The 56,665-nt window shown below is 69.0% G+C and carries 55 protein-coding genes and 1 pseudogene (2 of these 56 cut by a window edge); 24 read left to right on the forward strand and 32 right to left on the reverse strand.

All coding sequences use genetic code 11. The features are described 5' to 3' along the window. Both ACWDV4_RS01815 and ACWDV4_RS01820 read right to left on the reverse strand, forming a co-directional pair. On the reverse strand, positions 1–737 hold the 5' portion of the coding sequence (locus ACWDV4_RS01815) for a 1-acyl-sn-glycerol-3-phosphate acyltransferase (protein WP_449974041.1). Its footprint begins 286 nt before the window's first position; 737 of the gene's 1,023 nt are visible here — the first part of the coding sequence; it begins with the start codon at positions 735–737; its stop codon lies off the left edge, out of view. After that, a complete protein-coding gene (locus ACWDV4_RS01820; RefSeq protein WP_449974042.1) occupies positions 737–1,573 on the reverse strand; it encodes a patatin-like phospholipase family protein in 837 nt (278 codons plus the stop codon). Before ACWDV4_RS01820 ends, ACWDV4_RS01815 begins: the two co-directional genes overlap by 1 nt. 168 nt (positions 1,574–1,741) lie before the next feature. On the opposite strand from ACWDV4_RS01820, the gene ACWDV4_RS01825 reads away from it, so the two are divergent. Continuing rightward, a complete protein-coding gene (locus ACWDV4_RS01825; RefSeq protein ID WP_449974044.1) occupies positions 1,742–3,283 on the forward strand; it encodes a protein kinase domain-containing protein in 1,542 nt (513 codons plus the stop codon). Between the two features lie 53 nt (positions 3,284–3,336). Here ACWDV4_RS01825 and ACWDV4_RS01830 read toward each other — a convergent pair whose 3' ends face one another. From ACWDV4_RS01830 to ACWDV4_RS01860, 7 genes are all read right to left on the reverse strand, one after another. Then, complete coding sequence (locus ACWDV4_RS01830) at positions 3,337–4,848, reverse strand: chitinase (RefSeq protein ID WP_449974046.1); 1,512 nt, start codon at positions 4,846–4,848, stop codon at positions 3,337–3,339. Positions 4,849–5,071: 223 nt separating this feature from the next. Continuing rightward, the gene (locus ACWDV4_RS01835) at positions 5,072–6,370 is read right to left on the reverse strand and encodes an ABC transporter ATP-binding protein (protein WP_449974048.1); all 1,299 of its coding nucleotides are present in this window, start codon (positions 6,368–6,370) and stop codon (positions 5,072–5,074) included. Positions 6,371–6,482: 112 nt separating this feature from the next. Next, positions 6,483–7,544, reverse strand: coding sequence for a glycosyltransferase family 4 protein (locus tag ACWDV4_RS01840; protein WP_449974140.1), 1,062 nt, complete (start codon positions 7,542–7,544; stop codon positions 6,483–6,485). A gap of 188 nt (positions 7,545–7,732) precedes the next feature. Continuing rightward, a complete protein-coding gene (locus ACWDV4_RS01845; RefSeq protein ID WP_449974049.1) occupies positions 7,733–8,440 on the reverse strand; it encodes a BON domain-containing protein in 708 nt (235 codons plus the stop codon). Positions 8,441–8,748: 308 nt separating this feature from the next. Continuing rightward, positions 8,749–10,302 carry a trypsin-like peptidase domain-containing protein gene (locus ACWDV4_RS01850; RefSeq protein WP_449974050.1) on the reverse strand — a complete coding sequence of 518 codons (1,554 nt, stop codon included), beginning with the start codon at positions 10,300–10,302 and terminating at the stop codon, positions 8,749–8,751. A gap of 52 nt (positions 10,303–10,354) precedes the next feature. Further along, entirely contained in the window at positions 10,355–11,923 is a 1,569-nt protein-coding gene (locus tag ACWDV4_RS01855) for a HAMP domain-containing sensor histidine kinase (RefSeq protein ID WP_449974051.1), read from the reverse strand. Continuing rightward, positions 11,920–12,621, reverse strand: a complete 702-nt coding sequence (locus tag ACWDV4_RS01860; protein WP_449974052.1) for a response regulator transcription factor — start codon at positions 12,619–12,621, stop codon at positions 11,920–11,922. The genes ACWDV4_RS01855 and ACWDV4_RS01860 overlap by 4 nt, the downstream gene beginning before the upstream one ends. 237 nt (positions 12,622–12,858) lie before the next feature. Here ACWDV4_RS01860 and ACWDV4_RS01865 point away from each other — a divergent pair, with 237 nt between their 5' ends. From ACWDV4_RS01865 to ACWDV4_RS01890, 6 genes are all read left to right on the forward strand, one after another. Continuing rightward, on the forward strand, positions 12,859–13,797 hold the full coding sequence (locus ACWDV4_RS01865) for an ABC transporter ATP-binding protein (RefSeq protein ID WP_449974053.1): 939 nt from the start codon (positions 12,859–12,861) through the stop codon (positions 13,795–13,797). Beyond that, complete coding sequence (locus tag ACWDV4_RS01870) at positions 13,794–14,606, forward strand: ABC transporter permease (RefSeq protein ID WP_449974054.1); 813 nt, start codon at positions 13,794–13,796, stop codon at positions 14,604–14,606. Before ACWDV4_RS01865 ends, ACWDV4_RS01870 begins: the two co-directional genes overlap by 4 nt. A 366-nt stretch (positions 14,607–14,972) precedes the next feature. Continuing rightward, positions 14,973–18,707, forward strand: a complete 3,735-nt coding sequence (locus ACWDV4_RS01875) for a multifunctional oxoglutarate decarboxylase/oxoglutarate dehydrogenase thiamine pyrophosphate-binding subunit/dihydrolipoyllysine-residue succinyltransferase subunit (protein WP_449974056.1) — start codon at positions 14,973–14,975, stop codon at positions 18,705–18,707. 84 nt (positions 18,708–18,791) lie between these two features. Then, positions 18,792–18,977, forward strand: a complete 186-nt coding sequence (locus ACWDV4_RS01880) for a DUF6104 family protein (protein WP_449974058.1) — start codon at positions 18,792–18,794, stop codon at positions 18,975–18,977. 171 nt (positions 18,978–19,148) lie between these two features. Further along, complete coding sequence (locus tag ACWDV4_RS01885) at positions 19,149–20,273, forward strand: acetate/propionate family kinase (protein WP_449974141.1); 1,125 nt, start codon at positions 19,149–19,151, stop codon at positions 20,271–20,273. Positions 20,274–20,343: 70 nt separating this feature from the next. Beyond that, positions 20,344–21,342, forward strand: a complete 999-nt coding sequence (locus tag ACWDV4_RS01890; RefSeq protein WP_449974060.1) for an alpha/beta hydrolase family protein — start codon at positions 20,344–20,346, stop codon at positions 21,340–21,342. Between the two features lie 162 nt (positions 21,343–21,504). Here ACWDV4_RS01890 and ACWDV4_RS01895 read toward each other — a convergent pair whose 3' ends face one another. From ACWDV4_RS01895 to ACWDV4_RS01910, 4 genes are all read right to left on the reverse strand, one after another. Then, positions 21,505–22,758, reverse strand: coding sequence for a hypothetical protein (locus tag ACWDV4_RS01895; protein WP_449974061.1), 1,254 nt, complete (start codon positions 22,756–22,758; stop codon positions 21,505–21,507). Between the two features lie 437 nt (positions 22,759–23,195). After that, positions 23,196–24,158, reverse strand: coding sequence for a zinc-binding dehydrogenase (locus ACWDV4_RS01900; protein ID WP_449974143.1), 963 nt, complete (start codon positions 24,156–24,158; stop codon positions 23,196–23,198). 84 nt (positions 24,159–24,242) lie between these two features. Next, positions 24,243–25,418: an NAD(P)-dependent malic enzyme gene (locus tag ACWDV4_RS01905; protein ID WP_449974062.1), complete on the reverse strand. Its 1,176-nt coding sequence runs from the start codon at positions 25,416–25,418 to the stop codon at positions 24,243–24,245. Between the two features lie 142 nt (positions 25,419–25,560). Next, positions 25,561–25,914 (reverse strand): S24/S26 family peptidase, encoded by a 354-nt coding sequence (locus ACWDV4_RS01910; protein ID WP_449974144.1) that lies wholly within the window; start codon positions 25,912–25,914, stop codon positions 25,561–25,563. 80 nt (positions 25,915–25,994) lie between these two features. Between ACWDV4_RS01910 and sodN the strand changes: the two genes are divergently transcribed. The 3 genes from sodN (at position 25,995) to ACWDV4_RS01925 (ending at position 27,347) form a co-directional block, all read left to right on the forward strand. Further along, entirely contained in the window at positions 25,995–26,399 is a 405-nt protein-coding gene (sodN, locus tag ACWDV4_RS01915; RefSeq protein WP_449974063.1) for a superoxide dismutase, Ni, read from the forward strand. A gap of 62 nt (positions 26,400–26,461) precedes the next feature. Further along, a complete protein-coding gene (locus tag ACWDV4_RS01920; protein WP_449974146.1) occupies positions 26,462–26,914 on the forward strand; it encodes an N-acetyltransferase family protein in 453 nt (150 codons plus the stop codon). A 16-nt stretch (positions 26,915–26,930) separates the two neighbouring features. Then, complete coding sequence (locus ACWDV4_RS01925; protein ID WP_449974064.1) at positions 26,931–27,347, forward strand: anti-sigma regulatory factor; 417 nt, start codon at positions 26,931–26,933, stop codon at positions 27,345–27,347. A 114-nt stretch (positions 27,348–27,461) separates the two neighbouring features. On the opposite strand, the gene ACWDV4_RS01930 is transcribed toward ACWDV4_RS01925, so the two are convergent. Further along, positions 27,462–27,851, reverse strand: coding sequence for a hypothetical protein (locus ACWDV4_RS01930; protein WP_449974065.1), 390 nt, complete (start codon positions 27,849–27,851; stop codon positions 27,462–27,464). Positions 27,852–27,894: 43 nt separating this feature from the next. Here ACWDV4_RS01930 and ACWDV4_RS01935 point away from each other — a divergent pair, with 43 nt between their 5' ends. Both ACWDV4_RS01935 and ACWDV4_RS01940 read left to right on the forward strand, forming a co-directional pair. Further along, positions 27,895–28,845 (forward strand): diacylglycerol/lipid kinase family protein, encoded by a 951-nt coding sequence (locus ACWDV4_RS01935; RefSeq protein WP_449974066.1) that lies wholly within the window; start codon positions 27,895–27,897, stop codon positions 28,843–28,845. A gap of 458 nt (positions 28,846–29,303) precedes the next feature. Continuing rightward, a complete protein-coding gene (locus ACWDV4_RS01940; RefSeq protein WP_184535946.1) occupies positions 29,304–29,561 on the forward strand; it encodes a WhiB family transcriptional regulator in 258 nt (85 codons plus the stop codon). A 156-nt stretch (positions 29,562–29,717) separates the two neighbouring features. Here the strand turns inward: ACWDV4_RS01940 and ACWDV4_RS01945 are convergent, their stop codons facing one another. The 4 genes from ACWDV4_RS01945 to ACWDV4_RS01960 are packed head-to-tail and all read right to left on the reverse strand — an operon-like array spanning position 29,718 to position 33,341. Then, positions 29,718–30,602, reverse strand: a complete 885-nt coding sequence (locus tag ACWDV4_RS01945) for a sirohydrochlorin chelatase (RefSeq protein ID WP_449974068.1) — start codon at positions 30,600–30,602, stop codon at positions 29,718–29,720. Beyond that, entirely contained in the window at positions 30,584–31,414 is an 831-nt protein-coding gene (locus ACWDV4_RS01950; RefSeq protein WP_449974069.1) for a phosphoadenylyl-sulfate reductase, read from the reverse strand. The genes ACWDV4_RS01945 and ACWDV4_RS01950 overlap by 19 nt, the downstream gene beginning before the upstream one ends. Further along, the gene (locus tag ACWDV4_RS01955) at positions 31,411–31,563 is read right to left on the reverse strand and encodes a hypothetical protein (protein ID WP_449974070.1); all 153 of its coding nucleotides are present in this window, start codon (positions 31,561–31,563) and stop codon (positions 31,411–31,413) included. Before ACWDV4_RS01955 ends, ACWDV4_RS01950 begins: the two co-directional genes overlap by 4 nt. Then, entirely contained in the window at positions 31,560–33,341 is a 1,782-nt protein-coding gene (locus tag ACWDV4_RS01960) for a nitrite/sulfite reductase (RefSeq protein WP_449974071.1), read from the reverse strand. Before ACWDV4_RS01960 ends, ACWDV4_RS01955 begins: the two co-directional genes overlap by 4 nt. Before the next feature lie 484 nt (positions 33,342–33,825). On the opposite strand from ACWDV4_RS01960, the gene ACWDV4_RS01965 reads away from it, so the two are divergent. Further along, positions 33,826–35,295: a glycosyltransferase family 39 protein gene (locus ACWDV4_RS01965; RefSeq protein WP_449974072.1), complete on the forward strand. Its 1,470-nt coding sequence runs from the start codon at positions 33,826–33,828 to the stop codon at positions 35,293–35,295. Between the two features lie 60 nt (positions 35,296–35,355). On the opposite strand, the gene ACWDV4_RS01970 is transcribed toward ACWDV4_RS01965, so the two are convergent. Together ACWDV4_RS01970 and ACWDV4_RS01975 are read right to left on the reverse strand one after the other, a co-directional pair. Further along, positions 35,356–36,894 (reverse strand): sensor histidine kinase, encoded by a 1,539-nt coding sequence (locus ACWDV4_RS01970; protein WP_449974073.1) that lies wholly within the window; start codon positions 36,892–36,894, stop codon positions 35,356–35,358. Positions 36,895–36,942: 48 nt separating this feature from the next. Further along, a complete protein-coding gene (locus ACWDV4_RS01975) occupies positions 36,943–37,977 on the reverse strand; it encodes an SIS domain-containing protein (protein WP_449974075.1) in 1,035 nt (344 codons plus the stop codon). Between the two features lie 386 nt (positions 37,978–38,363). Between ACWDV4_RS01975 and ACWDV4_RS01980 the strand changes: the two genes are divergently transcribed. Further along, the gene (locus tag ACWDV4_RS01980) at positions 38,364–38,912 is read left to right on the forward strand and encodes a TetR/AcrR family transcriptional regulator (protein ID WP_449974148.1); all 549 of its coding nucleotides are present in this window, start codon (positions 38,364–38,366) and stop codon (positions 38,910–38,912) included. A gap of 50 nt (positions 38,913–38,962) precedes the next feature. On the opposite strand, the pseudogene ACWDV4_RS01985 reads toward ACWDV4_RS01980, so the two are convergent. Together ACWDV4_RS01985 and ACWDV4_RS01990 are read right to left on the reverse strand one after the other, a co-directional pair. Then, positions 38,963–39,460, reverse strand: a pseudogene (locus ACWDV4_RS01985) (GNAT family N-acetyltransferase); the annotation flags it as partial. Continuing rightward, the gene (locus ACWDV4_RS01990; protein WP_449974150.1) at positions 39,457–39,672 is read right to left on the reverse strand and encodes a biotin/lipoyl-binding carrier protein; all 216 of its coding nucleotides are present in this window, start codon (positions 39,670–39,672) and stop codon (positions 39,457–39,459) included. The gene ACWDV4_RS01990 and the pseudogene ACWDV4_RS01985, both read right to left, overlap by 4 nt. A gap of 172 nt (positions 39,673–39,844) precedes the next feature. Here ACWDV4_RS01990 and ACWDV4_RS01995 point away from each other — a divergent pair, with 172 nt between their 5' ends. Next, complete coding sequence (locus ACWDV4_RS01995; RefSeq protein WP_369752275.1) at positions 39,845–39,919, forward strand: 50S ribosomal protein bL37; 75 nt, start codon at positions 39,845–39,847, stop codon at positions 39,917–39,919. A 97-nt stretch (positions 39,920–40,016) separates the two neighbouring features. Here ACWDV4_RS01995 and rsrA read toward each other — a convergent pair whose 3' ends face one another. The 5 genes from rsrA to ACWDV4_RS02020 all read right to left on the reverse strand — a co-directional run bounded on the left by rsrA (position 40,017) and on the right by ACWDV4_RS02020 (position 43,379). Next, positions 40,017–40,301, reverse strand: coding sequence for a mycothiol system anti-sigma-R factor (gene rsrA, locus ACWDV4_RS02000; RefSeq protein WP_449974152.1), 285 nt, complete (start codon positions 40,299–40,301; stop codon positions 40,017–40,019). A gap of 5 nt (positions 40,302–40,306) precedes the next feature. Beyond that, positions 40,307–41,131 carry a sigma-70 family RNA polymerase sigma factor gene (locus tag ACWDV4_RS02005; protein ID WP_449974077.1) on the reverse strand — a complete coding sequence of 275 codons (825 nt, stop codon included), beginning with the start codon at positions 41,129–41,131 and terminating at the stop codon, positions 40,307–40,309. Between the two features lie 237 nt (positions 41,132–41,368). Then, positions 41,369–41,995, reverse strand: a complete 627-nt coding sequence (locus ACWDV4_RS02010) for an alpha/beta hydrolase family protein (RefSeq protein WP_449974079.1) — start codon at positions 41,993–41,995, stop codon at positions 41,369–41,371. 49 nt (positions 41,996–42,044) lie between these two features. Next, positions 42,045–42,437: a WhiB family transcriptional regulator gene (locus tag ACWDV4_RS02015; protein WP_449974081.1), complete on the reverse strand. Its 393-nt coding sequence runs from the start codon at positions 42,435–42,437 to the stop codon at positions 42,045–42,047. Between the two features lie 201 nt (positions 42,438–42,638). After that, positions 42,639–43,379 (reverse strand): SOS response-associated peptidase, encoded by a 741-nt coding sequence (locus tag ACWDV4_RS02020; RefSeq protein ID WP_449974082.1) that lies wholly within the window; start codon positions 43,377–43,379, stop codon positions 42,639–42,641. Between the two features lie 123 nt (positions 43,380–43,502). Between ACWDV4_RS02020 and aroA the strand changes: the two genes are divergently transcribed. The 4 genes from aroA to ACWDV4_RS02040 all read left to right on the forward strand — a co-directional run bounded on the left by aroA (position 43,503) and on the right by ACWDV4_RS02040 (position 48,019). Next, complete coding sequence (gene aroA, locus ACWDV4_RS02025; protein WP_449974083.1) at positions 43,503–44,804, forward strand: 3-phosphoshikimate 1-carboxyvinyltransferase; 1,302 nt, start codon at positions 43,503–43,505, stop codon at positions 44,802–44,804. A gap of 138 nt (positions 44,805–44,942) precedes the next feature. Continuing rightward, entirely contained in the window at positions 44,943–45,899 is a 957-nt protein-coding gene (gene rsgA, locus ACWDV4_RS02030) for a ribosome small subunit-dependent GTPase A (protein ID WP_449974154.1), read from the forward strand. 232 nt (positions 45,900–46,131) lie between these two features. Further along, positions 46,132–46,965: a histidinol-phosphatase gene (gene hisN, locus ACWDV4_RS02035; RefSeq protein ID WP_449974085.1), complete on the forward strand. Its 834-nt coding sequence runs from the start codon at positions 46,132–46,134 to the stop codon at positions 46,963–46,965. A 124-nt stretch (positions 46,966–47,089) separates the two neighbouring features. Then, positions 47,090–48,019, forward strand: a complete 930-nt coding sequence (locus tag ACWDV4_RS02040; protein WP_449974155.1) for a hypothetical protein — start codon at positions 47,090–47,092, stop codon at positions 48,017–48,019. Here the strand turns inward: ACWDV4_RS02040 and ACWDV4_RS02045 are convergent. Continuing rightward, positions 48,003–49,205, reverse strand: a complete 1,203-nt coding sequence (locus ACWDV4_RS02045; RefSeq protein WP_449974087.1) for a glycosyltransferase — start codon at positions 49,203–49,205, stop codon at positions 48,003–48,005. The genes ACWDV4_RS02040 and ACWDV4_RS02045 overlap by 17 nt on opposite strands. Positions 49,206–49,492: 287 nt before the next feature. On the opposite strand from ACWDV4_RS02045, the gene ACWDV4_RS02050 reads away from it, so the two are divergent. Then, positions 49,493–50,299 (forward strand): ATP-binding protein, encoded by an 807-nt coding sequence (locus ACWDV4_RS02050; RefSeq protein ID WP_449974089.1) that lies wholly within the window; start codon positions 49,493–49,495, stop codon positions 50,297–50,299. Next, positions 50,278–50,841: a DUF5709 domain-containing protein gene (locus tag ACWDV4_RS02055; protein WP_449974090.1), complete on the forward strand. Its 564-nt coding sequence runs from the start codon at positions 50,278–50,280 to the stop codon at positions 50,839–50,841. The genes ACWDV4_RS02050 and ACWDV4_RS02055 overlap by 22 nt, the downstream gene beginning before the upstream one ends. 120 nt (positions 50,842–50,961) lie before the next feature. Here the strand turns inward: ACWDV4_RS02055 and ACWDV4_RS02060 are convergent, their stop codons facing one another. Beyond that, on the reverse strand, positions 50,962–51,600 hold the full coding sequence (locus ACWDV4_RS02060; protein WP_449974156.1) for a response regulator: 639 nt from the start codon (positions 51,598–51,600) through the stop codon (positions 50,962–50,964). Positions 51,601–51,733: 133 nt separating this feature from the next. Beyond that, entirely contained in the window at positions 51,734–52,957 is a 1,224-nt protein-coding gene (gene macS / locus ACWDV4_RS02065) for a MacS family sensor histidine kinase (protein WP_449974092.1), read from the reverse strand. A 60-nt stretch (positions 52,958–53,017) separates the two neighbouring features. On the opposite strand from macS, the gene ACWDV4_RS02070 reads away from it, so the two are divergent. The 3 genes from ACWDV4_RS02070 (at position 53,018) to ACWDV4_RS02080 (ending at position 54,973) form a co-directional block, all read left to right on the forward strand. Continuing rightward, positions 53,018–53,887 carry an MEDS domain-containing protein gene (locus ACWDV4_RS02070; RefSeq protein ID WP_449974094.1) on the forward strand — a complete coding sequence of 290 codons (870 nt, stop codon included), beginning with the start codon at positions 53,018–53,020 and terminating at the stop codon, positions 53,885–53,887. Continuing rightward, on the forward strand, positions 53,874–54,377 hold the full coding sequence (locus ACWDV4_RS02075) for an ATP-binding protein (protein WP_449974095.1): 504 nt from the start codon (positions 53,874–53,876) through the stop codon (positions 54,375–54,377). Before ACWDV4_RS02070 ends, ACWDV4_RS02075 begins: the two co-directional genes overlap by 14 nt. A 110-nt stretch (positions 54,378–54,487) precedes the next feature. After that, positions 54,488–54,973 (forward strand): ATP-binding protein, encoded by a 486-nt coding sequence (locus tag ACWDV4_RS02080; RefSeq protein ID WP_449974097.1) that lies wholly within the window; start codon positions 54,488–54,490, stop codon positions 54,971–54,973. A gap of 67 nt (positions 54,974–55,040) precedes the next feature. Here the strand turns inward: ACWDV4_RS02080 and ACWDV4_RS02085 are convergent, their stop codons facing one another. Both ACWDV4_RS02085 and ACWDV4_RS02090 read right to left on the reverse strand, forming a co-directional pair. Continuing rightward, positions 55,041–55,982, reverse strand: coding sequence for a ribose-phosphate diphosphokinase (locus tag ACWDV4_RS02085; RefSeq protein ID WP_449974099.1), 942 nt, complete (start codon positions 55,980–55,982; stop codon positions 55,041–55,043). A gap of 120 nt (positions 55,983–56,102) precedes the next feature. Continuing rightward, positions 56,103–56,665 carry the 3' portion of a phosphoribosylaminoimidazolesuccinocarboxamide synthase gene (locus ACWDV4_RS02090; RefSeq protein ID WP_449974100.1) on the reverse strand. It continues 268 nt past the right edge of the window, so the window shows 563 of its 831 coding nt (coding positions 269–831); its start codon lies off the right edge, out of view — the gene reads right to left on this strand; it ends in the stop codon at positions 56,103–56,105.

Consider the following 56,665-nt stretch of genomic DNA (forward strand, 5'->3'; position numbering starts at 1 on the left):
ATCGCCTCGGCGCGTACCGCCATCTGCTCCAGCCCTCGGGACCGCAACCGTTCGATGGCGCGTAACCGGCGACGCGGCGTGAAGTTCCCGCCCTCGGGGAAGATCACGAAAACGTCGTCGTCGTCCAGCGCCGTGGCCAGGTGCCGGATCTGCTCGGTCATCGTCTCCCCCCGCTCGCGGCCGGGCGCGACGAACCGGTTGGGCAGCCGGTTGAGCAGAACGTCGACGGCCGGATCCCACTGCAAGGTGTCCTTCAGGACGATGCGCGGCTCCCGGTCGAACCAGTTGACCAGGGCGTGGATCAGGATGAACGAGTCACCCGGGCCAGCGTGCCGGCAGAGCACCAACTCGGGGCGGCCGCGTAGCGCGGTGTCGGGATCGGCGCCGACAATGTCGATCCGCAACCGCAACGTCCAGCGCGCCTGCCAGAAGAGGATCCTGAGGAACCAGCCGGTCAGCACATAGTGGGCCCGCTGGAACCAGGGAGTCTGGAGCTTCCAGCCGAAGCCCGAGGCGACCCAGAGCACGAAGAGCGCCATCAGCGCGGCGGCATCCCACACCAGATAGACGCAGGCCATCCAGAGCACCCGCAGCGGGCGTAGGTAGCCAGGTACCAGTGGGGAGGCCGCTGCGGCGATGAACAGCCACACCGGCAGGGTCGTGACGAGCAGGAACGCAAGCAACACCACGCCGGGTGCGATCAGCAGTCGGCGTAACCACCTCGGCGGTAGCGGCATCAGGAATCATCCACATGAGACGCCAGGTAGCGCCGGGACGCGGTGTAGGCGCGACTGATCCGCCGCCCCACGGCCGCCATGTCCCGGTACGCCCACGGGCTGTCCTCGCGAGGACCCGGTCCGCCGGTCGGAAGTACATGCACATCCACATCATCGGGTAGCGCCGCCATCTCCCGGGCGAACCGATGCCGGCGGGCGATCTCGAACGCCACCTGGGCGATCTCCCAGGGCCGGCGGGGCGGGCTCAACGGCCGCTCGATCCGGCCCACCTGAAGTACGAAGATCTGCTTGGCACCGTGCAGCACCGCCTCCCCGATCGGGATCGAGTTGACCACTCCACCGTCGATGAAATGCTCACCATCGATCTCAGTCGGCGGCAACAGGCCCGGTACGGACGCCGAGGCGAGCACCGCGTCCACCACCGGCCCGGAGGTGAACCAGTGTTCGGCGGCCCGTTCGATGCTGGCCGCGCAGCAGTGGAACGGCACCTGAAGGTCGGCGAAGGTGGTCTCCTCGCCGAGTTCGCGTTCCAGCAACCGGCGCAGCGGACGCGGCGAGTGCAGGTGGGTACGGGCGGCGAACCGGCGCAGTTGCCGAGCGACCGAGTCGCCGTACACCTCGCTCGCCTCCGGCGACGCCCAGAGCCGGACCAGCCGATCGGTCACCCCCTCGGTCGGATCGGCGGCGACCAGCGCACCGTTCACCGCACCGATCGACGTACCAAGGACCAGATCAGGCTGGATACCGGCGCGAAACAGCGCCCGCAGCATGCCCACCTCGACCGCGCCGAGTACGCCGCCACCACCGAGCACGAACGCCACCGGGCCGTTGACCATGGCATTCATCCTGGCACGTGCCGACCGGACACCGCCCGGCGACCAGTGCTGACGGCAACCGACGGCCGGCGCGGCCGACGATCCCTGGGCGATCGTTGACACCGGGGATCCATCCACGGACCCTGATACGACCCCCGTCCCCTCCCCCATAGGCAGGTGCGACGCATCATGACAGCGCTGCGCGCGGGTGAGCTGCTGACCCGCAGATACCGCCTCATCGACCGAATTGGCGCCGGTGGCATGTCGGTGGTTTGGCGAGCCCGCGACGAGGTGCTCGACCGGCTGGTGGCGTTGAAGATCCTCACCGCCGCACTCGCCGCCGACGCCCGCTTCCGTGACCTGGTACGGGAGGAGGCCCGCGCCGCCGCACAGCTCGTACACCCGAGGGTGACCGCGGTGCACGACTACGGTGAGATGGTCGCCCCCGACGGCACGGTCACCGCCTTCGTGGTGATGGAACTACTCACCGGGGAGGAACTGGCCGCCCGGCTGGTCGGCGGGCCACTGCCCTGGCCAGAGGCGGTACGGATCAGCGCCGAGGTGGCGGACGCACTCGCCGCCGCCCACCGACTGGGCATCGTGCACCGGGACATCACCCCGGCCAACGTCATGCTGACCTCGACCGGCGCGAAGGTGCTCGACTTCGGCATCGCCACCTGGGCGGGCACCCCGGACGACGACGAGGACGGCACGACCTTCGGCACCCCGGCCTACGTCCCACCGGAACGCCTCGACGGCCTCCCCGCACAACCGGCCACCGACGTCTACGCCCTGGGGGTGCTGCTCTACGAGACGCTGACCGGGCGGGTGCCGTTCCCGGCCGCCACCTGGGACGACCTGACCGGCATACCGGCCAGCGCCACGATGCCGCCGCTGACCGGCGTACCGGAACTGCCCGACGTGCCGGAGTTGCCGGACGCAGTGGCCGACCTCTGTCGGCGCTGCCTGGCCCGGTCCCCGGCCGATCGGCCCAGCGCCCAACAGGCCCGGGACGTCCTGCGCGACCAACTCCGGGAGGACCTCCCGCACCGGCACCACCAGCCCTCCCCGCACCAGCCCGATGTACCGTGCCAGCCCGCCGTTCCGCACCAGCCCTCCCCGCACCAGCCCGATGTACCGTGCCAGCCCGCCGTTCCGCACCAGCCCTCCCCGCACCAGCCCGCCGTTCCCCGTCGTCACCCGGCACCGAACCGGGGGGTCATCGCCGTCGCCGCTGCCGTACTGGGCCTCATCGCGATAGCGGTCGGCGTGCTCGTCGCGACATCACCACCCCGGGAGCACGCCGAAGAGGCACTGCCACATGCGTCACCGACGACCGCCACGTCCGCAGTACCGGCCACTCCGCCGGTCACACCGCCAGTGGCACCCCCCTCCGACAGCAACCGGCCGACAGGATCGACCACCGGCATACCTGGTACGCCGCCGACCGGGCCGGCACTGCCCCCGGTGGCGACAGCCGAACTGGTGGCCCAGCTGCATCGGATCATCGACGACGGGGTCTCCGCCGGGGCGATCCGGGGCGACGTCGGCATCGACCTGCGCAATCACGTACGAAATCTGTTGCCGGTGTCGCACACCGAGCCAGCCGACCTGGCCCACCCGGTAGCGCAGATCCGGGAAAAAATCGCGGTACGGGTGGCCGAGGGCACGATCACGACCGCCCACGCCCAACAACTCGACGCTGCCCTCGCCCCCCTCGCCTCGATGTAAGGAAGGGCCCCTTCTTATCGTTTTCTGTATAGGAAGGGGCCCTTCCTAACACCTCAGGGCAGGGCGTTGAGGAACGGTTCGTGGTTGTCCTTGAATTCCCAGCCGTAGTACTGGTCCCAGTTGATCGACCATGTCATCAGCCCACGGAAGCCAGGGCTGGTGCCGCTACGCGGAACGTAGCTGCCGCAACTCGTACCCCGGACCAGGCAGTTGACCGCTGCCTGCACGCCGGGCGGTGCGACGTACCCGTTGCCCGCGCTGGGCGACGAGGGCGTGCCGAAGGCCACCTGGTCGGGGCGCAGCGGCGGAAACACGTTGGCGGTGTTGCCAGCCACCGGGAACCCGGCGAGCAGCATGTCGGTCATCGCGATGTGGAAGTCGGCACCGCCCATCGTGTGGTACTGGTTGTCCAGCCCCATGATCGGGCCGGAGTTGTAGTCCTGTACGTGCAGCACGGTGATGTCGTTGCGCAGCGCATGGATGACCGGCAGGTACGACCCGGCGCGCGGATCCTGTCCGCCCCACGGACCAGAGCCGTAGTACTGGTAGCCGAGCTGCACGAAGAAAGTCTCCGGCGCCATGGTCAGGACGAAGCCGTCGCCGTACCGCTGCTTGAGCGTGCGGATCGCGGAGATCAAATTGACGATCACCGGGGTGGTGGGGTTCTTGAAGTCGGTGTCGCCGGTGTTCAGCGACAACGAGTGCCCCTCGAAGTCGATATCGAGGCCGTCCAGTCCGTAGCGGTCGATGATGGCGCTGACCGACTGGACAAAGGCGTCCCGGGCGGCGGTAGTGGTCAACTGGACCTGGCCGTTCTGCCCGCCGATCGAGATGAGCACCTTCTTGCCCTGCTGCTGTTTGGCCCGGATCGCCGCGATGAATTCGGTTTCCGTCTCCACGCTCGGGCACTCGCTGACCGGACAGAGCTGGAACCGGATGTCGCCGGAGGTCACCGAGGTCGGCTCGCCAAAGGCGAGGTTGATGATGTCCCACTCGGCCGGCACGTCGACCATTCGCAGGTATCCGGAGCCGTTGGCGAAACTGGCGTGCAGGTAGCCGATCAACGCGTGCCTCGGCAGACCACCGACCGGAGGCGGGGTGGTGGGTGGTGGGGTGGTCGGGGACACCGTCGGCGTCGCTGTCGGAGATCCGGTCGGGTTCGCACCACCACCACACGGCTGCCCGTTCAACGTGCAGTTAAGTGGTGAACCAGAACCCGACGCCAAAAACCCGAACGACACCGAACCACCCGGCACGATCGACCCATTCCACGACCGGTTCGTGAACGTATACCGCTGACCCGACGACGACAACAACGCATCCCAATACGAACCCACACCCGTACCCACCGGAAGATCAAAAACCAACGACCACGAAGAGACCGTCGTACTCCCACCATTCGTGATCGTGTACCGCCCCTCCCAACCCGAACCCCAATCCGACACCCTCACAAACGACGCCGTCACACCCGCCGCGAACGCCGGCAACTGCCCCCACACCACCCCCAACGCCGCCACCAACCCCGCCACCACAGCCACCACCAACGACCTCGACCGCCGCCACATCCCAGACCCCCTCCCACCACGATCAGAAATCCACAGTCATCAACAGATCGCCCAATTATTAAGACTGTTAACTGTTTCTGTCCAGACCCTGAACTCGGGAAATCTCGCGGCACGACGGCGAGAGCCGATGACTGTGACGGCGCACGGATCCGGGCACGCCACCGGTGTTAGGAAGGGCCCCTTCTTATACAAAAAGCGATAAGAAGGGGCCCTTCCTAACACCTCAGCCCAGGCGGATGCGGTGGCCGGCCCGATCGAAGAGGAGCAGCCGGCCCGGGTCGACGGCGAGAGTCAGTGCCTCACCGACGCGGGGCAAAATCGGAGCCGGCATCCGGCATACGACGTCGCCAGCCGGTAGCGGGTCACCTGGCAGGTCTGGATCGTAGACCGGGTAGAAGCCATATTCGGTACGGGCGGTCGCCGGCAAACCGTCAGGTCGACGGGACGCGGCCGACGACGAACTGTCGGTGAGCAGGTCGGCCAGGTGTCGACCGGTGTCGGGGTGCTCCAACTGGGACTCGGCCACCGAGGTCGACACCGCACCGGTCGAGAGATGTACCACCGCTTCGTGCCCCAGGTTCTCGACCAGACGTACCCTTCCTCGCAGCACCGGCCAGTCCGGTGTCGCCGAGCCTGGGGCGACCGGGGTCAGGGCCTCGGGCCGCAGCGCGACCGTCACCCGCTCGGTGTGCCGCGCCACCAGCGGGGCGAACCGTGGATCGTCCCGGGCGAAGTCGAGCGTCTGCGTACCCAGGTCGACCAGTACCCGACCACCTTCGACCACGATCGCGGCCTGCACCAGGCTGGCCCGGGGCGTGCCGACGAAGGCGGCGACGAACAGGGTGTCCGGATCGGCGTAGATCTGCGCGGGTGAGCCGACCTGCTGGAGTACGCCTCGGCGCAGCACCGCCACCCGGTCGGCCACCGTCATCGCCTCGACCTGGTCGTGGGTGACGTACAGGGTGGTCACCGCCAACCGGCGGGCCAATGCGGCCACCTCGGTACGCAGTTCCGCCCGTACCCCTGCCTCCAGGTTGGACAGTGGCTCGTCGAGTAGGAACACGTACGGCCGGCGGATGATCGCCCGGGCGATGGCGACCCGCTGGCGCTCGCCACCGGAGAGGTGGTCGGGTCGACGATGCAGTAGGCCGGTGACACCGAGTTGCTCGGCGACTTCGGCCACCCGGGCCGGTACGTCCACTGTCGGATCTGCCTCGACGCGTAGCGGAAAGGCGATGTTCTGCTCGACCGTGAGATGCGGATACAGTCCCTGCTCCGGGAAGACCAGCGCCACCCGCCGCTCTCGGGCCACATCCTGGTCGACCGGCCGGCCGTCGATGCGTACCTGCCCATCGCTCGGCTGGTCCAGCCCGGCCACCAGGCGCAGGATGGTGGACTTCCCGCAACCGGTCGGCCCCAACAGGGCCAACACTTCGCCCGGTCGTACCTCGATGCTCACTCCGTCCACGGCGACGACATCACCGAAGGACTTCGTCAACCGATCGATGCTGATGGCGACCATGGCGATCACCTCCTGCCGCCATGGTCGCGGTGGCGACACCGGTCGCGCTACCCCTTATCGGCGGTCATCGAAACGGGGTCATCAAAACAGGGAGCTGGCCGTCGAAACGGGGTCATCGAAACAGGGAGCTGGCCGCATGCCGGGCTACGGTGACCGATCGGGGGTTCGCCAACCAGTCCCGATAAACCTGTTCGTAGCCGCGCGCCATCCGCTCGGCGGAGAAGGCGGTACGGGCGTGTGTGGCGCAGCGGGTTGGATCGAGCGCCTCGACGGCTCGTAGCGCCGCCGGCAACTCGGCCGGGTCGTCGCAGATCAGTCCGGTTTCACCGGAGCGGATCAGCTCCGGCACAGCCCCCCGGTTGAGTGCCACCACTGGCGTACCGGTGGCCATCGCCTCGACCATGACCATCCCGAACGGTTCCTCCCAGCGGATCGGCATGATCATGCAGCGGGCGGCGAGCAACAGTTCGAGACAGGTCTCCCGATCCGGGTCACGGACCAGGGTCACGTCCGGTCCGAGCATCGGCTCGATCACTTCGGTGAAGTATGCCTGCTCAGCGGCCTCGTTGCATTTGCCGGCCAGCACCAGCGGCAGCCCGGCCGCCCGGCAGGAGCGGATCGCCAGATCGGGCCCCTTGTCCGCGCTGAACCGGGCCAGCCACAACACCGGTCCGGTGCCCGGCTTCGACTTACGCGGCATGCTGTCGGCGCGCATCCCGTTGTGGACGACGCCGGCCCAGGGCAATCCCGGCACCAGTCGCCGCTGGGCGTGGGAGATGGCCACCAGTCCTACTGAGGGACGTACGCCTCGAAGGATGTCACCGAGTTCACCGGCGGGATCGTTGTGCACGGTGGCCACCGTGGGGACCGGCCGTTGCTGTGCGACGAGCGGACCGATGGTGGTGTGGTCGTGCACCACGTCGTACGAGTCGGGTGAAAGCAGTTGGTCCACTCGGGCCAGGTGTACCAACTCGGGCAGCACCTGGCCGAGCCGGTCGTGCTGCACCTCCGCGTCGGTCGCGACATAGCGACCGCTGGTGCCAGTCCAGGTGCCGGCACCGAACAACGTCACATCATGGCCCAATGCCACCAAACCATCCACCAACGCGGCGCACACCTGCTCCAGACCCCCGTAACCGGGTGGCGGCACCTCGTACCACGGGGGTACCACCATCGCGACCCGCAACGGTTTCGGGTGGGGCGAGCGGTCGAGTGCGGTCTGATTCACGGAAACGAGCCCTCCGGCTGGATCCAGCAGGCCTGCGCCACCTTCCGGGACTTTCCGGCGGCCACTCGCGAGTTCCCCGGCCCGGGCGCCTCCACTCCCCTACTCGGTCAGGAAGCTAGCCGGTCAGGAAGCTGCTATTCGGTCAGGAATCGCGCGGGCTCTCCGGGTGTGAGGATGAGCCTGTCGTCCACGGAACTCACGCCCGGTACGGACCAGGCCGCCCGTTCTGCCGCTTCCTTCTCCATCCACGACCGTACGGTGCCACCGATCACGACGACATCGTCCCGTACCTCGATGGTGATCTGGTCGATGTCCCCCTGGAGGGTACGACGCAGCGCATCACGGATGTCCCGCTTGACCGATTCTGGGGCTGGTGGGCCACCGGGCGGCCGGACGGCGACGAGGTTCGTGACCCCGCGTACGCCAGAGAGCCGTCGCACCGACCGTTCGGCGGCCCGCCGCTGGTAGCCCCATTCGACCTCGCCACGCAGCATTACCCAAGCGTTGGCGACGGTCACGTCGAGCTTCTCGAACGGTACGAAGGCATCCCACTCCAGTGCGCGGCTCGCCGCCAACGCGATGTCGGTGTCGCTGCGTTCCGCCGAACCGGGCAGTTGTACCTCGATCTCGTTGGCCACCGCACGGACCCCGCGCAACCGGTGCGCGGAGTGCTCGGCGGCCCACTTCTTGGCGTAGCTGTCCACCGAGCCGGTGAGGGTGACGATGCCGTCGGTCACGCTGACCCCGACCTCGTTGGGCTGCACCCAGGCATCCCAGCTCAGCTCTTCCAGCACGTCCCGCTGGATCTCCTCGTCGCTGCGGGTCATGGTTGCCGTGATCATGTCTGCCTCCCGCGCGTTGTGATCCGATAGCCGGCGCCGGTCAGCGCTACGCGACAGACAAGGCACCGCGCAAGGCACCCCGTCCACCGCCGAACAAGGCACCGCGTCCACCGCCGATCCTTCGGCGAGCTCGGGTGAGAAGCCGTCATCCGGGGCGGGTGAAAGGCCGCACATGGAGGCGGCGGCGGGCGACGTGACCAACCCCCTTGGTCACACCGCCCGCCGCCGCTGGGGAGGAGGCAGGTTGCTGGGGAGAACGACTCGACCGATATGACGGCTTTCCGCCCTCAGTAGGGTCGTACTCCTAGTTAGGACGTTTCAGCGAGCGTTACGGTTGCCGTCTTTTCCGCCCCGTTTCGGAGGAACTTCAACTCCACCCGGTCGCCAACCTTGCCGGCCTGGACCGCAGCCACCAGATCGCTGGAGTCGTTGATCGCCTTTCCGCCGTAGCTGACCACCACGTCACCCTGCTGCAGGCCGACCTTGGCCGCTGGGCTGTCCGGGACGACCGTGGCGACCAGAGCACCGCCCTGTTCGGCGTCACCCACGCTGACCCCGAGGGACGGGTGACTGACCTTTCTGCCGTTTTGCAGGGTCTCGGCCACCGCCTTGGCCTTGTTGCTCGGAATCGCGAAGCCGAGGCCGATGTTCCCGGTCCCCTGCCCTGAGGTGGCGATGGCGGTGTTGATGCCGATCACCTCGCCCCGGGTGTTGATCAGAGCCCCACCCGAGTTACCCGGGTTGATCGGCGCGTCGGTCTGCAACAGGCCGGAGATCGAGCTCACCCCACGCTGCTGGCCCTGTCCGTCCGACTCGTCGCCGGCCTGGATGGTCCGGTCCCGGGCACTGATGATGCCGGCGGTCACCGATCCCTGCAGACCCAGGGGGCTGCCGAGGGCGAGCACCGTGTCGCCGACCTGCATCGCGTCGCTGTCACCGAACTTGGCCGGGGAGAGGCCGGACACCCCGTCGGCCTTCACTACCGCAAGGTCCGTCTTGGGGTCGGTACCTACGATCTTGGCGGTCGCCTTCTTGCCGTCCGCGAAGATCACCTGCACCTGGTTGCCGGAGCCGCTCGCCACGACATGGTTGTTGGTCAGCACGTAGCCGTCAGCGGTCAACACCACACCGGAGCCCTCACCACTGCCCGTGCTGATCGACACGACGCTGTTCTCCACCGCGGCGGCGATCTTCGGCAGGTCGGCGCTGTTGATGATCGGCGCGGCGGTGTAGGTGCGTCCCTCCGACCCCAAGCTGCCGTCGACGGCGAGCGCGACGACACCCCCGGCGATACCGGAGCCACCCATCAGCACCAGGGCCGCCGCGCCAACCGCCACGGCCCGGCCCAGCCGGCTCGGCCTGGGGGCCGGACCGGAGACGACCGGCCCGTGCGGGCTCCACATCGGCGGCGGGCCGCCGCGCACGCCGGTCGGCCCCGGGAAGGGTACGGGGCCAGCCGCACCCGGGTAGTGCCCCTGGTAGGCGGCCGGGTTGCCGGCCCAGCCCGGCTGGTTCTGGTGGCCCACTGGCCGGTGGTGGGGCCCCTGCCAGGGGTTCGGCGGGTAGCCACCGGGCGCAGCCGGCGAGGCGCTGGCCGGGCCGGACACACCAGCCGGCGGCACGCTAGCGGTCGAGGGCTCAGCGCCGGCCGACAGCTCGGCGCCCGTTGGCGGCTCAGCGCCGACCGGTGGCGACATCGGCCCGGCCGCAGCCGAGGATGACGTCGACTCAGCCTCGGTCGGCTGTGGCATCGACCCGGAGGAGTCGGCCGACCCGCGCTCGGCGCGAGTCGACTCATCGATAGGGTTCGTCGGCTCGGCGTTGGCCGAGGGCCGTCGCGGATCGGTCTCGTACTCGTTCATGTGTTCCACCATCCCCTCCCGCTCTGCAATGCACCTGTGATCAGCCTGGAGGTTAGCTGTGAGAATCAGCCGATTCGTCACTGTCGGGCGCCAGCGGTAGCCGTACCCGGAAGGTCGCGCCTCCGCCCGGGGTCTCGACCGCCTCGACCATGCCGTTGTGCGCCGCCACCAGGGCCGCGACGATGGCCAGGCCCAAGCCGGTGCCGGTAGCGCCGCCCGCCCGGCGGGTACGCGCGGAGTCTGCCCGGTAGAACCGCTCGAAGACTCGCTCAGCTTGCTCCGAGGTGAGCCCCGGGCCGGTGTCGGCGATTTCGATGACGGCCAGATTGCCCTGCTCGGTACGCAATCGCAGGGTGACCCGGGCATCGGCCGGTGTGTGGTTGATCGCGTTGGTCATCAGGTTGCCGATGATCTGGCGCAGCCGAGCGTCGTCGCCGTACACGACCAGCGGCCCTGATCCCGGCAGCACCTCCAGCCGGATGTCCCGGTCGGGGGCGATCGCCCGGGCGGCCTGTACCGCGTCGGCGGCCAGCACCGGCAGTTCGACCGGGGCCAGGGTCAGCGGCCGCTCCCGGTCCAGTCGGGCGAGCAGCAGCAGATCCTCCACCAGCAGCCCCATCCGGGCCGCCTCGTCCTCGATCCGACGCACCAGCCGGGCGGTGTCCTCCGGCGAGCCGGCCGCCCCCTGCCGGTAGAGCTCGGCGAAGCCTCGGATGGTGGTCAACGGGGTACGCAACTCGTGCGAGGCGTCGGCCACGAACTGCCGCATCCGTTCCTCGGAGCGCCGGGACCGCGCCTCCGATGCCTGGGCGGCGACCGCCGCGTCCCGGGCCGCCGACTCGGCCGACCGGGCTGCCGTCTCCGACGCGGCGCGCGCGGTGAAGGCGGCCTCGATCTGGGTGAGCATCGCGTTCAGGGCCCGGGACAGTCGGCCCAGCTCGGTGGTGGGTTCCGGCGCGCCGGGTTCCGGGTCGGGGACACGTTTGCTGAGGTCGCCACGGGCGATCGCGGCGGCGGTCTGTTCGATCTCGAACAGGGGCTTGAGACTGGTACGGACGATCGCCGCGCCGAGCGAGGCGAGCACGATGAGCACCGAGCTGCCGACCAGCACGTCTATCCAGACCAGCCGGTGCACCGCCTTGTCGGCGTCGATGAGGTTCTGCCCGACGGCGATCATCTGCCCGCTGGGCAGTTCGGCGTAGAGCATCCGCCACCGGATCTGGCTGCCCTGGGCCCGGACCGTGAACGGTTCGCCCTTGAGCTTGGCGAAGCCCTCGACGGTGTCCGGCCACGGCGGCAGGTCCGTCGGTCGGAACCGGGCCGTGTCGTACGCGTGGTCCCGCCCCTGATCGCCGGCACCGGGTACGACCAGCACGTAGTCGGTGGCCAGGTTGACCTGGATCCGGCTCACGTCCGGGAAGGAGGTCACCGTCTCCAGGCCGTGCACATAGTCGCGCAGCTCGGAGTCGACCTGGCTGACCAGGTAGCTGCGCAGGAAGAAGGTGGTCATCACACTGATCACCACCAGGGCCGCGGCCACCAGGGCCAGGACCGCAGCGACCAGCTTGACCCGTAACGGGGTGGCGCGCAGTCTGCCCTTCAGGACCAGGGGGCCGGTCACGCCGGCGGCTTACGCAGCACGTAGCCGACCCCGCGCAGGGTGTGGATGAGCCGGGGCTGGGTGTTGTCGATCTTGCGGCGCAGGTAGGAGATGTACGACTCGACGATGTTGTCATCGCCCCGGAAGTCGTAGTTCCAGACGTGGTCCAGGATCTGCGCCTTGGACAGCACCCGGTTGGCGTTGAGCATGAGATAGCGCAGCAGCTTGAACTCGGTCGGCGACAGCTGCACCCGCTGCCCCGCCCGGGTCACCTCGTGGGTCTCCTCGTCCAACTCCAGGTCGGCGAAGGTCAACCGGGAGGGCGCGTGCTCGCCGGTGGCCGTACGACGTAGCACCGCCCGGATCCGGGCGGTCAACTCCTCCAGGCTGAACGGCTTGGTGACGTAGTCGTCCCCGCCGAGGGTCAGCCCGCGGATCTTGTCGTCGGTCGCGTCCCGGGCGGTCAGGAAGACCACCGGGGTACGGGTGCCGCTCTCCCGCATCAGCCGGATCACCTCGAAACCGTCGAGGTCCGGCAGCATGACGTCGAGTACGACCAGGTCGGGTCGGCGTTCCTTCGCGGCGCTGACGGCCGCGCTGCCGCTGGTCGCGGTGGCCACCTCGAAACCCGCAAAACGCAGGCTGGCGGAGAGCAGTTCGAGGATGTTTGGATCATCCTCGACGACGAGTAGTCGTGCCTCGGTCTGCGGTGCGGCCATGTCACTCATCTTCCGTCGCGCCGCTGCACGGCCGCTGATGATTTCCTGAGGAGAAGCTGAGAACGCCGGTAGCAGCCCTACGCTACCGTCCGTGGAGTTGTCCTGCTTGCGTAGGACCTCCTCCTGCCTGGGGAGGAGACCAGGTTCGGCACTGCTCATGATTGTTTTGGCCAGCAGATACGTCACGCTGTGCAATGCCGCACCCATTTGAGTGCGTCATCCATGGAAGGAAGTGAGATGTCCGACGGGCAGTCAAGGCCCACATCCGGAAGCGGTCAGATAGTCGTCTCCGGTCTGACCAAGCAGTACCGCAATTTACGTGCGGTCGACAATCTGTCGTTCGCCATCGAGCCCGGTCGGGTGACCGGTTTCCTGGGCCCCAACGGCGCCGGCAAGACCACCACCCTGCGGATGCTGCTCAACCTGGTCACACCGACGGCGGGCACCGCGACCTTCGGTGGCCGGCGCTATGCGGATCTGCAGGATCCGCTGCGGCACGTGGGCGCGGTGCTGGAGGCGTCCAGCGCGCACAAGGGCCGGACCGGGATCAACCATCTCCGGGTGATCTGCGCCGCAGCCGGGCTGCCCCGGCAGCGCGCCGACGAGGCTTTGGCCATGGTCGGACTCACTCCGGCGGCCAACCGCAAGTTCAAGGGCTACTCGCTCGGCATGAAGCAGCGGCTGGGCATCGCCGCGGCGATGCTGGGCGACCCGCAGGTGCTGGTACTCGACGAGCCGGCCAACGGCCTGGACCCGGAGGGCATCCGCTGGATGCGGGGCTTCCTCAAGGCGCTCGCCACCGAGGGGCGCACCGTGCTGGTCTCCAGCCACCTGCTCTCCGAGATGCAGTTGCTCGCCGACGACGTCGTGATCATCGCGGCCGGCAAGCTCGTCCGGCAGGGCCCGGTCGACACGGTGATCGGCTCGATGGCGCACAGCAATCGGGTTCGGGTCCGTACGCCACAGGCCGACGCGCTCGCGGCCGCGCTGGCGGCGCAGAGCGCCACGGTGACCCGGGACGCCGACGGGGTGCTGCTGGTCGACGGGGTGGACGCCCCGACGGTCGGCCGGGCCGCCCTGACCGCCCAGGTCGAACTGCACGAGCTGACCACCGAACGCCTCGACCTCGAAGGCGTCTTCCTGGAGTTGACGTCCGGAAAGGCGGGCATTCGATGAACCTCGTCCGATCCGAACTACTCAAGATCCGTACGACCAGCACCTGGTGGTGGCTGGCGCTCGGCGCCTTCCTGGCGCTCGTACTGGCCTTCGCGTTCAACGCCTGGGCGGCCACCGAGGTCTTTGAAGGCAGCGGCGAGAGCCTGGGCTACACCGGCGATACGGCGACCGCGGCGGCGCAGGCGGCGAGCATCTACACCTCCGGTCAATACCTGGGCCTGATGTTCGTGATGCTGATCGGCATCCTGATGGTCACCAACGAGTTCTTCCACCAGACGGCGACCACCACCTTCCTCACCACTCCCCGGCGCACCTCGGTGATCCTCAGCAAGCTGGCCGCAGCCAGCCTGCTGGGCTTCGGGTTCTGGCTGGTGACGACGCTGATCAACCTGGCCGCTGGCTCGATCTTCCTGACCTCGCAGGACCAGGGCGTCCTGCTGGGTGAGTGGGCGGTACAGCGGGCACTGCTGCTCAACCTGCTGGCGTACGCGATCTGGACGATCCTCGGGGTGGGCATCGGCACGCTGATCAACAGCCAACTCGGCGCGGTGATCACCGCTGCTGTCCTCTACCTGGTCGGCACCCAGGTGGTCGGGCTGCTGTTCGTACTCCTGGCGAACGCCCTGGACAACATGTCGGTGGTGAAGTGGCAGGTGATCTGGCCGGCGGTGGCGTCCACGGTGATGGTCAGTGAGGGCCAGACGGAGTTCACTCCTGCCTGGTGGGTCGGAGCCCTGGTCCTGGTCGGCTACGCGGTGGTCACCGGCGTGGTCGGAGTGCTGATCACCCGGCGACGGGACATCTCCTGACTGGTGCGGTTACCCACGGGGGCGGTGCCGAGCGGCACCGCCCCCGTCACTCTGTCCGGGACGGCATGATTGGGCCAGCCACGACGCACGGACCCGGGAAGCTGCGCCCGGGAAAAGAAGCGCAGAACCGGAAAAGATACGCGGAGCCGGGGAAAATGGACGCTGCGCCACGCCGCGCATTATCAGTAACTGTCGGAACACGCAGTATCTGAGCAACTTCTTGCATCTTCTGTGAAACGGAGCACGCAACGGAGGCGGAAATGCCTGCGGCAACCGCACGGCGTAGCCTTGAACCGTCTTCCAGGCCCACGTGGGCGGCAGACCCCGCGTGCAACACAACCCGCTTGAAAGAGGCGATTACCGGCCGTGTCGACCCAGCAGACTTCTCAGGACAACCCACTAGCGGGCTTCGGCCCGAACGAGTGGATCGTCGAGGAGATGTACCAGCGATACCTTGCCGACCCCGCCAGTGTCGACCCGGCCTGGCACGAGTTCTTCGCTGACTACCGCCCAGCGGCCGAGCCGACGGCAGGTGCAGCGGCACCCGCTGGCGCTCCGGCCGACGCTACGGCGGCAGCGAAGGTTTCCCCGGCGACGGCAGCAGCCCCCACCAAGGCCGAGCCGGCTCCGAAGGCCGCACCATCGGCCCCCAGCCAGCCCACCACCAAGATCGAAGCCGCGCCGAAGGTAGCCGAGAAGACCGTGAAGACCGCGCCGACCGCGACCAAGCCCGCCTCCGGGGGAGCGCCGAGCGGCGCCACCACCAGCGCTCTGCGGGGTGTGGCGGCAAAGATCGTGCAGAACATGGACGCCTCGCTGTCGGTGCCCACCGCGACCAGCGTACGGGCGGTGCCGGCCAAGCTGCTGGTGGACAACCGGATCGTGATCAACAACCACCTGACCCGTGGTCGGGGTGGCAAGGTCAGCTTCACCCACCTGATCGGCTACGCCCTGGTCCGGGCGCTGGCCCTGCACCCGGAGATGAACAACGCGTTCGCCGAGGCGGACGGCAAGCCGGTGCTGGTCCAGCCCGAGCACGTCAACCTGGGCATCGCCATCGACCTGGTCAAGAAGGACGGCTCCCGCAACCTGGTCGTGCCCTCCATCAAGGGCTGCGAGCTGATGGACTTCCGCCAGTTCTGGCAGGCGTACGAGGACGTGGTCCGGCGCGCTCGGCGTAACGAGCTGACCATGGAGGACTACGGCGGTACGACGATCTCGCTGACCAACCCGGGCGGCATCGGCACGGTCCACTCGCAGCCGCGGCTGATGGTCGGCCAGGGCACGATCATCGGCGTCGGCGCGATGGAGTACCCGGCCCCGTACGCCGGCATGTCCGAGGAGACCCTCGCCGACCTCGCGGTCAGCAAGATCATCACGCTGACCAGCACGTACGACCACCGGATCATCCAGGGCGCCCAGTCCGGCGAGTTCCTCAAGGTCATGCACGAGCTGCTGCTGGGCGAGCACAACTTCTACGACGAGCTCTTCACCTCGCTGCGCATCCCGTACGAGCCGGTGCGCTGGGTCCGGGATGTCGCGGTCAACTCCGAAGGTCAGATCAACAAGACCGCTCGGGTACACGAGCTGATCCACGCCTACCGGGTACGCGGGCACCTGATGGCCGACACCGACCCGCTTGAGTTCGCCATCCGCAAGCACCCGGACCTGGACGTACTTGAGCACGGTCTGACCCTGTGGGACCTGGACCGGGAGTTCCCGGTCAACGGCTTCGCCGGCAAGCAGCGGATGAAGCTGCGGTCGATCCTGGGCGTGCTGCGGGACTCCTACTGCCGTCGGGTCGGCGTGGAGTACATGCACATCCAGGACCCGGAGGAGCGGCACTGGATCCAGGAACGGATCGAGCGCAAGTACGAGAAGCCCTCGACGGACGAGCAGAAGCATGTGCTCAACCGGCTCAACGCCGCCGAGGCGTTCGAGACCTTCCTCCAGACCAAGTACGTCGGCCAGAAGCGGTTCTCCCTGGAGGGCGGCGAGTCGCTGATCCCGCTGCTCGCCCAGGTGCTGGAGGCGGCGGCCCAGGACCAGCTCGACGAGGTCGTCATCGGCATGGCCCACCGGGGCCGGCTCAACGTACTGGCCAACATCGTCGGCAAGCCCTACGAGAAGATCTTCTCCGAGTTCGAGGGGCACCTCGACCCGCGCAGCACCCAGGGCTCCGGTGACGTGAAGTACCACCTGGGCCAGAACGGCAAGTTCAGCACGCCGGACGGCGCGAACTCGGTCAAGGTGTCGGTGGTCGCGAACCCGTCGCACCTGGAGGCGGTCAACCCCGTACTGGAGGGCATCGTCCGGGCCAAGCAGGACCGGATAGACCTCAAGCTGGAGGGCTACACCGTTCTGCCGGTCCTCGTCCACGGTGACGCCGCGTTCGCCGGCCAGGGCGTGGTCGCCGAGACGCTCAACCTCTCCCAGCTGCGCGGCTACCGGACCGGTGGCACCGTGCACGTGGTGGTCAACAACCAGGTCGGCTTCACCACCGCGCCGGAGCACTCGCGTTCCAGCCTCTACAGCACCGACATCGCCCGGATGATCGAGGCGCCGATCTTCCACGTCAACGGGGACGACCCGGAGGCCGTGGTACGGGTCGGTCGGCTGGCCTTCCAGTACCGGCAGGCGTTCAACAAGGACGTCGTGATCGACCTGGTCTGCTACCGGCGGCGGGGCCACAACGAGGGCGACGACCCGGCCATGACCAACCCGCTGATGTACGCGATCATCGACTCGAAGCGGTCGGTGCGCAAGCTCTACACCGAGGAGCTGATCGGCCGGGGCGACATCACCGTCGAGGACGCCGAGGAGTTGCTGCGCGACTTCCAGGCCCAGCTGGAACGGGTCTTCAAGGCCACCCGGGACGCCGCCTCCGCACCAAAGGCGGCAGCCCGCCCACGGCGCGAGGACGAGCCCGAGCCCCAGGTCGACACCGCGGTGGATGTCTCCGTGGTGCACGCGGTCGGCGCGGCCCACACGTCGCTGCCGGAGGGCTTCACCCCGCACAAGCGGATCCAGCAGCTGCTCGACCGGCGGGCCAAGATGGCCGTCGAGGGTGGCATCGACTGGGGCTTCGGCGAGATCATCGCCATCGGTTCGCTGCTGCACGACGGGGTCACCGTCCGGCTGGCCGGTCAGGACTCCCGGCGGGGCACCTTCGTACAGCGGCACGCGGCGATCGTGGACGCCCGTACCGGCGCGGACCACATCCCGCTCTCCACGCTGACCAGCGACGCCGCCCGGTTCTTCGTACACGACTCGCTGCTGAGCGAGTACGCGGCGATGGGCTTCGAGTACGGCTACTCGGTGGAGAACACCGAGGCGCTGGTGCTCTGGGAGGCGCAGTTCGGTGACTTCGCCAACGGCGCGCAGTCGGTGGTGGACGAGTTCATCTCCTCCGGCGAGGTGAAGTGGGCACAGCAGTCGTCGGTGACGCTGCTGCTGCCGCACGGCCACGAGGGCCAGGGCCCGGACCACACCTCCGGCCGTCCCGAGCGGTTCCTGCAGATGTGCGCCGAGGACAACATGCGGGTCACCATCCCGAGCACCCCGGCGAACTACTTCCACCTGCTGCGCCGCCAGGGCCTCTCCCCCAAGCGCAAGCCGCTGGTCGTCTTCACCCCGAAGTCGCTGCTGCGGCACAAACTCTGCGTCTCCCCGGTCGAGGACTTCACCTCGCACACCTTCCAGCCGGTGCTGCGCGACACCGGGGACATCCGGCCGGAGGCGGTCAAGCGGGTGCTCCTCTGCTCGGGCAAGGTCTACTACGACCTGGTACAGGCTCGGGCCGAGCGGGGCATCACCGACACCGCCCTGGTCCGCCTGGAGCAGCTCTACCCGCTGCCGGCGGCGGAGCTGCGGGCCGTCCTCGCCCAGTACCCCAACGCGGAGGACTTCGCCTGGGTGCAGGAGGAGCCGGCCAACCAGGGTGCCTGGTCGTTCGTGGCGCTGAACCTGCTGGAGCACCTGGACGGCGTACGGCTGCGGCGGATCTCCCGCCCGGCTGCCGCCGCCCCGGCGGCGGGCTCGGCCAAGACGCACGACGCCGAGCACACCGCGCTGATCGAGGCGGCACTCCCCCGCCCCTGACCCACCCATCCGTTCCGGCGGTCGGGCACCAGTCACCACTGGCGCCCGGCCGCCGGTCGGTTTCCATCGAGAGACGAGAAGGCCATGTACTTCACCGACCGGGGCATCGAGGAGCTGGTCGAGCGGCGGGGCGACGAGTCGGTCACCCTGGAGTGGCTCGGTGAGCGGCTGCGGGACTTCGTCGACCTCAACCCCGAGTTCGAGACGCCGATCGAACGGTTCGCCACCTGGCTGGCCCGGCTCGACGACCCGGACGAGGACGATTTCTGATCCGCTGCCGGCCTGCCTGCCGGATGCCGGATGCCGTCTGCCGGATGCCGTCTGCCGTCTGCGGGATGCCGGATGCCGGATGCCGCGCGCTCGACGGCTGCCCGACTGAGTAACAACTGATCTGAGGCGGTTCGCGCCGATATCGTGGACGGCGTGGCCTCAGGAAGCGCCGTGGCCCGGGTGCTGGTGCTCAACAGCGGCTCGTCGTCGGTGAAGTTCCGGCTCTACGACGGCCCGACCGTGCTGTCCAAGGGCGCGGTCCAGCGCATCGGGGAGCCGGGCGGCGGCCCGGTCGACCACACGACCGCCGTACGCGGGGTGCTGGCTGGTCTTGATCTCACCGGTCTGGCGGCCGTCGGACACCGGGTGGTGCACGGCGGGCCAGTCTTCGCCGGTCCGGTACTGATCGACGACCGGGTGATCGCCGAGATCACCGACCTGATCCCGCTCGCCCCGCTACAGAACCCGGCCAACCTCGCCGGCATCGCGGTGACCCGCGAGCAACTGCCACACCTGCCACAGGTCGCCGTCTTCGACACCGCGTTCCACCGCACCCTGCCCGACGACGCCGCCTACTACGCCATCGACCGGGCCGTCGCCGACGAATACCGCATCCGCCGGTACGGCTTCCACGGCACCTCGCACGCGTACGTCTCCCGGGGCACGGCCGCCCTGCTCGGCCGTGCGTACGCCGAGACCAACACGATCTCGCTGCACCTGGGCAACGGCGCCAGCGCCTGCGCCATCTCGGGCGGTCGCAGTATCGCCACCTCGATGGGGATGTCCCCGCTGGAGGGGCTGGTGATGGGCACCCGGTGCGGCGACCTCGACCCGACGGTGGTGTTCCATCTGCATCGGGCCGCCGGACTGTCCTGGGACGAGGTCGACCAGCTACTCAACCGGCGCAGCGGGCTGCTCGGGCTGTGCGGCGACAACGACATGCGCGAGGTGCTGCGTCGCCGGGCCGCCGGAGACGAGTCCGCCACCCTGGCCTTCGACGTCTACTGCCGGCGGATCCGGTCGTACGTCGGCGCGTACTACGCCCTGCTCGGCCGGCTCGACGCGATCACCTTCACGGCCGGGATCGGCGAACGCTCCGCACCGGTACGGGCAGCGGCGCTGGCCGGGCTGGACCGGCTGGGCATCGTCGTCGACCCGGCGCGCAACGAGGCGGACGGGACCGGCGACCGGATCGTCTCCCCGCCGGGGTCACCGGTGGCGGTGTGCGTGGTGGCCACCGACGAGGAGCAGGAGATCGCCCAGCAGACCCGATCCGTGATCGAGGCCCGGGGCTAGAGTGCGCAGGGTGCTGGAGGGTTCCCCCACGCCGCTGAGTTGATCGACGGGGCAGGGCAGAATCGATGCCATGCGCCGACGTCGTACCGGGAACCTCCTTGCCGCTGTGCTTCTCACGGTGGGCATCGCCGGTTGTTCGACCTCTACCGACCAACGCGACCCCGCCGCCGGCGGGCCGTCGCCCGAGGCGGCCACCCCGTCCGCGTCGGCCACCACCGCCGCCGCGCCGTTCGCACCGCCGGCCGGAATCGCCCCGGCCGACTCCTTCGCGGTCGGCGTACGGGAGCTGAAGCTCGCCCGGGGCACCGAGCGTCCGCTGCCGACCACGGTCTGGTATCCCGCCACCGGCAGGGCCGGCAGTACGGCGGAGCATGCCGCGCCGGTGGCAGACGGCAAGTTCCCGGTCGTCGTGTTCAGTCACGGGCTGACCGCCACCCCCGCCGACTACCAGCCGCTACTCACCGAGTGGGCGGCGGCCGGCCTGGTGGTCGTCGCACCCCGATATCCGCACACCAGCCGGGGCGCGGCCCGGTTCGACATACTCGACGTGGTCAACCAGCCGGCCGACGCGTCGTACGTGCTGACCGAGGTGTTGAAGCTGGACAGCCGGGCCGGGGATCCGCTGCGCGGTCGCCTGGCCACCGACCGGGTCGCCGCCACCGGGCACTCAGCCGGTGGAGTCACCACCGTCGGGCTGTTCACCGGCGGCCGGGACCAGCGGCTGGACGCGGGCATTGTGCTTGCCGGCAGCGCGCTCGGTGTCGGTACGGCGTTCGCCGGCCCGACTGCCCCGCTGCTCTTCGTGCACGGACAGCTCGACGACGTGGTGTCGTACGCCTCGGGCAAGGCCGCGTACGACCGGGTGCCCTGGCCGAAGGCGATGCTCAGCCTGCCTCAGGGGGACCACGGTCAGTCGCTGCTGAAGTCCAACAATCCGGCCTTCGGGGTGGTCGCCGAGACGACCGCGGACTTCCTGCGCTGGACCCTGTACGGCGATCCGGCCGCCAAGGGGCGGCTCGCCACCGGGGCCAATCGGGACGGTCTCGCCACCCTGGACGACCGGCTCTGATCCGGTCTCGCCTCGGCTGACCGTCCCACTTCCCTCGGCTGACCGTCCCACTTCGGTTGGGGTGACCATCCGCTTCGGTAGGGGCGTGGCAACCGGCCGTGGACCCGTGTCGAGGGTCACGGGTCCACGGTGGGGCGGCCGCCTGGCCGGCCGCCGAGGGGGTTAACTGACTACGGGCTTACGACTGTCCGCCCAGAGGTTGGTCGCCGTCTCCCAGTTGATGCCAGGATGCTTCGGCCGCGCCACGATTCCGAACCGGCAGTCCCGGCCGTACACGTTGCTCCGGATCTTTATGTTCGACGCCTGGAGATCCGCCCGGATCCCGATCGAGTAGTTTCCGCCGTTGCAGTAGTTCTGCTCGAACACCAGGTTCGAGACCAGCGGACCTGTGGTGGAACCGATCATCAGACAGGCGTTGAGCGGGTCCTTGGTCACCGGGTTGTAGGATTCCAGAGAATTGCCCCGTACGACGATGTTCGTCGCGCCAGTGGTTTGCAATGTGTCGTTGTGTGATCCGGACACCCGGGTCAGGTGATGGATCCAGGAATCTTCCACGACAGTGTTGTCGGCCAGCCGTGGACCGTCGATGACATTGCTTATGTTGAGCCGACGGAGGGTGTAGTCGCTACAGCACACCGCTGCCGAATTGCGACCCATTCCGTTGATCTCGACATCTTCGACGAGTAGGTTCTTCGCCCCGGTTGTCTTGATCGAGTACTGGCTGCTACAGGTGATCCGCGACTTCCGGATGACCACGTTCTTCGCGGTGACCACGATGCATCCGCTGATGTTGAGGCCGCTGACGACCTGTCCGTCCTTCGAAATGGTGAGCGATCCGGATGGCCGGAGCGTGGTGCCCTCCGGCACACCGGTGTTGTCCGGCCCCGGGAAACCCTCGGGAATCGCCAGCGTCCCGCTACCTGACTGTTTCGTCCGGGCGTCGCCCGAGGTGGCCGTACGCGACGGCCGGCTGGCGGCTGGCGCAGCCGACTTGACCGGGGCGGACGCCGTAGCCGAGGACGGGAGCGGCTCGGGCTCCACTCCCGCCACCACCGCACGCCCGTTCCAGGTCGAATCGGTGATCGTCGCCGGGGAGTCGTCCGAGTACATGAAGCCGTTCCGGCATCCGTGGACGGTCACCTTTCGAGCCGTGTAGCCGCCGAAGACGATTCCGTTGGTCTTCTCCGCCGCACAGTAGATTTTGGTGGACTCGATGACCGTACCGACGGAGCCATCAAAGATCCGAATCGCATGGTTACCGTCGTACCTGATCGTGGAGTCCCGAACGGTGACATTGTCGGCCTTGATGTGCACGTACCCCTTGATTTCCTGGCCGTCAACGACCGTACCGTCCCGGGTCACCGTCACCGAGCCGCGTTCGTCATCGGCCACCGCGACACCCACCCCCGTCATCACGACGCCGAGTGTCGCCAGTCCCACCACCAATGAGCGCGTCGGGCGGCGCAGCAGCCCGTGCCCAGCCGAAAAAAACCGTGGCGCTCTTCGTATACCCTTGCGTGCCGCCGAGAACTTCAAGATCTGATCCTTTCGAAACGGGATATCGGTTGGCGATCAGCAGCAGAACGGCATGACTGTACCCAACGACCCAATTCGATCAGGAACTTCAAAGAAGAGACGGAAGCCGTAACCTTTAGTCTTCCTGAAGAGAGTTTTTGCCGAGACTTAGCCCCGCGTTTTCGCAGACATATATTTCCCGATCCTGCCTGTTTTGGGCCGAGAAAAGGTCCGGATTTTCAGGATCCGAACCGCGCGTGTTCGATCGACTGCACACAGCAACAACGGTGGCGTCCTGCGGAGTTCCGCCGGACGCCACCGCCGAACAGGTGTTGCGGTTACCGGCTGTGGTCCAGCACCACCTTGCCGAAGACGTCACCGGAGTGCAGCCGGGCAAACGCCTCGCTGGCCTGGGAAAACCCGTAGACCGCGTCGACCACCGGCCGTACGCCGTGCGTCTGGCAGAAGGTCAGCAACTCGGCCAGCTCGTCGCGCGTACCCATGGAGGTGCCCAGGATCTCCAACTGCATCGCGAAGACCCGGCGCAGATTCACCTTCGGCTCGTACCCGGCGGTCGCGCCCGACACGACGATGCGGGCACCCGTCGCCGCCGACTTCATCGAATGCTCGAACGTCGCCGCACCCACCGTCTCGACAACCACACCGACCCGCTCCGGCAGTCGCGCCCCCGGCTCCACGGCGGTCGCGCCGAGCGCCGCGATCCGCTCCCGCTTGGCTGCGCTCCGGCTGGTCGCGTACACCCGCTTGCCGGCGGCGACGGCGATCGCCACCGCGGCCGTCGCGACCCCACCGCCAGCCCCCTGCACCAGAATCGCCTCGGCCTCGGCCATCCGCCCCCGGGTGGTGAGCATCCGCCACGCGGTCAGCCAGGCCGTCGGCAGGCATGCGGCGTCGGTGAAGGACATGTCGGCCGGCTTGGGTACGAGGTTCGCCCGGGGTACGGCCACCCGCTCGGCGAAGGTGCCCTGATGGTGTTCGGAGAGGATCGAGACGCCACGCGGGTCCGCCGGGTCGGCGACCACCGGATAGACGACAACCTCGTTGCCGTCCGGATCGATGCCGGCGGCATCGCAGCCGAGGATCATCGGCAGCCGTTCCGCCGACAGTCCCACCCCCCGCAACGACCACAGATCATGGTGGTTGAGCGAACTGGCCCGGACCTGCACGGTCACCCAGTCCGGATCGGGCAGTACGGGCTCCGGCCGGTCGCCTACGGCGAGCGCGGCGAGCGGGTTGTCGGCATCGAACATCGAGGCGTAGGCGGCATGCATGATCCGCACGCTAACAGCGCGCATGCCCGGGTGGGAGGGTTAGGAAGGGCCCCTTCCTATACAGAAAACGATAAAAAGGGGCCCTTCCTAACATCAAAGCGTGACGCCGTCGCGGCGAGCCGCATCCGCCACGGCCTCGGCCACCGCCGGGGCCACCCGGGGGTCGAGCGGGGACGGCACGATCGCGTCCGCCTGGAGCGACTCGGCGACCACGTTGGCGATGGCATCCGCCGCCGCGACCTTCATGCCCTCGGTGATCCGGGTCGCCCGCGCGTCGAGCGCTCCCCGGAAGATCCCCGGGAAGGCGAGCACGTTGTTGATCTGGTTCGGGTAGTCGCTGCGGCCGGTCGCGACCACCGAGGCGTACCGGGCGGCCACCTCCGGATGCACCTCGGGCGTCGGGTTGGCCAGCGCGAAGACGATGCCGCCGGGGGCCATCCCCGCCATCGCCGACTCGGGGATCTGCCCGCCCGAGACACCGATGAGTACGTCGGCGTCACGCAACCCGTCGCCGATGCCTCCGGTACGACCGGCCGCGTTGGTCACCGCCGCCAGCTCGGCCTTGACCGGGGTGAGGTCCGCCCGGTCGGAGTGGATGAGCCCTCGGGAGTCGCAGATCATCATCTGGGCGGGGTTGATCCCACCGGCGATCAGCATCTTGGTCACCGCCACCCCGGCGGCACCCGCCCCGCTGACCACCACCCGCAGGTCGCCGAGTTTCCGGTTGAGCAGGGTGGCGGCGTTACGCAACGCGGCCAGCACCACGATGGCCGTGCCGTGCTGGTCGTCGTGGAAGATCGGGATGGGCAGCGCCTCGTCCAGCCGCCGCTCGACTTCGAAGCACCGGGGCGCGCTGATGTCCTCCAGGTTGATGCCACCGAATGAGGGCGCGAGCGCGGTCACCACGGAGACGATCTCGTCGACGTCCTGGGTGTCGAGGCAGATCGGCACGGCGTCGACCCCGCCGAACTGCTTGAACAGCACTGCCTTGCCCTCCATCACCGGCATCGCGGCGCGGGGACCGATATTGCCCAGGCCCAGTACGGCCGACCCGTCGGTGACCACGGCGACGGCCCGCGACGCCCAGGTGTATTCGGCGGCCAGGCTGGGGTCGCCGGCGATGGCCTCGCAGACCTGGGCGACTCCGGGGGTGTAGGCGAGAGAGAGGTCGTCTCGGCTGGTCAGCGGAACGGTCGAGGTGACCGCCATCTTTCCGCCTCGATGCAACCTGAAGACGCGATCGGTGAACTCCACGGCAGACGATGACATTGGTGACTCCAGACGGCTTCGAGCGAATGATCGAGCCGGCTTGACGCGAGGTCAGCGATGACCGGCGGTGCGTCACGGGGGTCGCCCGGCTGCACTCCCCGCAGAGCATAGTGTCGCCCGGCGCAAGTTTCTGTGGGCAGGGTCATACCCGCCGGTAACCGAACCATCGCAGTCGGGGCCAGTAGCGCAGCACCACCCGGCCCCGCACGTCGGCCACCCCGTAGCTACGGGAGTCGTCGGTGACCAGATCGTTGTCCCCGTGTACCCACCAACCGCTGTCCGTCGGGCGGACCGCGCGCTTGACCACCAGCAACTCCGGGCGGCTCCGGAAGGTCGCCACCACCAGGTCGCCGGGGCGTACCGCACGGCCACCGCGACGTACCAGCAGCGCGTCGCCGTGCCGCAGCGTCGGCACCATGGAGGGACCTGTCACAAGTACGGCAAACAGGGGGCCGAAAGTCCCCGCGCCTGGTGCCGTCCGACCCGTTGACACCAGGTTTCACCTCCGCTCGGTAGGGGACGTACCACAGGAGTAGTGTCGGCTTGGATCATCGCAAACTTCCTTGGAGGGTCCTGATGCGACTTCCGCGCATTTTCACCCCGCACCGCACCGTCAGCGCCCACTGCGACCTGCCGTGCGGCGTTTACGACCCGGCTCAGGCCCGGATCGAGGCCGAATCGGTCAAGGCGATCGCCGAGAAGTACCAGGCGAACACCGATCCGGAGTTCCGCACCCGCGCCTTGATCATCAAGGAGCAGCGGGCTGAGCTGGTCAAGCACCACCTGTGGGTGCTGTGGACCGACTACTTCAAGCCCCAGCACTTCGAGAAGTACCCGAACCTGCACCAGCTCTTCAACGAGGCCACCAAGCTGGCCGGTGCCACCGGCGCCAAGGGCTCGACCGACCCGGCCAAGGCCGACGAACTGCTCCAGAAGATCGAGGAGATCTCGAAGATCTTCTGGGAGACCAAGCAGGCGTGAGCCTCCCCCTGGCACCGACGATCCGGCCGGCACGTCCCGATGATGTGCCGGCCATCGTCGCAATGGTGCACGAGCTGGCCGAGTACGAGAAGGCACCGGAGCAGTGCCAGCTCACCGAGGAACAGCTGACCGTCGCCCTGTTCGGGCCGCAGCCGGCGCTCTTCGGGCACGTCGCGCTCGGCGGCGACGGGGAGCCTCTCGGGTTCGCCCTGTGGTTCCTCAACTTCTCCACCTGGGCCGGCCAGCACGGCATCTACCTGGAGGATCTCTACGTACGACCGGCGGCTCGGGGCACCGGCGCCGGCCGACTGCTGCTCGCCACTCTGGCCGCCCTCTGTGTCGAGCGCGGCTACCCCCGGTTGGACTGGATGATGATCAACTGGAATCCGGCGGCCGGCTTCTACCGGGCGATCGACGCCGTACAGCTGGACGAATGGCTGCCCTACCGGCTGACCGGGCCGGCGCTGCGGGCGCTCGCCGCCCGCGCCCCCGCGCCGGGTACGGCCAACCGGTAGAGTCCGGAACGGGGGGATGGCATCGGTGACTTACCTGACAGCCCAGCAGGCGATCGACGACGACGTCGTGCTACTTACCGTGCCCGCTGACGGCGGCTATCTCAGCGTGTTACGGACCGCGACCGCCGGGCTGGCCGCCCGGTTGCAGTTCGCTCTCGACGAGATCGAGGATCTACGAATCGCGGTGGACGAGGCGTGCGCGATGCTCCTCGCCATCGCCCGCCCGGACACGGAACTCGATTGCCGGTTCGCGGTCACCGAAGACGCGCTCACCGTCATGGTCACCTTGGCGACCGTCCCGGGTGCCCAACTGCCTGCCGAGTCGTCCTTCGCCTGGAAGGTGCTCACCGCACTGACCACGGCCGCTTCGGCCACCGCCGATGACGGGCGGGCGACGATCTCGCTGCGTACCCGTCGGCCCAGCGTGCGCTGACCTGCCAGAGCCAGCACGCTCGTCAGCCGGCACGCTCGTTTGGCCTGCGGGCCGGCGACCCGCAGGCAGTCAGTCGATGCGTTCGGTGGCCTGTCGGCGACGATCCACAACCGGTCAACCGACGCCGAGGGCGCGGTTGGTCGGTGCGCAGACCAACAGCCCGCAGACCACGGTCCCGAGGGCCATCAACGGCACACCGAGCCAACCCATGCCGCCTTGGATCATGTAGTAGCCGACCGGGAAGAGCATCAGCTGCAAGACGATGGTCGGCGCGCGTGCCCCGGCCCGGCGGCGGCCGAGCGCCGTGGCGAGCGCCCAGAGCACGATCGCCCCGCCTACCGCGAATCCGGTCACGAAGAGTGCTGACGCGAGATCGTTGGCGGTGGCGGTGAGGTCCTTGTAGATCAGGAAGACGGCCAGCAGCCCGAGGGCGACCGCCTCGCCCCGGAGCAGCAACACCGCCCAGCGCAGCGACCCGGGGCGGGTGTCGGAGTCGGTGGTCACCGACCAAACGATACTCGCGGCTGGTCACGGTACAGTGCCGGCCATGCGGGCCGTCCTGGTCGTAAACCCGAAAGCCACCAGCACCAGCGAGCGCAGCCGGGACGTACTCGTCCGGGCGCTCCGCAGTGAGGTCGACCTCGCCGTTCGATATACCCGGCGCCGTGGGCACGCGGTGACCCTGGCCCAGGAGGCGGTACGGGACGGCGTCGACCTGGTGGTGACGCTGGGTGGTGATGGCACAGTCAACGAGGTGGTCAACGGCCTGATGACCGCCGAACCGGCGACGATGGCCACCGGCCGTACGCCAGCGGAGCGACTGCCCGCGCTCGCGGTGGTGCCCGGCGGTTCGACCAACGTCTTCGCCCGTGCGCTGGGGCTGCCCCGGGAGTGGCCGGAGGGGACGAGCGTGATCCTGGAGGGCCTGCGCGAGGGGCGGACCCGGACCATCGGTCTCGGGCGGGCCGACGATCGCTACTTCACGTTCTGCGCCGGGCTGGGGTTGGACGCGGCGGTGATCCGCCGGGTAGAGCGAGCCCGCAGTCGCGGCCGGGTCTCCACCGTCGGGCTCTACCTACGCGCGACGCTCAACCATTATTTCCTGGCGAGCGACCGACGACATCCGGCGATCAGGCTGGAGCGGCCCGGTGAGCCTACGGAGAGTGAGTTGGCCACCGTGATCATTCAGAACACGGCCCCCTGGACCTACTTGGGTGAGCGGCCCATCAATCCCAATCCCGGGGCTTCGTTCGACCGGGGACTGGATGTCTTGGCGCTCCGGCGGCTCCGCGTACCAAGCACCGCACGTACCGTGACACAGATCCTGTCTCGCGATCCCGACCCGCACGGCGGACAGGTGGTTCAACTTCCCGACCTTGACGAGTTCACCCTGGTCACCACACGTCCGCAGGCGTTCCAGCTGGATGGCGACTATCTTGGGGAACGAGAAAAAGTTTGTTTTACCTCCGTACCAGCAGCACTAAGAGTAATCTGCTGACCCTGGGGTACTACGCAGACCGGCCCTCGGCCCCTCAAGCTTGGGCAAGGCGGCCCGGCACAGCTGGACGAGGAGACCCGCCGCCTGAAATGTCTGCAATGTCGCCAGGAGTGTACTATATTGACTATTGGCTGTGGCACGATGGGTCTCAGCAAGCGCTGAAATCCGGACAAAGGGGTCGTGAGCTTGCTCACCCACTCAGACATTTTCTGAGCGCTACCCTTGACATCACGCAAGTTCGTGAAAGTATTCACAAGCGAACTTGAGTTACTCGGGTCATTGCTGGGACATGCCCGCTTTATTGCGGCAGGTTCCGCGCAGGTCCCACAGGCCCAACAGCCTGCTCACGCGCCGCCAAAACGATGGGTGCCCACCGTCGCGATTGGTGCCGCGTCTGCATATGAGAACGATCAGCAATACAACACCGCCACCCATCCAGAATGAGGAGTGTTGCCGCCATGGACTGGCGTCACCGTGCTGTCTGCCGCGACGAGGACCCGGAACTGTTCTTCCCGATCGGGACGTCTGGACCGGCTCTCCTGCAGGTCGAGCAGGCCAAGGCCGTCTGCCGGCGCTGCTCCGTGACCGACGAGTGCCTCCAGTGGGCACTCGCATCTGGTCAGGACGCTGGCGTCTGGGGCGGAATGAGCGAGGAAGAGCGACGCGCCGTCAAGCGCCGCGGCGGCCTTCGGGTTCTCCGCGCTCACTCTGCCTAACCACACCACCACAGCGCGCGAAAAACACCCTGGGGAACCCCTCCCCAGGGTGTTTTTCTGCCCACTATCGGTATTCCATCCATGACGGCTTTCCAGCCGATCCGCTATTCACCACAGCGTGGTATTCCACTCGCTATCCGCGTTCCGATCGGCATTTCACAGATCCACTAGGTGCGCCACGCATTGCCGTTGTGGCCAACGCGAGTGAGTTGCCCGCATCAACTCGGCAGACCACACCCGGGTAAGCACCAACCGGGCCAACTCCGGCAGCTCGCCCAGCGGGGCCGCAACCGCCACCGCACCCGCCGCCCGGGCGGACGCCTCAGCGACCGTGTAAAGCCGCCCCGGGGCAAGGAAGTAGGCCGCCACAGCCACCCGGCGAGCCCCGGCCGCCCGAAGATGGGATACCGCCTCGGCTACCGTGGGTGACGCCGCTGAGGCGTACCCGGCCAGACAGGGCAGCGCCAGATCGGCACCGAGGGCCGCCGCGGCGGCGTCGACCGTACGCCGGGCCGCCTCGTCCCGGGTGCCGGCCGCGGCCAGCACCACACCGTCGTACCCCCTCCAGCCAACGCCGGCACCCTCAGCCAACCGACCGTCCTCAGCCAACCGACCGTCCTCAGCCAACCGACCGTCCTCCGCCAGCCGACGGCGCAGCCCGGCGACCAACAACTCGTCGACCACCCCGGCCGTCGGGCCGAGCACCCCGGTAATCCGTACCGGCATCCGCAACCCATCGGCCCGAGCGGCGGCGACCGCCCCAGGAATGTCCACCCGCCCGTGGTAGGCGTCGGTGAGCAGCAGCGGCACCACCACCGCCCGTCGGTGACCGGCTAACTCCAGGGCACGCAACACTCGGGCCGGTGTCGGCGCGGTGTGGTCCAGATAGCTGGCCCGAACGATCCGCCCCGGCTCGGCCGCCGCCGCCACGGCCCGGACGAGTGCCCGAGTCGCCTCGGCGGCCCGGGGATCCCGGCTGCCATGCGCCACGAGCACAACCGGGGTCGGCAATCCGGCAGCCATCACCCGTGTAGACCGCACTCGGTCTTGTCGAACATCGCCCAGCGGCCGGCCCGGGGGTCCTCCCCCGCCCGGGTCTGTCGGGTGCACGGCCAGCAGCCAATCGAGGTGTAGCCCTGCCGGAACAACTCGTTGACCGGCACGTTCCACCGCGAGACGTAGGCGTCCACGTCCGCCTGGGTCCAGGCCGCAATCGGATTGACCTTGACCTTGCCGCGCCGGGCGTCGAAGGTCACCACCGGAGTCTCCGCCCGGCTCGGCGACTCGTCCCGCCGCAGACCGGCCGCCCACGCGTCATAGTCGGCCAACGCCCGCTCCAACGGTTCCACCTTGCGCAGCGCACAGCACTCGTCGGGGGCCCGGGCGAACAGCCGGGGACCGTACTCGTCGTCCTGCTGCTCCACGGTCAACCGGGGACGAACCGAGCGGACGTTCACCGGCAGCTCCCGGGCCACCGCGTCCCGTACCGTCAGGGTCTCCGGGAAGTGCAGGCCGGTGTCGAGGAAGACCACGTCCACGCCGGGAGCGACCCGGGACACCAGGTGGGCGAGGACCGCGTCCGCCATCGAACTGGTGACACAGAACCGGTCCCCGAAGGTGCTGGCCGCCCAACCGGCGATCTCCTCTGCCGGGGCTCCCTCCAGTTCCCGGCCAGCCGTCTCCGCCAGCGCGCGCAGCTCCGCAGCGCCCCGCCGGACCGTCGCCGTACTGACAGATGGCAACGGTGCCGAACCGGTAGCCGAGGCCGGGACAGTGGTCGGCCTCGGGGTGGATGTCACCAGGCCGAGGCCCACCGCCGACACCAGACCCGAGCGCACCACAGGTTCACTCATTGCTCCACCTTCCGGGGCAACAGGCCAGAGAACCGCACCGAGAAGACCCGGGCACAGGCATGGCACTCCCAGGCACCGTGTGCCGCCTCGTGCGGCCGTAGGTCCTCCTCGCCGCAGTACGGGCAGTACAGCGGGGCAGCCCGGGTCACCGCAACTCCGTCTCGTCGGCCCGGACGACCCACTGGGCGAACGACTCCCCCGTCGAACGGGCGGCCAGATAGCGCCGGGCCAGCCGCTCGACGTACTCGGGCAGTTCCTCGGCGGTGGTCTTGAGTCCCCGTACCTTCCGGCCGAAGCCGGCGGTCTGCCCCTGCGCCATGCCAAGCCCACCGCCCAGGTGCACCTGGAAGCCCTCGACCTGCCGGCCGTCCGGGCCGACCACCAGCTGCCCCTTGAGCCCGATGTCGGCGGTCTGGGTACGCGCGCAGGCGTTCGGGCAGCCGTTGATGTGGATCGAGATGTCGGCGTCGAACTCGCGCAGCCGCTCCTCCAGTCGGTCCACCAGTTCCTGGCCCCGCGCCTTGGTCTCGACGATGGCGAGCTTGCAGTACTCGATGCCGGTGCAGGCCATCGTGCCCCGCCGCCAGGCCGACGGTTGCGCCTCCAACCCGAGCCCGCGCAGGGCCGTGACCAGCGATTCGGTCCGGTCCGCCGGGACGTCCAGGACCAGCAACTTCTGGTACGGCGTCAGCCGTACCCGCCCGCTGCCGTGCGCGGCCACCACGTCGGCGAGTTGGGCGAGCTGGGTGCCGGAGATCCGGCCCACCACCGGGGCGGCCCCGACGTAGTGACGCCCGTCGCGCTGCCGATGCACTCCGATGTGGTCGATCGGCTTCTCCGGCAGCACCGGCGGTGGCCCGTCGAGCAGGGCCCGCCCCAGGTACTCCTTCTCCAGCACCTCCCGGAACCGTTCGACTCCCCAGTCGGCGACCAGGAACTTGAGCCGGGCCCGGTTGCGCAGCCGGCGATAGCCGTAGTCCCGGAAGATCCCCACCACCCCGGCCCAGACGTCCGGCACCTCGGCCAGCGGCACCCAGACGCCGAGCCGTTTGGCCAGCATCGGGTTGGTGCTCAGTCCACCGCCGACCCAGAGGTCGAAGCCGGGGCCGTGGTCGGGGTGCTCGACACCGAGGAAGGCGATGTCGTTGGCCTCGTACGGGGTGTCGACCAGCCAGGAGATCGACGTCTTGAACTTGCGGGGCAGGTTGGAGTAGTCCTGGTTGCCGACGTACCGCCGGACGATCTCGTCGATTGCCGGGGTCGGGTCGAGCAGTTCCGCCTCGGCCACCCCGGCGACCGGGCTGCCGAGCACGATTCGGGGGCAGTCACCGCAGGCCTCGGTGGTTTGCAGGCCGACCGCCTCCAGCTGACGCCAGATCGCCGGCATGTCCTCGACCCGGATCCAGTGGAACTGGATGTTCTGCCGATCGGTGATGTCGGCGGTGTCCCGGGCGTACCGGCGGGAGATGTCGGCGATGGTCCGCAGTTGGTCGAGGTCGAGCTGACCACCGTCGATCCGAACCCGGAGCATGAAGTGCTCGTCTTCGAGCTCGTGTGGTTCGAGCACGGCGGTACGCCCACCGTCGATACCGGCCTTGCGCTGGGTGTAGAGGCCCCACCACCGGAACCGACCCCGCAGGTCGGCGGGGTCGATGGAGGCGAAGCCCCGATGCGCGTAGATGTTCTCGATCCGGGCCCGTACGTTCAGCGGATCGTCGTCAGCCTTGATCCGCTCGTTGGGGTTGAGCGGCTCCCGGTGACCGAGCGCCCACTGCCCTTCGCCCCGGGGACGACGAGCCGGCCGAGCCCCGCCGTTGGTCGAGTGGGTCCCGGTACGCGCCGGTCTGCCGTCGGCTGGGTGTGGTCCGCCACTGGCCGGACCGCCGGTGGTGTCGGGCGGGGCTGGTGTGTTGCTTCTGACCGCCATCGCGGCGTCCTCCGTCTGCTGTGACAAATCGCTGGGTGTGGCGCGCGGAGGCGACGGCCAGCCTCGCTGTCGAGGCTGCGGACAACGGTGTCGGTGAAGCCGGCGCGAAGGCGCGCCCGGACAGATGGATCGGGCGGCGTTTAGTGAGCCGGACAGATCGCGCTGCGCACGCGGCCGTAGTCGACGTGGCGGCGGGCCACGAAGCGGCGCTCAACGGCGGCGGTCATGCCCGCCATGCTGCCACACCCCCGGTGACCCGGCCAGCAGCTCCCACATCACGGGCGACGCCCCTTGTTCGGGCTGACCTCGGGTAGCAGGACCAGCAGACCAACCGCCCCGTCGGTGGAGATCTGCGGCAGTTGCGACAAGGAACGCCATCTGCCCGCCACCTCACCTACCCATTTACCAGTTGTCGCGTTGAGTGATTTTGCGCTGACGACGATTGGGCAAGCCATCGATGACTTCGTTCTCCAGTGTTGAGTCAGTGGACGCATCGGCCCGGCCTGACCGGCCCGGTCCCGACCTGCCCCGCTTCCTGGGCCGTACGGCCTGGCTCTGGCCGGTGCTGGCGACGCTGGCGGTCACCCTCGTACAGGCCGACCGGGCCCAGCTCTGGCGCGACGAATTGGCCACCTGGAGTGCCGCGAGCCGCCCCCTCGGTGACCTGTTCCGGATGGCCGGCAACATCGACGGGGTCAGCGCCCCCTACTACCTGCTCATGCACGGCTGGATCCGGCTCTTCGGCGACTCCGTACTGGCCCTGCGGCTGCCGACGATCCTGGCCATGGCCGGGGCCGCCGGGCTGATCACCGTACTCGGCGAACGGCTGTTCAGCACCCGTACCGGCCTGATCGCCGGGCTGCTCTTCGCCGTGGTGCCCAGCACCTCCCGGTACGGACAGGAGGCCCGGTCGTACGCCTTCGCCACCTTCTTCGCCGTCCTGGCCACGCTGCTACTGGTCGGCGTGGTACGGCGACCGAGCTGGTCCCGGTGGGCCGGCTACGCCCTGGCGGTGCTCGGGTTGGGGCTGGCGCACCTGGTGGCGGTGATCCTGCTCGCCGGTCATGCCGCCGCTGTCCTGCTCGCCTGGCGGGCCACCGGCGACCGCCGGCTGCCGCTGCGCTGGCTGGTCGCGGTGGTGCCGGTCGGGCTGGCACTGACTCCGTTGGCCCTGCTCGGGCGGAGCCAACAGGGCGAGCAGCTCAATTGGGTCGGGAAGCCGAGTCTCACGGCGCTGCCCGAGCTACCCAGTGCCATCACCCAGGCCGCGCCGGTCGGCGGTCTGCTGGTCGGGTTGGCGGCGGTCGCCCTGGTCAGCCGAGGCCGGCGGGGTGTCGCACTCGGACTCTGTGCCCTGCTGCCGGTGGCGCTGCTCTTCGTCGGTGGGCTGGTCACCCCGTTGTGGGTGCCGCGTTACCTGGTCTTCACCGTACCCTTCGTCTGTCTGCTCGCCGCCGACGTGCTCGCCACGATCCGGCTGCCGTGGGCACTGGCCATCGTCGCGGTCACCTGCCTGCTCGGTGCGCCAGCCCAGGCCGACCTCCGACGGACCCACGAGTGGCCCCGCTCGGCACCGATCGACTACCGGGGAGCGGCCCGGATCATCGCGGCCCACCAGCAGCCCGGCGACGGAATCGTCTACTCGCCGCGTACGGGGTGGAAGTTCCTCGACACCGCGACCGCCTATCACCTCGGTGCGGATCGACCCCGGGACGTGCTGGCCACCCGGGACCAACTGGACCGGGCCGACCTGTGGGCCACCGAGTGCGACCAGCCGGCCCAATGTCTCGCTCCCGTGGACCGGGTATGGCTGCTGGTGGTCGGGGAGAAGGCGGATCCGCTGCGCGGACTGCCCGAGCCGAAGGCGAACGCCCTTCGGGCGGGGTTCTCGACAAGTCAGGTGTGGACCGTGCCGGGGCTGACCGTCGCGCTACTCACCCGGCCCGGTGCGTGACGCAGCATCACCCGGCCCGGTGCGTGACGCAGCATCACCCGGCGCGGTGCCTAACGCGGCTCAGCGGGATCTTGCCGGGCCGCCGAGCGGAACGACAAGCACCGCCTCGGTGCCGCCCCCGGTCTCCCGGTTGCGCAACTCGATGGTGCCCCGCAGTTCACCGGTGGCCAGGGCCCGGACGATCTGCAGTCCCAGTCGGCCACTGCGTTCGGAGTCGAAGTCGGCGGGCAGGCCACGGCCGTTGTCGGCGACACAGACATGCAACTGCTTGCGGAACCGGTGGGCCGAGACGACGACCTCGGCCGGTTCGGCAGCCGGGGCGTCACTCGGCTCGTCGGCCGGAGGAAAGCCATGCTCGACCGCGTTGAGCAGCAACTCGTTGAGCACCATCACCAGCGACGTGGCGATCTCGGCGGGCAGTACGCCGAACGTACCCTCTCGACGCATTCGTACCGTGAACTCGGTGGCGGCCACCTCGCTGGCAGCGGCGGCCACTCGGTCGACGATCCCGTCGAACTCCACCACCTCGTCGCTGGACATGGAGAGCGTCTCGTGCACCAGCGCGATCGAGGCGACCCGACGTACCGACTCCTCCAATGCAGCCTTGGCGGCCGGAATACCGACCCGGCGGGCCTGCAACCGCAGTAGCGCGGCGACGGTCTGTAGGTTGTTCTTCACCCGGTGGTGGATCTCCCGGATGGTGGCGTCCTTGGTGATCAGCGCCCGGTCGCGCCGACGTACCTCGGTGATGTCCCGGACCAGGACCAGCGCCCCGATCGGCACACCGGCTGGCATCAGCGGCAGCGCACGGGTCAGCATGGTGGCTCCTCGTGCCTCGATCTCCTTGCGGGGTGGAGCCTCGCCGCGCAGCGCCGCGAGCACCCGGTTGCCGGCATCGGTGCCGTCCAGCGGATCGGCGGCGAGCCGGGCGTTGAGTGCGGCCAGGTCCTCCCCGACCAGGTGGGAGGCGAAGCCGAGCCGCCGATAGGCGGACTGGGCGTTCGGGCTGGCATAGGTGACCTTGCCGCTGGCGTCCAACCGGACCAGACCGTCGCCGACGCGGGGCGCGGAGGTGGTCTCGCCGGGATGCCGGGGCGGCGGGAAGGTGCCGTCGGAAACCATCTGCGCCAGGTCGTCAGCAGTGGTCAGATAGTTGAGTTCCAGTTGGCTGGGGGTACGCGCGGTGGACAGGTTGGTGTCCCGGCCCACCACCGCGATGACCTCACCGGCCTCCCCGGCGGCGGTACGGAGCCGGACCGGGATCGCCTCGTGCCGGGCGGGGGTGTCCCCGTACCAGACCGGGTCGCCCTCCCGCCAGATCCTGGCCTGCCGATAGGCGATGCCCAGGTGGGCCACCTCGGGACCGCCGACGATCCGCCCGACCTGGTCGTCCAGGTACGCCGTCGGTGCGGTGGTCGGGCGTACCTGGGCGACACAGAGGAAGGAGTCGTCGTCCCCGCCGACCGGCACCCAGAGCAGCAGATCGGCGAAGGACAGGTCGGAGAGCAGCTGCCAGTCGCCGGCGACCCGGTGCAGATGGTCGATGTCGGCCGGGCGCAGGCTGGTGTGCTCCTCGGCGAGGTCGCGCAGCGTAGACACGAGGGCTAGCCTGCCACGACCGGGCCAGCGTGCTGTGATGACCTCACGTCAGCGGGTCGCGGTGACCTTCTTCAGGCCCCTGGGCGCGTCCGGGTCCTCGCCCCGGGCCAGCGCCAGGGACAGCGCCAGGCGCTGCAACGGCAGGATGTCCAGCAGCGGGGCGTACCGCTCGTCCACCTCCGGTACTGGCATCCGGGCGGCGGCACCGTCGATGTCGGCGGGGCCGATCACGGCCACGTCGGCCCGACGCTCACCGAGCCGGGCAATGACCTCGCGCATCGCTGTTCCGCCGGGTCCCGATCCGACGACCGCGAGTACCGGTACGTCCGGGTCGGTCATGGCCAGCGGACCGTGCAGCAGGTCAGCGCCGGAGAAGGCGAGGGCCGGCAGGTAGGAGGTCTCCATCAGTTTCAGGGCGGCTTCCCGCGCGGTCGGGTAGGCGTAGCCACGGCCGGTGGTGACCAGTCGCCGGGCGAAGCGGTACCGGGGGGCCAGTTCACCCGGGGTCGGGTCGGCCAGGGTACGGGCCGCCAGCTCCGGCAGGGTGGCGAGCGCGGCCCGCTCCGATGCGTCGAGTACGCCGTTGCCGGCCCGTACTCCCTCGATCAGCATGAGCAGGGCAAACAGTTCGGCGGTGTACGTCTTGGTGGCCGCGACCGCCCGCTCGTGTCCGGCGGCGATGTCCACGGAGAGTTCGGCGACCTCGTTCAGTGGCGAGGACGGGTTGTTGGTGACGGCCAGCGTCAGCGCCCCGGTGGAGCGGGCCACCCGCAGTACCTCAGCCAGGTCTGGCGAGCCGCCGCTCTGGCTGACCCCGACGACCAGCGCATCGGACATGTCGGGCCGGGCCCCGAAGACCGTGATCGCGCTGGGTGAGGCCAGACCGGCTGGCAGACCGAGCCGAATCTCGGTCAGGTAGGCGGCGTAGAGCGCGGCATGGTCGCTGGTACCCCGGGCGGTGAACACGACGTGCCGCGGTCGACGTTCGGCGATGACCGCCGCGACCTGCGCGATCGCGTTCGCGTGCTCGGGTTCGAGCAGTCGTGCGTAACCCGCTGGCTGCTCAGCTACGTCCGCTGCCATGCCAGCACCCGGCTGTGTCACAAGAACCTCCCGTCCTGCGCGATATCGCGCGCTTCATGCGCAGTCTTGCACGATTGAAGCGGTACGAGCAATGTAACGAACAGCTTTGCGCAATTGGTCACTGGTGTAGGCCGGTACGGGGTCCGACTGCCCCGCCCTCCCGTCGGGAAACACCGCTGGGCGGGCCCATCGTGGGCATCTCGACGGTGTTCGACGGTGGCGAGCCGGCTACGGCGGTAGGTTCGGCACTGACCGGCCGTCCGGTAGTCACCGAGGAGAGGACCGTGAGCACACGCCCCGCCAGCCCGCGGTCAGGTACGCAGCCGGCCGATTCGCGGTCAGGTGCGCGGCCAGCCGACCCACAGCCAGCCGACCCGCGGTCACGCATCCAGGTCGTTGCCCTGGAGCTCTTCACCGAGCAGGGTTACGAGCGGACCTCACTACGGGAGATAGCCGAACGACTCGGGGTGACCAAGGCTGCCCTCTACCACCACTTCAAAAGCAAGGACGAGATCGTCGACAGTTACCTCGACGACCGAATCGCCGACCTCGACGAGCTGATTACCTGGGCCAGGGAGCAACCGGCCGACGCACCGGGCCGGCGCGCGATCGTCACCAGTTACGCGGATCGGTTCTTCGCCACCGGGCTTCCCCTGGCGGTCCGGTTCCTCGAACAGAACCAGACCGCCGCCACGCACCTGGCCGCCGCGCAGCGGATGCGCGACCGGTTGGCACAGTTGGCCGGGCTGCTCGCCCGGGGCGACGAGTCGCCCGCCACCGAGCTGCGGGCCGGATTAGCCCTCTTCGCCGTCTACCACAGTTGGTCAGCCTCGGATACGCCACAGAGCAGCGATGAGGAGCGTAGACAACTGGCGTTGATGGTCGCCTACGAACTGGTCGACCGGATCGGCCCCGGCTCAGCCGCCGCAGGCTGACCGGTCAGCGGCTCAGGCTGACCGGCCACACCCAGCGACTCAGGTCGACCGGTCAGGTCCAGCCGAAGGGCGAACAGATCCACCCCGACCATCGGGGACCAGTCCCGTTCCGGCGTCCGCTGGAATCCGAGCCGGGCGTAGAGCCGCTGGGCCGGGAGAGAAAAGCTGCGGGTGGAGATGACAATCGCCCGACAACCCAGCTCCGTTGCCCGGCGGATACAGGCCCACACCAGGGCGGCACCCACACCCCGGCCCTGGGCGGCGGGATCCACCGCCAGCATCCGGAACTCGGCATCACCCGGGCCGGAGAGTTCCGCGTACGGCGTGCCGGGCAGCACGAACAGCACCGAGCCGAGCACCTGCCCGGTGCCGTCGTCCACGGCCACCAGTAGCTCACCGTCGCGCGCCCGAGGCGCCACGTCGGCGAGTACCCGCCCGTAGCCGTGCCCGCCGGCCAACTGCCCGTCCGCCTCGTACGCCGAGACGGTCAACCGGCCGATGACGTCGAAGTCGGTGGGCTCGGCGCGCCGTACCGTCAGGCCGGTCAACCGATCACCGCGATCAGGTCACCGTCCTGGACGACGTCCCCCTCGTTGACGGCCAACTCGCGCACCACGCCGTCCGACTCGGCCACCACCGGGATCTCCATCTTCATGGACTCCAGGATGACCAGCGTGTCGCCCTCGGAGACGGAGTCGCCAGCGGCAACCACGACCTTCCAGACGTTCGCCACCATCTCGGCTCGGATCTCCTCGGCCATGGTGTGGCCCTCCCTCATCCGCGGAGTGTGCGTGCGAACGGTATCCAATCATGTGGCCGCCCGCTCAACGCCGCTGGCCGGCCGGACTAACATCAGCGGGTCACTCCCGGTCCCGGGAGAACCTGTCCAGCCACGCCCGACGGGTGCGGCACAGCGGTAACGGGAGGCCAACATGGCAAAGAAGGCTCGGAAGAAGAAGGCTCGGAAGAAGAGCAGCGCCAACCACGGCAAGCGCCCAAACTCCTGAGCAACGGCTAATCAGTGACGGGGGCCGGGAGCAATCGTCGATCGCGCATCCTGGCGATCACCATGCCCCCGGCCCCCGTTCGCCGAATGTGACTCAGTCAGTCGGGCAGGTATTCGCGGGTCTCGGTCTCGAAGACCAGTTCGGCGAGCCGAATCCGAAGCCGCTCGCGCAGCTCGATCGGGGCGGTCTCGTTGCCGCAGCAGCGGGCGACCAGCGCCTTTACCTCCTGCTCGATGCCGTACTCACGCAGGCAGGGTGAGCACTCGTCCAGGTGCTCGCGGATCAGGATGGTCCGCTCCTCGGCGCATTCCAGGTCGAGATAGAGGTAGACCTCGGCCAGCACCTCGCGGCAGTTGGTCTCGTGGGCGTCACCACAGCTCACAGTGCTCACACCTCCCGGGTAACGGCCGTGGCGGCGCTGGGCGTCGAAGCCGACGAGAACCCCCGCTCGGCCGCGTACCGCTCAAGCATCTTGCGCAGGTTACGGCGACCCCGGTGCAGTCGGGACATCACCGTACCGATCGGCGTCCCCATGATGTCGGCGACCTCCTTGTAGGAGAAGCCTTCGACGTCGGTGAGGTAGACCGCGAGCCGGAACTCCTCGGGGAGCTGCTGCAACGCCTGCTTCACATCGGTGTCGGGAAGCCGGTCGAGCGCCTCGGTCTCCGCCGAACGCAGCCCACTGGAGGTGTGCGACTCCGCCTCGGCAAGCTGCCAGTCGGTGATCTCGTCGGTCGGTGCCTGGATCGGCTGACGCTGCCGCTTCCGGTACGAGTTGATGTAGGTGTTGGTCAGGATCCGGTAGAGCCAGGCCTTGAGGTTGGTGCCCTCTTCGAACTGGTGAAAGGCGGCGTACGCCTTCAGGTAGGTCTCCTGGACTATGTCCTCCGCGTCGGCGGGATTACGGGTCATCCGCAGGGCGGCGGCATAGAGCTGGTCAACGAAAGGCAGCGCGTCACGCTCGAACCGTGTCCGGCGCTCTTCTGTCTTCTCCGGCTGGGTCAACCGCACGTCCCCTCGCGTCGTTTGCCGTCCCGCTGAGGATACGCGTACCCGGGCAGAGGTAGATCCAGTTTCGGCTGATGTGCCGGTACTCACCCCGGCAGATCCGGCCGGTTCCGGTAGCGCAGGCCATTCCGGGCCGCGTAGTAGCCGATGGAGTTGCCGCGTCCCGCGATCGTCGCGTTCCGGGCTCCTTGTCTCGGTTCGCACCGGTCGACCCCCCTTGCCGTGGATAGCTTCCAGGAGCTGTAACACCACGCCACCGGCTGGGCATTCCGGAATTGATCTCCCATTCCTGGTCCCGGCCGTAGACTCCGCCACCGCTGGACGCCATGGGCTCCGGCCACCGCTGGGACCAGGAAGGGCCTGGGAGGACGATGCCGGCTCGATCCGGGAACCGGTGAAAGTTGCCCGGCACGGGTCGGCACCATGGAATGCAACGATCACCTACGCCGAGGGAAACGGTCCGGCCCAGCCGCGCTCCCGTAGCCAGCCGACCACCGTCGCCGCCACCGCCTCGGGATCACGTCGCAGGTCGTGTCGCTCCCCTGGTCGGACCTCCACCCGAACGGTCGGCCCAGCTGGCGGCACGCCGAACGGGTCACGATCGCCATTGACGACCAGGGTGGGCAGGCCGGTGATCAACTCGGTAGCCCGGGACCGCTCCGGTCTTCCGGGCGGATGCAGCGGAAAGGCGAGCGCGACGATCCCGACGGCCCCGACCGACGCGGCGGTACGACAGGCCACCCGGGCCCCGCTGGACCGGCCGCCGACGATCGTGGGGACGGTGGGGTGCCGATCACGTAACAGCCCCACCACCGTCGACCACGCCTCATCGAGTTGCCCGGCAGGTGCTGGCGCTCGCCGGCCGGCGACCCGGTAGGGCTGGGTGACCCGGGCGACCGCCACTCCGGCGGCGACGGCCGCGTCGCGTACCGCGATCAGATCGGGTGCGTCCACGCCGCCACCGGCCCCGTGCCCGAGGACGAGCAGGCTGATCGGCTCCCCGGTGGGCGAATCGACGTCGATTCGCGCCGACCCTCGGGGCGTCTGGACCTCTTCACCGTGCCGCACCGGGTCATTGTGCTGGCAGCCCGGGAGCCGGTGGCGTCGACCCGGCCGGTCAGGCCAGCGGCACCAGGGTCAACATCCGATCGTGTATCGGTAACCGCCCGTCGTCGGCCGCCTCTGGGTCCGCTCTCACCTGGCCCCGCCAGGCCACCAGCATGGCCCGTCGCTCGCGTGGCGTGGTCGCCCCCCAGACCCCGTGGCAGTCGCCGACCTCCAACGCCCAGGCCAGGCAGGACCCCTGGACGTCGCAGGTGCGACAAAGCGCCACCGCCGCATCCACCGGCTCGCTCGGCGCCGGAAAGAAGGTCTCCGGGTCCACGCTTCGGCAGGCACCCCTGGTGCGCCATGCTTCGTCCAGGCTCCGCTCGCTGACCGCCCGAAGTAGCCTCGGGTCACGTCGTGCGGCGGCAACCTCGTGCGGGCGTGGCATCCGCGCCCGTGTCATTCACCCACCTCCCCCGTGGGACCGGCAAAAGTAGGGAAGTGTCCTTCGCCCTGGTGCGAATCGACATCAAATGCCGGCGCTGTGTTCTATCGCACTTACACGGTCGGTGACAAGGGGCTACCGCAAAGCTGACGAAAAGACCAGCCGACGTTTCACCCGCAACTCTGGCAAATTAGTACGCGACAATGTTGCACGGCACGTTCAGAACAACGTCAAATCGACATGATCACGCGGCGGCGCGCCGAGTGGTTCGGCGTCAACCCGATCGATGAGTTCCGGGCCGTCGTTACGGACATCGCCGATTTGTCTACCGACCGGCCGGATTTCTATTCCGGCCAATGTATCGGCACTCGGTGGGATCAGCAGATCGTCCGGCTCGCCCCCATCGGCCAGCCAGTCCGCCCAACGGTCTTGAGTCAACAGCAGCGGCATGCGGGCGTGCACCAGCGCCAGGTCGCCGAGCGCCGGGGTGGTCAGGACGCTACAGGTGAGCAGCGTGTCCGGCCCATCGCCCCAGCGTGACCAGATGCCGGCGAAGGCGAGCACGCTCCCGTCGGCCGGAGTCAGGTAGTAGGCCTGCTTCGCCCCACCATCCCGGCGGACCCACTCGTACCAGCCGGCGGCCGGGACGAGACAGCGGCGACGGACGAACGAACGGGCGTACGCCTTGGTGGTCGCGACGGTCTCGGCGCGTGCGTTGATCATCCGGGCGGCACCCCGGGTGTCCCGCGCCCACTCCGGCACCAGACCCCACCGGGCCACCGAAAGCACTCGACACGGACCGTCCGAGTCAGTCGGAGCAGTGGCCATTCGGACGATCGGCACCGGATCGGTCGGGGCGACGTTGTAGTCGGCGACGAGCCGGTCGCCGGTCTCGTCGTACGACTCGAACACCGCGCTCAGGTCCGCCGCGTTCCGAGTGGTGGCATACCTCCCACACATGCCGCCCACGCTAGCCCGCCCCTGGGACATTTCACTGCCCGCGCCAGCTTCCGAAATCCCGACAGTCGAGAGAATCCGGTACGGCGATCACGGCCCGCCAGCGGGGCACGGCAGACTGTACGGGTGGCGAACCTGACCGCGACCCGTCCACCGCAGCCGTGGACCGCGCCCACCGCGACCGACCCGGTCTCCTCCACCGTGCGCCTGCCCGGATCCAAGTCGATGACCGCCCGAGCCCTGGTGCTCAGCGCCGTGGCGTCCGGCCCGTCGACCCTGTATCGACCGCTGCGGGCCCGCGACACCGAACTGATGGCCGGTGGCCTGCGGGCAATGGGCGCCCATATGTCCATCGTGGATGACGAACGATGGCTGGTCCGCCCGCGGCCGTTCCAGGGCCCCGCGCACGTCGACGTCGGGCTCGCCGGCACCGTCATGCGGTTCGTCCCCTCCGTCGCGGCGCTGGCCGACGGTCCGGTCACCTTCGACGGCGACCCGCACGCCCGGACCCGCCCACTCGGGCCGCTGGTCGGAGCGTTGCGCTCCATCGGCGTACGCATCGACACCGCCCCCGAGGGCGGCCTGCCGCTGACCGTGCACGGCACCGGCAGCGTGACCGGTGGCGAGGTGGTGATCGACGCCTCCGCCTCCAGCCAGTTCGTCTCCGGTCTGCTGCTGGCCGCCCCCCGGTTCGACCGGGGCGTGGTGGTCCGGCACCAGGGGCCGCCGGTTCCGTCCGCCCCCCACCTGCGGATGACGGTGCAGATGCTGCGCGCGGCCGGGGCCGGCATCGACGACACCACGCCCAACGTCTGGGTGGTCGAACCGGGTCGGCTCACCGGCCGAGGCTGGGAGATCGAACCGGACCTCTCCGGGGCGGCACCGTTCTTCGCCGCCGCGCTGATCACCGGCGGCACGGTGACCCTGCTCGGCTGGCCCCGCAGCAGCGCCCAGCCGGTCGACCGGCTACGGGCCCTGCTGCACCAGATGGGCGGCGAGGTGACGCTGGGCACCGACGGGCTGACCGTACGGGGCACCGGGGTCGTACACGGACTGACCGCCGACCTCTCCGACGTGAGCGAGCTGACCCCGGTGCTGGCCGCCCTGGCGGCGGTGGCCGATTCCCCGTCCCAACTGACCGGGGTGGCACACATCCGGGGGCACGAAACCGACCGGCTGGCCGCGCTGGCCCGCGAACTCTCCGGGCTCGGCACAGACGTGACCGAGACCATGGACGGGCTGGAGATCAGGCCCCGGCCACTGCACGGTGGTGTCTTCGAGACCTACAACGACCACCGGATGGCGCACGCGGCGGCGGTGATCGGCCTGGCCGTACCCGGGGTCAACCTGAGTGACGTGGCGTGTACCTCCAAGACCCTGCCCGAGTTCCCGGCACTATGGTCTGCGATGGTGACCAGTACGAGTTGATTGCGTAACGAGGGGGCGATCCTGGCGGGCAAGCGGCGGGAATACGACGAGGAGGACGTACGGGTCCGGCCTGGCCGTTCCTCGCGCCCGCGTACCCGTACCCGCCCCCGGCACGAAAACGCGGTCGAGGGATTCGTCATCGCCGTCGACCGGGGCCGCTACACCTGCGTGGTCACCGATCCGGCCGATCCCGGCGTGCCCGGGGGCGGACCGGACGAACGGACCGTCACCGCGATGCGCGCCCGCGAGCTGGGCCGCAAGTCGGTGGTCGTGGGTGACCGGGTCGCGCTGGTCGGCGACACCTCCGGGGTGACCGGGGCGCTGGCCCGGATCGTTCGGATCGCCGAGCGCACCTCGGTGCTGCGGCGCACCGCCGACGACGACGAGACCACCGCCGAGGGCCGGCTGGAACGGGTGGTCGTGGCCAACGCCGACCAGCTGGTGATCGTCAGCTCCCTGTCCGATCCGCCGCCGCGTACCGGGTTCATCGACCGCTGCCTGGTGGCGGCGTACGACGCGGACATCGAGCCGCTGCTCTGTCTCACCAAGGCCGACCTGGCCGCGCCGGACGCCGTACTCGACTACTACGCCGAGCTGGACCTGCCGTACGTGCTGGTCCGGCCGGACTCCGACCTGGAACAGGTCAGCCAGTTGCTCAGCGGTCACGTCTCGGTCATGGTCGGGCACTCCGGGGTGGGCAAATCCACGCTGGTCAACCGGCTGGTGCCGGCCGCCGAGCGGGCCGTCGGTACGGTCAGCGCGATCGGCCGGGGCCGGCACACGTCGACCAGTGCGGTCGCCCTGCGCCTACCGCCCCCGGAACCGCCCGGCCGGAAACGGAAGGGGGATCCGGGCTGGATCGTGGACACCCCGGGCATTCGTAGTTTCGGGCTGGCTCACGTCTCGGCGGAGAGCCTCCTGCACGGCTTCCCGGATCTCGTCGAGGGGACCCTCGAATGTCCGGTGAACTGCGAACACACCGCCGGTGAGGCCGACTGCAAGCTGGACACCTGGGTGGCGGCGGGACACGCCGACCCACGCCGGCTGGCGTCGTACCGCCGGTTGCTGGCGTCCCGCGCTGGCGAGATCGAGTAGTCAGCGCGGCCAGCGCGGTCGAAGGGTCGGCACAGTCGGCACAGTCGGCGCGGTCGGCGCGGTCGGCGCAGTCAGCGCAGTCAGCGCGGTCGAATAGCCGGCGCTGCCGGCGGCCCGGGAAGGCCGGCGCTGTTCATAATCGACGTCGCTGACCAGGTGGACACGCCGGGAAACACGCGTACCGGTCGTCCCTGATCACGCCGGGCGTACGGGATCGGATACCTTTCCGGCCATGGCCCGCTACGCCGACGACCTGTCCCTCGCCCACGTGCTGGCGGACACCGCCGACTCGATCTCCATGGCCCGGTTCCGCGCCATCGACCTGGCCGTCGAGTCAAAGCCGGACCTGACCCCGGTGTCGGACGCGGACACCGCCGTGGAACGCGCGATCCGGACCACGCTGTCCCGGGCTCGGCCCCGAGACGACGTCCTCGGTGAGGAATTCGGCACCGCCGAGGCGACCGGTGAGGGTTCGACTCGGCCGGGCACCCGCCGCTGGGTGATCGACCCGATCGACGGCACCAAGAACTTCATCCGGGGCGTACCGATCTGGGCCACGCTGATCGCGCTGCTGGAGGACGACCAGCCGGTCGTCGGGCTGGTCTCCGCGCCGGCGCTCGGCCGCCGCTGGTGGGCCGCCACCGGCCTCGGGGCGTACGCCGGCAGACATCCGGCCTCGGCCGCGCCGATCCGGGTCTCCGGCGTACGACGGCTCGCCGACGCCAGCTTCTGCTACTCCTCCCTCGACGGGTGGGAGGCCACCGGCCGGCTGCCCGCGATGCTCGACATCCTGCGAGAGTCCTGGCGAACCCGGGCCTATGGCGACTTCTACGGTTACATGCTGGTGGCCGAGGGTGCGGTCGACGTGATGACCGAGCCGGAACTCTCGTTGTGGGACGTGGCCGCGTTGATTCCCATCGTCACCGAGGCCGGCGGCACGGTCACCGATCTGACCGGCAAGCCCGCAGTCACCGATTCGGCCAGCAAGCCCGGACCGGGCAATGGTGGCAGCGTACTTGCCACCAATGGCCGGCTTCACCAGACGATGCTCGACCGGCTGCGTTAGCCTGCCGCTCGACCGGCTGCGTTGGCCTGCCGCTCGACCGGCTGCGTTGGCCTGTCGAGCGGTCCCGGGAGACACCCTCTATCCTCGCCAGGTGGCGTCCTCCGGGTGGTGGTTTCTGGCATTGATGATCATTGCCTACGGTGTTGCCAACATGCTCCAATCGGTTGCGGCGACACGCACCACCCTGCATCACAGCTTCCATCCGGGGCTGCTACTGCGACTGGCCTGCCACCGGACCTACCTGGTCGGGCTGGCCTGCCAGATGTTCGGTTTCGTGCTCGCCTTCCTGGCCCGCCGCGACCTGCCGTTGTTCCTGGTCCAGGCGAGCGTCGCCGCTGGACTGGGCATCACCGCCGTACTCGGTGTACTGGTGTTGAAGTGGCGATTGCCGATCGCCGAAGTCATCCTGCTGGTACTGCTCTTCGCCGGGATCACCGCGCTGATCATCTCCGCTCAACCAGCTCCGTCCCGACCACTCGGACCCGCAGGAACGATCGCGCTGGCCGCCGCCCTCGGCCTGATCGGGGTGCTCGGCTTCTTCGCCGTACGGCTGCACGGTGCGCCCGGATCTGTGGCCCTGGGATCGCTGGCAGGGCTGGCGTTCTCCGCCGCCGCCGTGGCCGCCCGGCCGCTGGCCTCGGTGGAGTCGTTCGAGGGGTTCCTGCGCGACCCGTTGCTCTACCTGCTGATCGTCCACTCGATCGTCGGCCAGTTGCTGCTGGGGCTGGCAATGCAGCGGGGCTCCACCACCGCTGCGGTGGCGGCGATGGACGCGGCCGGAGCAGTACCCGCCGCCATCGTCGGTCTGCTGTTCCTCGACGACAAGATCTGGCCGGGCCGGGAATGGCTGGCCGCCGCCGGCTTCGTGATCACCCTGGCGGCGGTGATCGGATTGACCAGGTACGCCGAACCGCAGCACCACCACACCGTGACACCATCCGAAAAGCGCCCTCCGCTGCCGTCTGCTGTTAGGAAGGGCCCCTTCTTATCGCATTCTGCCTTGGAAGGGGCCCTTCCTAACAGCAAGGCGGGGCCGCTCAGCGGTGGCGGGTGAGCACCCGCTCGTAGAGCCGCTCCAAGGTGCCGGCGGCACGGTCCCAGGTGTAACTGCATCGCGCCCGGTCCACTGCCGCATGGCCGTACGCGAACCGTTCCGCATCGTCGGCGAGCAGCCGACGCAGGGTGCTACCCAGATCCCGTACGTCGCCCGGCGGCACCAGCCGCCCGCTCACCTCGTCCACCACCGTGTCCGCCACCCCGCCGATGCGGTAACCAACCACGGGCACTCCACACGCCATCGCCTCCAACGGCACCCGGCCGGCGCAGGCATAGCGTGGAGCACAGGCCACCACGTCAGCTGAGCGATACCAGGCCGGCATCTGCTCATGCGGCACCCCACCGATCAGTCGTACCCGGTCGGCAACCCCACATCGCCGGGCGATCTCGCGGAGCCGGGCCGCGTCGGTGTCGTCAGCCAAGTCATCATCTGTCGGACCACCCACGATGATCAGCTCGGCATCGCCGACCAGCCGCATCGCCTGAATCAGGTCCTCCTGCCCGTGACCGGGCGACAGGCCACCCACCGACAGAATCCGGGCCTGCCGATCCCGAGGGGCCGCCTCCCCGTCCGGACTGAACCGGTCGATGTCCACCCCGGCCGGCACCACGGCTACCGCTGCCCGGTGCAGCCCCAACCGGGTCAGCTCCTCCACCTCGTCGGTGGACTGCGCCACAGCCAGGTCAACCGCCCGGGTCAACGCCCGTTCCAGCGGTATCCGTTCACCCGGGCCGGAGTAGGCGCGCCCGAGATGACGGAGCTGCTCGACGCCGATCGAATGGAAGGTCTGCACCACCGGGATGGTCGTCCCCCGTACGGCGCTGGCGGCTGCCAGGCCGCCGACCCAGAAGTGCCCGTGCACCACGTCCGGGGTCCAGTCCCCGGACCACCGGTCGGTCAACCAGCGGCCCAGCTCGGGCACGTACGGCACCAGGGCGGCGGTCGGCGTACGCGTCGACGGCCCTACCGGTACCCGCTCCACCCGGTAACCGTCGTCGTCGGTAACGGCCGGCACGTCCGGGTCGTCCCGCCGTTCGTAGACATGCACGTCATGTCCCCGACTTGCCAACTCGGCGGCGACCCGGGCGACATGCTGATGGGTTCCGGCCACCTGGTGGTCTCCGCCGTTCGGTCCGGGCGGACGGGGCGGCCTGGCGTGCGCGCAGACCAGGCCAACGCGCATGGTTCACCTCCATCGGACCAAGGGGCTTCCGATCAGAGGCTCCCATTTAACCGGGCCGGCCAGAGCCGAAACCTGCCAACTCGATCCGCGTGCCGATAGCTCCAGCGAATCCCAGGTCGGCCAGCGAAATCCACGACCGGACGAGTCGTGACACATGGCTATCCGCATCCAGCAGCGCCCGATCCGCATGACGGGCGGTGCGGTCGGGTACGGCAAGGGAATGCCACACAGCCCGAACGTCAACTACCTGATCACGACATACGCGCCCGTCGCGCAATGGAGGCATCATGTCCATCGAAATGCGCTGGCTGGTGGAAACGAATGAGGCGTACTCGCTCGTCCGGTTCTTCGGTGCGCTCGACCTTCCGCTGGCACACGAGGTACGGGGAGCGTTGCTGACCTGTATCGCCGACCGACCCACCACGGTCCTGGTTGATCTCGCCCAGCTTCGGGCGGACGACCCCGAAGCCATGGCGGTCCTGCTCTCGACCGGGTGTGAAGTCGCCGAATGGCCTACCGGTGAAGTGCTCTTCCGCGCCTCCGGCACAGAACATCTGCCAGCGAGCGCTGAAAGGAAGGGCCCCTTCTTATCGCTTTCTGCCTTGAAAGGGGCCCTTCCTAACGCCAAACCTGCCGTCGGCACCGCTGCGGATTCCATCGACGTCGACTTGGATCCCGCGCCGGGAGCGGCCCGACAGGCCCGGGAGTTGGTCGCCGAGGGATGTCGTCGCTGGGCGTTACCGGAGCTGGCCGCCTCGGCGCGGGTCGCCGTCACCGAACTGGTCAGCAACGTGGTTACGCACGCCCGTACCCCGATGACGCTGCGGATGGCCCGCCGGGCAAAGGCCCTGCACGTCGCGGTACGGGACTACTCGCCGAAGCGGCCCACCTTCGCCGGCCCGGTGCCATCCACCTCGATCGGCGGTCGCGGGCTGCTCCTGATCGACAATATGGCCACCCGCTGGGGCACCAGCCTGCTGGAGAACGGGAAACTCGTCTGGGCGGTACTGACCGCCGAGGACGAACCGGTCGAAGGGCGGTTACGGACCCAGACATGGGGTAGTGACCTGACATGCGCGATGACGACTACCTGACCCCCGTGTCCGACCCGGAGGCAGAGGGGCTGCCCGCGATCGCCGACGACGACTCGACCGCCAACGATGACGTCGCCACCGGCCGGGAGGCCGATGGGCTGGATCCCGTCGCCCTTCCGGCCGACCGGCCGTTGGCGGTGGACCGGTTCGGTAACACCGCCGAGGAGCAGCGGGAGGGCGAATCCCTCGACTACAAGGTCGCGCGGGAACAGGGGGAACGTCCCATTGACGATCCGCTGTCCGCGTCCGCCGATCCGGCGCTGCGTAGCGAGGCCGACAGCGACGAGGCCGCCGCCGAGGCACAACTGGACGCCGATGTCATGGACCCCGGCCCGACCTCGGACCCGAAGTCCGCGGTATCCCTGTACGACTACGGGAAGCTGTCCGGTTCCGAGGGTGCACCGGTGGGCCGGCTGATGGAACCGGACGAGGGCATCAGCCCGGACCGGGAGCCCGACTCGGTGGCATTCGACGCCGGGGTCGCGGGCGGTGGGCAGGTGGCGGAGGAGTTGGCCGTACACGAGACGGAACCGCCGGACTGACAATCAGCGCGAGCAACCGAAGCGACGCAGACCACCGGACTGAAAATTCGCGCGAGCAACCAGATCAGCAAAGACCGACCAACACGAGCAGCCGGAGCAACGCAGACCGCCGGCTGGTGATCAGTCGTCCAGCCCCTGGGCGATGGCGTACCGGGTCAGCTCGACCCGATTGTGCAGTTGCAGCTTGCCCAGGGTGTTTTGTACGTGGTTCTGCACCGTACGGTGGGACAGGCTGAGCCGTTCGGCGATCTGCTTGTACGACATGCCCTTGGCGACGAGCCGCAGCACCTCGGTCTCCCGGTCGGTGAGTTGGGGCGTACCGTCGGCGACGGCCGTGGCCGGGGTGGTCGTGGCGAGCCGGCGATACTCGCCGAGTACCAGGCCGGCGAGTCCCGGGGTGAAGACGGTCTCCCCCGCAGCCGTACTCCGGACCGCGTCCAGGAACTCCTGCTGTCCCGCGGACTTGACCAGGTAGCCGGTGGCCCCCGCCTTCACCGCGTCGAGCACGCTCTGCTGCTCGCCGCTGGCGGAGAGCATCAGCACCCGTACCCCGGGAACCGCCGCCAGTAGCCCCCGGATCACCTCGACGCCGGAGATATCCGGCAGCTGAAGATCGAGTACGACGACGTCCGGCCGGACCGCCCCGGCGATCCGAACCGCCTGGCCGCCCTCCCCGGTGGTGGCCACCACCTCGTGCCCGGCCTCGGTCAGGTCGCGGGCCACGCCCTCCCGCCACATCGGATGGTCATCGACCACCATGACCCGGATCGGCGTACCGTCTCCACTCACGCGGCCCACCCTAGACGCCGGTCACGCCACCGCCCAGCACTCTTGTCCAGCACCGTTGTCCAGCACTCTTGTCCAGCACCGTTGTCCAGCGTTCGCTCCCCCGTCACCGGGACTTGGGTAGCCGCAGCTCGACCTCCGTACCCTGCCCGGGCGCCGAGCTGATCTGTGTCGAGCCGCCCAGGCCGGTCATCCGGCCCTGGATCGACTGTGCGACCCCCAACCGCCCCTGCTGGGCCGCTTCGGCGAGTCGCCCAGCCGGGATGCCCGGCCCGTCATCACGTACCGACACGGTCACGCCATCCGTCTCCTCCTCGACCAGCACCCAGGCCTGACCACCACCGTGCCGGGCGGCGTTGTCCAGCGCCGCCCCGACCGCCGCGCCGAATTCCCGGGCCACCGGGGCGGGCAGTCGGACCGGGGTCGCCGGGCTGGCGATCGACACTGTCGGGGAGGCGTACCCGCCGAGCACCGTACGCAGGTCGGCCTCCTCCGCTTCCGGCGATCCGGCGTCGTCCTCGGTCGTACGGGTGGCGATCAGGGCTCGCAGCGCCGTCTCCTGTTCCCCGGCCAGCCGGGCCAACTCGCCCGCCTCACCGTCCAGGTGTGCACCGCGCCGCTGCACCAGGGCGAGCACCTGGAGTACCGAGTCGTGGATGTCCCGGGCGAGGCGTTCCCGTTCCCGGGTCGCCGCGGCCAGTTCGACCGCCCGGTGCAGCTGTTCCTCGGCGATCACCGCCAGCCGGGCGACATGTCCGACCACCAACCCGGCGAGCAGCATGAGCATGCCGCCGGTGAGCGACGACTGGGTGAGCCGTTCCCGTACCGCGAGGTCGGCTGCGCCGAGAATGAGCGCCGCTGCCACGCCTCGGCGGCGTCCGCCGGAGACCGCCCAGGCGAGCACCGGCCCACCCAGCCAGGCCACCGGGAGGGTGGGTACGCCGGCGGCCAGCGCCGCGCGCCCCACCACCCAGGGGGTGGCCAGCAGGACCCCCAGGGTGACCCCCAGGTCGGTGAGGAGCAGCGGCCATCGCCGCCAGGCCGGTCGGGCGTACGCGTACGCGGCGGCCACCGTCCAGCCGGCCATGATCAGCAGAACCACTCCACCGGCTACGGGATGTGCGTAGTCCCTGACGTTGCGCACGACCAGGACAGTGACGTACGCCAGCGAGGCGAAGCGGAAGACGGCGATGGAGCGCCAGAACGGCGTCTGCAGGCTGCCCGGAGGGGACGGCATGTCCCGACCCTGCCATATCCGGTCGGCGGCCCGCCGATGGCGGGCCGCACGGAGCCCGAGCGGCGGCACCCGCGTGGCGCGGGGTAGGGGCACGCCTAGACGATCGTCATGCTCTAACGTGAGGTCAACTTCAACAATGAACAGGTGGCCGGAATGGCGGACACGGCGACGGTGGACAGGCTGGCCGCGGGTGATCACGCGTGTCTGACCTTTTCCGACGCTGACGAGCGGATGGACCTGGTGGCCGCGTTCGTACGAGACGGTCTGCGGCACGGTCAGAAGGTCGTCTGCTGGACCGACTCGGTAGCCCCGGACCGCCTCGTCGGTGAGCTCGCGGCCCGCTCGGTACGACCCGGTGCCGCCCTACGTCGGGGGCAACTGGTCCTGGCCACGACCGGCGATCCGCTGGCCGGGTCGCATCGCAACGGGGCCGCCGGCATGGTCGAGGTACTCGCCAGCGAACTGGCACGCGCCGGCCGGGAAGGTTACCCGGGACTGCGGGTCACGGCGGACATGTGCTGGGCGACCCGACCATCGGCGGCGGACGAGTTGCTGGCCTTCGAGACCGAGGTGGCGGGGCTCTTCGCCGACGGCCGGTTGTGCCTGATCTGCCAGTACGACCGGGACCGCTTCGACGGGGTCACGCTCGCCTTCGCGGCCAAGGCTCACCCGAGGGCGGTGGCCGCACAGGTCTACCACGACCATCCTCTGCTGCGGATCTGCCGCCAGTACAGCCCGCCCGGCATCCGGGTCGCCGGCGAGCTGGACTACCGCCACCAGGACGTGCTGGAGCAGGCGCTGGCCGAGTCACTGCGCCTGGACCGGCACCTGCATGTCAACCTGAGCCGGCTGGACTACATCGACGGGTCCTGCGCCGGAGCGATCGTGCAGACCGCCCTACGACTGCCACCGTCCCGGCGGATGACCGTCACCTGCCGCCGGCTGGTCGCCACCGTCCTGGATCTGATTGGTGCGGGTAACGCGCCACGACTACGGGTACAACGAATTAATGACCAGCCCTGACCCGCCCGCGACGGCTCCCTGGCGACCGACGCGGGCGGTCGTGCCGGAGTTGGTCAACCTTGATCAGCACTTCGACGCCGACGCGCTCTATTCGCTCCGGGCTGCCCTGACCGCTCACGCCAGCGACCTGGGTGCCGGCCCGGTGCTGGTGGAACAGCTGCTCATCATGGCCAGCGAACTGGCCACCAACGCCATCCGACATGGCGGCGGCGCCGGCCGGCTACGCATGTGGCGCGATCATGGACAACTGCACCTACAGATCAGCGATCACGGTCCTGGGCTGGCCGATCCCACTGTTGGCACCCGTCCTCCCGACCAATCGGCGATCGGTGGTCGGGGAATGTGGATTTGCCGGCAGCTCTGCGACGACTTGTTCATCGACACCGGCGCGGGTGGGACCACCATCACCGCAGTGGTCCGGCTGGACGAGCCGGGCGGTGACGACGACGGCGGCGAATCGGCATTCCCCACGGGACAGCCGGTGGCATGATCTCCTTGGGATTCGGTGGCCGACCCGGCGGGCTGGAAGTGCGAAGGTGCATACATTGACGTAGGGTTAAAAAGCCGCTTATGCCCTCGACATCGACGGCGGGACGTGCAATGGCTGACAAGGAACCGCTCGCACCGGATACGGTGCCCTCCCTTGGCCTGCCCGTCCTGGTCGCCGAGGCGTTCGACGGGGCCGAGGTGACCGGGTTACGGCACGCGGTGGCCTCCTACGCCGAGGAGTCCGGGCTCGCCGGCCAGCGGCTGGACGACTTCGTGCTGGCCGTCAACGAACTGATCACGAACGCGGTCCGGCACGGTGGTGGCCGGGGCTGGCTACGGCTGTGGCGCGAGGACAGCACCGTCCGGTGCGAGGTCACCGACAGCGGCGAGGGTATCGACACCGACCAGCTCGGCCAGCGAACCCGGCCGGCGCCGGACACCGCCGGCGGTCGCGGGTTGTGGCTGGCCCGGCAACTCAGCGACGACATGGTGGTGTCGACCGGGGCGCGGGGCACCACGGTACGGATCAGCACCGCAGTGGCCCCGGCCGACCAGCAACGCGCTGATTGGCCCACGCCGTACAGCGACCTCAGCTGATCACAGCGACCTCAGCTGAAACAGCGAACGCAGCTGATTACGGCGACCTCAAACAGCAACAGCTTCCTCAGCTGAACAGGGCGCTGACCGATTCGCCGTTGTGGATGCGGCGGATCGCCTCGGCCAGCGCGGGCGCCACCGAGAGCACCTCCAGCTTCGGCACCCGCTTGTCGGCGGGAATCGGGACGGTGTTCGTACAGACGATCTCCAGTACTCCGTCCTGCTGGCTGAGCCGCTCGAGCGCGTCGCTGGAGAACAGCCCATGGGTGCAGGCCAACCGGATGGAGCGGACCTTCTGCTCCCGCAGATGGTCCATCAGCTCGATGACCGTACTGCCCTTGGCGATCTCGTCGTCGAGCACGATGACGTGCCGGTCCACGACATCCCCGATCACCGCACTGATCTTGACTCGGTCGTCGCTGAACCGCTGCTTCGCCCCAGCCGCCACCGGCGTACCCAGCATCCGGGCGAAGGCCGCCGCCTCCTTGGCGTTGCCCAGGTCGGGCGAGACCACGACAGTGTCGGTCAGGTCGTAGCGCTTGAAGTAGTTGGCCAGCTCGCGCAGGGCGTGCAGGTGGTCCACCGGCACGCTGAAGAAGCCGTGCACCTGCGGCGAGTGCAGGGTCATCGCCAACACCCGGTCGGCCCCCGCCGAGACCAGCAGGTCGGCAACCAGCCGGCCGCCGATGGAAATGCGCGGTGCGTCCTTCTTGTCCGACCGCGCGTAGGCGTAGTGCGGCAGGACCACCGTGGTACGCGCCGCCGACGCGCCCCGGGCGGCGTCGAGCATCAGCAGTAGCTCCACCAGATTCTCCTGGACCGGTGGCACCAGCGGCTGGATCAGGAAGACGTCCCGCTCCCGACAGTTGGCCTGCAACTGCACTTCCAGGCAGTCGTTGGCGAACCGTGAGGTACGCACCGGCAGCAGCGGTACGTCGAGGTGGGCACAGATCTCCGCCGCGAGTTCCGGGTGGGCACTTCCGCTGAACACAGCGATCTCTTCACGCACAGCGGCATGTTAACGGCCTGGTACGGCCCCGCCCGGCGGCAGCCTGCCAAACCGTGGCGCTGGCCGGCTAGACGGCGCTGGTCGCGGGCCAGCAGCGCTGGCCGGGCCAGCGAGTGGGAGCTACCAGGTACGTCCGGTGAGCCGCTGGTAGACGTCGACGTACCGGTCCCGGGTCGCCTCGACGACCTCAGCCGGCACCTCGGGAGCCGGCCCCTGCTTGTCCCAGCCGGTACCAACCGCCCAGTCCCGGACGTACTGCTTGTCGAAGGAGAACTGGACCCGGCCGGGCTGGTACGACTCGGCTGGCCAGAACCGGGACGAGTCGGAGGTGAGCACCTCGTCGGCGAGCAGCAGCTCCCCCGCCGGTGTCCAACCGAACTCGATCTTCGTGTCGGCCACGATGATGCCCCGCTCGGCGGCCAGCTCGGCCCCTCGACGATAGACGGCCAGGGTGACGTCGCGCAGCTCGGCGGCGGTCTCCTCGCCCACCTTGGCAACCACGTCGGTAAAGGTGATCGACTCGTCGTGCTCCCCGATCGGCGCCTTCGAAGTGGGCGTGAAGATCGGTTGGGGCAGCTTGGAGGCCTCGACCAGGCCGGGCGGCAACTCGACGCCGGAGACACTGCCCAGCTGTTCATACTCCTTGCGGCCGGAGCCGGTGAGATAGCCCCGGGCGATGCACT

This window comes from Micromonospora sp. NPDC003197, from assembly GCF_053590565.1.

What these genes read in the sequence shown, in the direction of transcription:
- ACWDV4_RS01850 (WP_449974050.1), bottom strand. Translation starts at nt 10,302, where the DNA reads ATGAACGAGTACGAGACCGATCCGCGACGGCCCTCGGCCAACGCCGAG.
- ACWDV4_RS02020 (WP_449974082.1), bottom strand. Translation starts at nt 43,379, where the DNA reads ATGTGTGGGAGGTATGCCACCACTCGGAACGCGGCGGACCTGAGCGCG.
- ACWDV4_RS01835 (WP_449974048.1), bottom strand. Translation starts at nt 6,370, where the DNA reads ATGGTCGCCATCAGCATCGATCGGTTGACGAAGTCCTTCGGTGATGTC.
- ACWDV4_RS02075 (WP_449974095.1), top strand. Translation starts at nt 53,874, where the DNA reads ATGACCAGCCCTGACCCGCCCGCGACGGCTCCCTGGCGACCGACGCGG.
- ACWDV4_RS01860 (WP_449974052.1), bottom strand. Translation starts at nt 12,621, where the DNA reads ATGGCCGCACCGCAGACCGAGGCACGACTACTCGTCGTCGAGGATGAT.
- hisN (WP_449974085.1), top strand. Translation starts at nt 46,132, where the DNA reads ATGGCCCGCTACGCCGACGACCTGTCCCTCGCCCACGTGCTGGCGGAC.
- ACWDV4_RS01950 (WP_449974069.1), bottom strand. Translation starts at nt 31,414, where the DNA reads ATGAGTGAACCTGTGGTGCGCTCGGGTCTGGTGTCGGCGGTGGGCCTC.
- ACWDV4_RS01975 (WP_449974075.1), bottom strand. Translation starts at nt 37,977, where the DNA reads ATGGCAGCGGACGTAGCTGAGCAGCCAGCGGGTTACGCACGACTGCTC.
- ACWDV4_RS01820 (WP_449974042.1), bottom strand. Translation starts at nt 1,573, where the DNA reads ATGGTCAACGGCCCGGTGGCGTTCGTGCTCGGTGGTGGCGGCGTACTC.
- ACWDV4_RS02050 (WP_449974089.1), top strand. Translation starts at nt 49,493, where the DNA reads ATGTCCATCGAAATGCGCTGGCTGGTGGAAACGAATGAGGCGTACTCG.
- ACWDV4_RS01905 (WP_449974062.1), bottom strand. Translation starts at nt 25,418, where the DNA reads ATGTCATCGTCTGCCGTGGAGTTCACCGATCGCGTCTTCAGGTTGCAT.
- ACWDV4_RS02040 (WP_449974155.1), top strand. Translation starts at nt 47,090, where the DNA reads ATGATCATTGCCTACGGTGTTGCCAACATGCTCCAATCGGTTGCGGCG.
- sodN (WP_449974063.1), top strand. Translation starts at nt 25,995, where the DNA reads ATGCGACTTCCGCGCATTTTCACCCCGCACCGCACCGTCAGCGCCCAC.
- ACWDV4_RS01990 (WP_449974150.1), bottom strand. Translation starts at nt 39,672, where the DNA reads ATGGCCGAGGAGATCCGAGCCGAGATGGTGGCGAACGTCTGGAAGGTC.
- ACWDV4_RS01920 (WP_449974146.1), top strand. Translation starts at nt 26,462, where the DNA reads ATGGTGCACGAGCTGGCCGAGTACGAGAAGGCACCGGAGCAGTGCCAG.
- ACWDV4_RS01890 (WP_449974060.1), top strand. Translation starts at nt 20,344, where the DNA reads ATGCGCCGACGTCGTACCGGGAACCTCCTTGCCGCTGTGCTTCTCACG.
- ACWDV4_RS02080 (WP_449974097.1), top strand. Translation starts at nt 54,488, where the DNA reads ATGGCTGACAAGGAACCGCTCGCACCGGATACGGTGCCCTCCCTTGGC.
- ACWDV4_RS01935 (WP_449974066.1), top strand. Translation starts at nt 27,895, where the DNA reads ATGCGGGCCGTCCTGGTCGTAAACCCGAAAGCCACCAGCACCAGCGAG.
- ACWDV4_RS01825 (WP_449974044.1), top strand. Translation starts at nt 1,742, where the DNA reads ATGACAGCGCTGCGCGCGGGTGAGCTGCTGACCCGCAGATACCGCCTC.
- ACWDV4_RS01925 (WP_449974064.1), top strand. Translation starts at nt 26,931, where the DNA reads ATGGCATCGGTGACTTACCTGACAGCCCAGCAGGCGATCGACGACGAC.
- ACWDV4_RS02060 (WP_449974156.1), bottom strand. Translation starts at nt 51,600, where the DNA reads ATGGTGGTCGATGACCATCCGATGTGGCGGGAGGGCGTGGCCCGCGAC.
- ACWDV4_RS02070 (WP_449974094.1), top strand. Translation starts at nt 53,018, where the DNA reads ATGGCGGACACGGCGACGGTGGACAGGCTGGCCGCGGGTGATCACGCG.
- ACWDV4_RS01840 (WP_449974140.1), bottom strand. Translation starts at nt 7,544, where the DNA reads ATGGTGGTACCCCCGTGGTACGAGGTGCCGCCACCCGGTTACGGGGGT.
- ACWDV4_RS01845 (WP_449974049.1), bottom strand. Translation starts at nt 8,440, where the DNA reads ATGATCACGGCAACCATGACCCGCAGCGACGAGGAGATCCAGCGGGAC.
- ACWDV4_RS01830 (WP_449974046.1), bottom strand. Translation starts at nt 4,848, where the DNA reads ATGTGGCGGCGGTCGAGGTCGTTGGTGGTGGCTGTGGTGGCGGGGTTG.
- ACWDV4_RS02055 (WP_449974090.1), top strand. Translation starts at nt 50,278, where the DNA reads ATGCGCGATGACGACTACCTGACCCCCGTGTCCGACCCGGAGGCAGAG.
- ACWDV4_RS02015 (WP_449974081.1), bottom strand. Translation starts at nt 42,437, where the DNA reads ATGACACGGGCGCGGATGCCACGCCCGCACGAGGTTGCCGCCGCACGA.
- ACWDV4_RS01880 (WP_449974058.1), top strand. Translation starts at nt 18,792, where the DNA reads ATGTACTTCACCGACCGGGGCATCGAGGAGCTGGTCGAGCGGCGGGGC.
- ACWDV4_RS01865 (WP_449974053.1), top strand. Translation starts at nt 12,859, where the DNA reads ATGTCCGACGGGCAGTCAAGGCCCACATCCGGAAGCGGTCAGATAGTC.
- ACWDV4_RS01960 (WP_449974071.1), bottom strand. Translation starts at nt 33,341, where the DNA reads ATGGCGGTCAGAAGCAACACACCAGCCCCGCCCGACACCACCGGCGGT.
- ACWDV4_RS02045 (WP_449974087.1), bottom strand. Translation starts at nt 49,205, where the DNA reads ATGCGCGTTGGCCTGGTCTGCGCGCACGCCAGGCCGCCCCGTCCGCCC.
- ACWDV4_RS01940 (WP_184535946.1), top strand. Translation starts at nt 29,304, where the DNA reads ATGGACTGGCGTCACCGTGCTGTCTGCCGCGACGAGGACCCGGAACTG.
- ACWDV4_RS01870 (WP_449974054.1), top strand. Translation starts at nt 13,794, where the DNA reads ATGAACCTCGTCCGATCCGAACTACTCAAGATCCGTACGACCAGCACC.